This is a genomic window from Methanobrevibacter curvatus, from assembly GCF_001639295.1.
Taxonomy (GTDB): Archaea; Methanobacteriota; Methanobacteria; order Methanobacteriales; family Methanobacteriaceae; genus Methanoflexus; species Methanoflexus curvatus.
This window is the reverse complement of the sequence record NZ_LWMV01000213.1, coordinates 1-42,386: the sequence shown is the minus strand read 5'-3', so window position 1 is coordinate 42,386 and position 42,386 is coordinate 1. Positions and strand designations below refer to the sequence as shown.

Below are 42,386 nucleotides of genomic sequence, written 5' to 3'. Positions count from 1 at the left end.
TCTGAAAATAAAGTTCATAAGTAATGATATTTTTTAAAAACTTTTATATTCATTTATTTTTTAATCTAAATAATTATAATATATATTTTTTTAATAATAAAATTATTAAAGATTATTTTAGAAATTAAAGATAATAATAACTTATATTTGTGAAATAGATTGATACTTAAATAAATCATTTATTAGAATCTTTTCTTTCAGGACTATAGAACTAGAATTTATTTACTTCTCTATTTTTTTTAATTTTTTAGGGGTATATTTTACTTATTTTTCTATTTTTGCATGCTTTTCTTTGTCCTATGGTAAAAATACATTTTTATATTTAGTAAAAATAGTTTTATCTTCTTTTAATTAATATATTTAAATAAAATGCTTTATATATTATTATATAATAATGAAATATCATATAGTTACGAAAAAGAAAACGACAACTATATTTTGTTAGGAGAAATATAATACAATTAGTATATGATTGAGAGAATTGCAAACCTATAAGAGAAAAATAGAAGATTTTTTCAAATTATGCAAAAATCAGGTTTGAATTTAAAAAAATACACAAATATAAACCAAAATCAACCAAAAAAACAACAATACTAAGATGTATTTTTAGCGAAGTGATAACAATGCTAGGTTACAACAGAAAAACAGACATACAAAAGCTTTCAGAATTGCAAAAAAATAGGATCTAAAAATAGCCGTATTGAATAAAATTGAAAAATCTGCTAGCCATTATGATCCACATAATAAATGCCATGTTGTTTATAATGGCTATACTTACTATAATAATGAGATATATTGGAATTTTAAGATATTTTATTTAAAAACAAAAGAAATATATTGGTATTTATTCAATATAAGATTCAACAGGTCATTTAAAGTGAATAAAAATGCAATTATACACATCTAAGATTAAAATTAAGCTTTTAAACACTGAGTTTTGTTTAACACTATATTGTTGTTAGGATTTAAATGTTTCAAAAATTTAGAATATAATAGTAATAATAACATAAAAATAATGGAATTTTTTATATATAAATTATTTTTTTGTTTTTGAAGCCTAAATGGGAATATAATTTGCCTAATCGTGGTTTTTTATTCTAATCTGTGTAAATAGGGTAGATTTTTGGGAAATTCATTGTTTCCTGCAAAAACAGTCTTTGTAATGGATAGAATAATAATAAATTAGGAATTATTAACTTTCCTTTTTGTTTTATATGTTATATTGATGAAAATTTTCTCTTTTTTTTTAGATAAAAAATTCTGTTTGTTTTCATTTTTTGCCCATGTTTTGCTTTTTCATTATAAATTATTATATTTATTTTTTTATTGTTATATTTTTTTCTATTTGATTTGTTTAGGAAATTGTTTATATATGAAAATGAAATTTATTATATTAGCTGAAAACAACTTTTTTGTTTTTTTATTTTCATTTTTTTATTTTTGCTTGATTATATTTTTTTTCAGCTATTTTTTTATACAAACATTATATAAGTGATTTATATGGATTTAATTAATTTTAACACACGGAAATTCGTACACAGTGGGATAGGGCTGAGAGCTGGAATTTTTCTTTTGATTTTAGTATTCCTGCTTTCCCTTTCTTTCTCTGCAGCTTCAGCAGGTAATATTGCTGTTAGTGGAGATTCTTTTGGAGATATAAATAATATTATTAATACTGCTAGTTCTGGAGATGTTATTCAATTAGGCTCAAATACTTTTAAAAGTAATGGTTCGGTAATTAGAATAACTAAGGAAAATTTAACTTTTACTGGTGCTTCTGCTACTAATCCTGCAACTTTATCTGGAGAAAATATCAGTAGAATCGCATGGGTTAATGCAAACAACATCACATTTAAATACATTAAATTTATCAACGGAAATGGCAACACTTTAGGCGGAACAGCTATCACTACCTATGCTAAAATAACTGTTGACAACTGTACATTTTTAAATAATACTGGAGAAAGTGGAGCAGCCATTTTCATATACCCTCAAGCATCTAACTCTATAATAAAAAATTCCATTTTCAACAATAATCAAGGAATACAAGCAAGCACAGATAATTTTGTTCAAGGAGGAGCAATAAGATCGGGTACAACAAATTTAACAATCACAGACTCAACATTTACTAACAATTTCGCCCTAAATGACGGAGGAGCCATTTCCATAGCCAATGGAACAGGAACCAAAATCATAAACTGCAAATTCATTAACAACAGTGCAAATATGGGTGGAGCAATCAGAATCTCTGACTCTGAAGCAACTATTAGCGACTCCCTATTTAATCAAAACAATGCAAGCAACGTAGGAATAATATTTATATTAAACGGATCAGCCACAATATTAAACTCTAACTTCACCTCCAACAAAGCAAACAACGGCGGAGCAGTAGGAATATACAACAGAACCATTAATGATAACAAAATAATCATCTTAAAAAACTTGGTTTTTGACTCAAATACTGCCACAAATATGGGTGGAGCAATTTATACTAGAATTCCAATTAAATATCTAAATGACTCTACATTTAAAAATAATTCTGCAATAGATGGAGGAGGAATCTATTCTTTAAGTAATTTACAAATTAATGCAGCTAATTTTACTCAAAACACTGCTACCACCTCTGGCGGAGCAATTTATGCAAATGGTCAAATAAGCATTTCTTCTAAATCTAATTTTGCCTCAAATAATGCAAACAATGGTGGATCTATATATGCTCTTAAGGATTTAAATATTTTTAACTCCATATTTAGCAAAAATAATGCCATATCAAATGGTGGAGCATTATATGTCAATGGAGGAGCAACTAAAATAGTAAATAATTCAAATTTTTCATCTAACAGTGGTGTTAACGGTGGTACGATTTACTCTAATGGTGTATTAAGTATTGTTTCAGCTAATTTTAATGATAATCTTGCAACTGGCAGTGGTGGAGCTATTTACTCAATAAATACCTTGGATATTAGTAATTCTAATTTTAATAACAATTCTGCTAAAAATGGCGGAGCTATATATAGTACAAATCAAATGGGGATTATAAGCTCTTCATTTACCACAAACACAGCTACTGACGGTGGAGCAATTTATTCAACCAACAATCTTTCTATGAGTTCTAGCTCTTTTAATAAAAACACTGCAAAAGGTAATGGCGGTGCAATACTTTTATATGGTAGTTCTCTGTCTACTATAACTGGAAGTTCTAAATTCATTAGTAATTCTGCAAAAAATGGTGGAGCAATTTATACAAGTTCTCCTTTAACTATCTCTTCAACTAATCTAGCTAATAACAAAGTCAGTGCTAATGGCGGAGCTATCTATTCTACTAGCAATTTGAACATTAGTGGTGGAAGTGTTACTGGAAATACTGCTATTTATGGGAGTGGTATTTATAATGTTGGTACTTTAAGTTTAAATAAGATGAGCTTACTTAGTAACAAAGCTAAAATTTTCTCTGTTTCGCTTAAAGCTCCTAGCTATGTTATTAAAGGAGATAAATTAATTGTTTATTCCTCTTTGAAAAGTGGAGATAATTTGCTAAATTCTATATACACAAAAAATAATAATGTAAATATTAATGGTAATAGGTATGCCTTATCAAGCACAGCTTCAGGGAAAACTATAAGTTTAAAGATCAATAATAAAATGGTCACTGCTAAGACAAATTCTAGTGGAATAGCTGTTTTTAAAATATCCACTTCAGGTTTTTCAACACCTTCTAATGTTAAAGTTGTTGTTAGTAGTTCTAATAATAATGGAGGGGTAGTGAATTCAACTAATAAGGTTAAGATTACAAAAAATTCATTACAAAAAGAATTAGTGGAATTAAAGAAAAAAACTAGACCAAAATCTCTCACACAACAAAAAATATCTCAATTAAAAAAGGATTTGAAAACTATTAATAAAAAAATTGCAAAAACTAAATGGAAAAAGGATAAAGGATTAAAAGAAATAGCAAAAAATATAAATACCATACTTAAAAATAAAAAAGTAGATTACTACAATACAGTTAAAACAAGTCTAAAAATTGTAAATAAAACAGCAACAAATAAGTTAGTTTTCTCCACTGATGAAGAGAAATCTAATCTTTTATCAAAAGTCAATGGTATTAAGAAAAATATTAAAACATATTATTCTAGTAAAAAGATCACTAAAAAACAGAAGACAAAATTAAACACAATAGCGAATAGTGTTTATAAAGTGGTTAATAATAAAAAGGTTCAAGCACATGATCCTGTGACAGAAATAACATGGGAAAATGGTAATAAAGTGGAAACTAAATGGACAAATTTAATAGTAGATACTAATAAGAAGACAACTTCGAAAGTATATGCAAAGTATATGCAAAGTAAATCGGTGAATGTTACATCATGGATATCTTATCATAGACTTGTTAATGATGATCCTAAAACTTTACAAGTATATACTCAACCATTTATGACTGTTGAAAGTTCAAAAATTATATTAGTTAATGATACATATAAATGGGTTGAACTTTCAACTTCAAAGCTTAAAGAGGATTATAAATGGTATTATCAGGAAAATCGCACCTATAAATATTATTTGGCTACTAAAACAGTTAATACATATAATAAAGATGGAAAACTTATTAAGTCAACTAAATCTAATGGACAAAGCTATTTAGATATTCAAGCTAGAAAATTGAGGGATGATTGGTCTATGTATATCCTTCCATCTGAATTTTGTGATTCTAAGAATAGTGCTATTATTAGCCTTGCTAATGCAATTAAAAATAATGTTACTAACAAGACCGATGCTAACTTAGCTAATGCTGTGTTGTCTTGGGTGCATAATAACATTGAGTATGAACTGTATGGTGACACAAAATATGGTGCGGTTGAAACTCTCAGTGTTAAAAAAGGTAATTGTAATGATCAAGCTCATTTAGTAGTTGCTTTGTTGCGTGCTTTAAATATACCTGCAAAGTACAAGGCAAACCAGCGTGAAGGACTTAATGGTACTGAAGGACATGCCTGGACTTATGCATACATGATATTGCCTAAAACAATAACCTTTAATGGAAATATTGTGTATATAATTGTTAATAATGATGAATATATTAAAGACCATATAGATTATTGGTGGTGTGGTCAAACAACTGATGGAGATGGAAAAAAATTAGGATATCATTGGATAAATTATGAGTGGTGTACTTCGGAAATAGTAATAGGCAGTTATTTAGACTCTTTTAATTGTGGTTCCGCTAAATTGGAGTTTATTGATGGATGTTGGTATGCATTAGCTCAAAAAGTATTTATAAATGGTCAAAATGTCACAATTTGGAGTTTATAATAAATATTATATCAATACAAGTTAATTTATTGAATATAATTTAAAGATAATATATAATGAAATTAAAAGGCGAAATTATGAAAAATGTTTATAAGAATTTGCTAGTGTTCCTATCTATTTTTGTATTAATAGTTTGTTCTTTATCTAGTGTTAGTGCTGTGATTTATCATGTTAATGAGACTTCAACTCTTGATGATATTCAGGATTTGATTGATACTAAAGGAGATATCACTGGTTTGCATTTTGATAAATTAGGTAGTGGTTTGTATGATAGTATTGGTTTAGATATTACTCATGCTATCACTATTACTTGTGATGTTGGTGTTAAGCTTGTAGGGTCTATTGATGATTTTAATGATTATGCATTTAACATTTTAAGTGATAATGTTGGGATAATTGGTTTTACAATCAGTGAGTATATAACTGGCATTTATTCTGATGGATATAGTAACATTAATATTAATAATAATACTTTGAAGAATAGTGAGTTTTCTATTGATATTCGATCTACAAATAATACAACTATAACTAATAATAGTGTTTTAGATAGTGATGGGGATGGTATATCTATATCTTCAGCTAATAATACTAACATTTCAGGAAATAACATTAAAAATGTCAGTAATGGTGTGTATTTAACTGAATCTAACAATACCAAAATCAATGATAATAGTATAAATAATAATAGTGGTGATGGTGTTTCTATAGATTCATCTGATACTATAACTGTTGATAATAATGAAATTAGTGATAATGAAGGAGATGGAATTTATTTAAGTGAGTCTAAAAATATTGAACTTAAGAACAATATTATTTCTAATAATGGTGGAGATGGAGTTAGTGTTTCTACAAGTAGTAATGTTAATATAGAAAGTAATACTATTGACAGTAACGATAACAATGGTATTTCAGTATCTGATTCTAATGATACCAAAATAAATAAAAACAAAGTAAAAAAGAACAAGAATAATGGAATATCAACAGATTACTCTCGAAAAGTTAAAATTACTAATAATCATGCTAGTAGCAATATAAATGATGGTATTTCATTAAATAATGTTGAAAATATATCTATTAACGATAATAATATAAGCTCTAATAATTATGGCATATATGCTGATTCTTCAGATATTATTTATATCACAGATAATAATATTACTAATAACCATGAAACAGGAATATTTTTAAACTATGATAAAAATATAATAATGACAGACAATAAAATCACAAATAATAATGGAGGAATATCTGCATTTTATTCAACACTTCTTCTCATACGTTCAAACATTATAGAAAATAATTTAGGAACTGCAATTTATTTAAACAATGATATTAATAATGAAATTACTTGGAACAGCACTAACATATTGAATAATAGTTACATGGGTCATGCTTCTTATTATGTTGGAATTGTTAATAATATTATAAAAAATAATTTGGAATCTATTGAAATAAATACTTTCAATTACACTTCCATGGTATTTAATACTATTAGGTCTAATCTAAATAATGGTATTAATATTTATTCATCGAATAATATTAGCATAAGTTCTAATAATATAACTAATAATGAAGGCAATGGCATATTTGTTAGTGAATCTGATGTTTCTATTGGAAACAATAATATAAGTAAAAATAATGGATTTGGTGTTTATCTTATTGATTCACTTAGAAGTGTTGTTTGGACTAATTTAGTGTTTGGGAATAATGATGGTGGGATTTTATTATTTGATTGTGATGATGCTTGGTTGAGATATAATGATATAACTTCTAATATTGGTAGTGGGATATTTGGTAGTGGGTCAAAAAATTTGACCATAGAGGTAAATGATGTGTTTAGTAATGTTGGTGAGGGTCTAGTTTTAATTGATGTTTTTAATTCTAATATAAGATATAATAATATTGTTGGAAATAGGTATGAGGGTATTATTTTGTCTAATGTTAATAGGACTGAAGTATTTAATAATTTAGTTAAAAATAATTCTATTGGTGTTTATATTGGTTCTGGTTTTAGCAATAATATTATTTGGAATTTTATTTGGGATAATGTTGAAGGAATTAATACTTGGGGTGAAAATACTAAGATTGAAAATAATAATATTTCTAACTCTAAAACTAATGGAATTTCGATTGGAGGAATCAATAATAAAATTAAAAATAATACAATTACTACTTCAAAGGGATATGGTATTAATGTACTAGCTTATAACAATACTATAATTACTAATAGGTTAAATAACAATTCAATAGGAGTATATATTGGAGCAGATAAAACTACATTCTCAAATAACAATATAAATAATAATAAGCATACGGGTATTGAAATTGTATCCTCATTTAATATTGTAAAGAATAATAGAATAACTGGTAGTAATAATGAAAATTATGGAGTTAAGATAAGTGGGAATTATAATAATTTTACAAAAAATACAATTTCGGGATTTCTCAATGGTGTTTCTCTAAAGGGGAATTATAATTTATTAGAAAAAAATACTATTAAAGCTAAAAATTATGGAGTTATTATAAAAGGGTCTAGAAACCTTTTAGAAAAATCTATAATTTCTGGTGTTAAAGTTGGAGTATCTGTGAGTGGAAATAAGAATTCAATAATTTATAATAAAGTGAAATCTAAGAATTTTGGATTTAGTATTATGGGCATTTCTAATTATTTAGGCAGAAATACTGCCAATGGAAATAAACAAAATGGTATTAAAGTTTGGGGAGATAAAAACATTATAACTCGCAATACTTTGAATAAGAATAAAATTCATGGTATTAGTTTAAGGGGAGATAAAAATATTATAACTTTAAATAGTGTTAAAATTCGTGGAATTAAGGTGAGTGGTGATAACAATAGTATAACTAAAAATAAATTAGGTAAGACTAAAGGAAAAGATTCAAAACATAGATTATGTATAAAAGGTTTTAAGAATAAGGTAAAAAGAAATACTAACTAATTTTATTTTTTTTTATAAAATGAGGATCGGCTAAAAATCTAAAGTTATAAATCAAAGTTTTCATGAAAATGATTTAATATAAAAATAAAGAAATTTTATTCTTAAAAAGATATTTTTGACCGACCTCAAAATCTATTTAATGGTAGGGAGATATAATGAATTATTCAGAAAGATGTAAGTAATGATACTAATAACACTACTACTGTTGTTACTAAAAACATAACTAATAAATTAAATAACACTACTGAAAATAATTCGAGTACCAACATCAAAAAAGACAGTCCTATTAAAATTAATTCAGAACATTCAAAAATTAAGAAATCTAATTTAATAAGCAAAGAAAAAGCTATTAACATAGCTATATCCAGTTTAAAAAATCAGGCATTAAATATTAAATATCAGTGCAGTTTTAGTTAAGAAAGAAGATAAATATTATTGACATATTAATTTTATTGAATCTGATGGGAGACCATCTTTAATGTATATTTATGCTAAAACAGAGGATAATGTTAATTCTATTGAGATTTTCTATTAACCTACTTTTTTCTGTTTTTTTTTTAATTAATTTTTTTATTTTTTTTTAAAATTGTATTTTTATGGGGATTTTTTTAAATTGCAAGGTTTTTGTCTTTTTTTTATTGGTTTTTTTGTCTTTTTTTAGTTAAATTTTCATAGCTATCGCTAATGGGTGGTATTTTGTTTTTTTATGGTGTGTAATTGTTGTAGGTTGTAAGAAAAACATGAGAGCATATTTTTTACAGCTATTCTGGGTAGTGTTGTGACTTTTAAGTGTGCATTGTGGAATATGTTTTTGATTACGGCATATGGTCTTTCTCCTGGTGATCTTTTACGGGCTATTCTTTTGTTTCTTAGTTTTTGGCGGATGGATAGGGGGTTGTTTCTAGTTGCTTTGTCCATGGTTGCATCATAGCCTTTAGATTTTACTCCAAAGTATCCTTTATCTTTATATCCTACTTCTCCTTTGTCTATTAAGTCTATTTGTGAGTCATGGACATTTGCAGCTGTTGTTTCAATTTTTCTGATAAATTGGTGTTCCATATCTACTTTTGTGTGTAGTTTAAATCCAAAAAATGATTTTTCGCCTTTTTTCGTCCATGCACCATCTTTACTTCTACGAGTTTTAGCTTGTTCTCCTCGTGGTTCATCTGCTTTTTGATGTCCAGGATCGGTTGTAATGAATGTTGCATCTTGAATTGCACCTTTTTTGATTTTAAATCCTTTTTCGTCTAATTGTTTTTGTAATTCTTCCCATATAGCATCGTCAATTTTATTTTCAATCATTTTTTCTCGAAATAACCAAATTGTTGATTGATCAGGAACCTTGTCTGGAAATCCTAAAAACTTTAAAAAAGAAATTCTATCATTTGCTTGCTTTTGAGCTTCAAAATCAGATAAACCATACCAAGTTTGTAAAACCAACATTTTTAACATAACAATTTCATCATTATTAGGTCTACCACCTTTTTCAGACTGATTATCATACATACTTTTAATAATAGGTCTAAAAACTTCCCAATCAATAAGTGGATCAATATCAGCCAAACGATCACCTAATTCTTCAACTTTTGCATACTGTTTATTTATAAAATAATTATTCAAGTTATACATACTATTAAATATGTATATTATCATATATAAACCTTTCTATGCCAATTTAAAGAGCACACAAATAAAATAAATTCGTAAAAAAAACACAAATAATAAAAAAATATTTTTATTGGAGTTTATAGAAATTCTCTGAAGTATGATATAGATATTGAGATGGAACTTCAACATGAAAATTTTGATAAGATTTTAAAGAATTTTGAATATGTTGATGGATTAGAAGAAATTTTAAAAGCGACTTTAGAATTATATGATTCTGAGACTTTTATAGATTTAACTAAAAACATGGAAAATTACATGAACCAGTACAACAAAGATTTCCTTACTTCGAACCTAACTGCTGAGGACTTAAAAGAAAAATTCTTGATATTACAAAATGCTTCGATTTTAAAAAAATCCAAAATTCAGTTACTTTATGTTCCATCTTTATGGGGAGATACAATTGTTTTTGAGCATTTCAGAGCATTAACTTCCTTTTACACAGTTTTAATGAAAATGAAAGCAAATGAAGACAAAATTTCTGAAGAAAAAAAATTTCTTTTCATCGAAAAACTAATGCACCTACTATTGGACTTTGATAAAGATTCAACCTTTGAACATGCCGATAAAAAGTTTTTCCATTCTTTAAAAAAATTAAAATGGGACAAAAATGCAAATAAACTTTTTGATAAGATATATGATATGCATTCTGAGGTTATGAAATATATATTGGAGGGGATATTTTCGAATATTTTTCAGTACAATTATTCTGGTAATCGTTTTTCTTTAACATTTTTAGTTGCCTGTAATGCTGTTAAGCACGATCGTGATCGAATGGTTGAGGACGATGTTGTACTTGCTTTTAAGACTTTTTATAAACTTATTCATGCTGACATTGATCAAATTTCAATATAATAACTGATTTTTTTGTTAAGCTGTTACCAAGAATCTTTTAGACTATTTAAATAAATTTTATTTAAGAATGGTTGTGATTTAATTAGTTTAGGTAAGGATTAAGATTTTTGGTGAGGTTTTTAAGATTGCTACTGAGGGTTTTGGTGCTTTTGTGAAAACTATTAACTCATATGTTCATAAAGCTTTTAAAGATATTACTCCTTTATCTAATTTACAACATTTTATAAAAGGCACTTCTAGTTATTTGACCAATAATCTTAATTTAAAAGCTATTTCTAAGTTTATTACTGATGGACCAGCTAATATTTCATATTTAGCTAACCAGGCTAAAAAGGCTGTAGTCAATGCTAAAAATGGCATTGTGAATACTGTGAAAAATGTTGTTAAGAAAACAGCTAATACTATTAAAGCCATAACTCAAAAATCTTATAATACTGTAACTAATGCCTATAATGGTGCTAAAAAGACATTTTCAAGAATTAGAAATAATATTCATAATGGTGTCAAAAGTTTGTATGGTAAAAGTAAAAATGCTTTTAATAAGGTTTATAATGGTGTCAAAAGTTTGCATAATAAAAGTAAAAATACCATTAGTAATGTTTATAATGGAATTAGAAGTTTATTTAAACGATAAAGTGATATGTATGAAATATGATATTGAAATAGAATTTCAACATAAAGATGTTGATAAGATTTTGAAAAATTTTGGATATGTTGATAGTTTAGAGGAGATTTTAAATGCGACTTTAGAATTGTATGATTCTGAATCTTTTATTGATTTGACTAAAAATATGGAAAATTATATGAATCAGTATAATAAAGATTTTCTTACTTTGAATTTAACTGCTGAGGATTTGAAAGAAAAATTCTTGTTACTACAAGATGCTTCGATTTTGAAAAAATCTAAAATTCAGTTACTTTATGTTCCATCTTTATGGGGCGATACTATAATATTTGAGCATTTCGGAGCACTAATCTCTTTCTACACAGTTTTAATGAAAATGAAGGCAAATAAAGATAAAATTTCTGAAGAAAAAAAGTTTCTTTTTATAGAAAAACTAATGTATTTGCTATTTGATTTTGATAAAAAATTAGTTTTTGATTATATTGATGAAAAGTTTTTTCATTCTTTAAAAAAATTAAAATGGGATAAAAATGCAAAAAAACTTTTTGATAAAGTATATTATATTCATTCTGAGGTTATACGATATATATTGGGAGGATCATTGTCGAATATTTATGAGTACAATTTTACTGGTAATCGTTTTACTTTAATATTTTTATCTGCTTGTAATGCTGTTAAGCATGATCGTAATCGAATGATTGAGGATGATGTTGTAATTGCTTTTAAAACTTTTTATAAACTTATTCATGCGGATATTGATCAACTTTCAATATGACACCTAATTTTTGTTCAAATGTTATCACGAAATTTTCAGATTATTTAAATAGATTTTATTTAAGAATGGTTGTGATTTAATTAGTTTAGGCAAGGACTAAGATTTTGGGTGAGATTCTTAAGATTGCTACTGAGGGTTTTGGTGCTTTTGTGAAAACTATTAATTCCTATGTTCATAAAGCTTTTAAAGATATTACTCCTTTGTCTGATTTACAACATTTTATAAAAGGCACTTCTAGTTACTTGACTAATAATCTTAATTTAAAAGCTATTTCTAAGTTTATTACTGATGGACCAGCTAATATTTCATATTTAGCTAACCAGGCTAAAAAGGCTGTAGTCAATGCTAAAAATGTCATTGTGAATATTGTGAAAAGTGTTGTTAAGAAAACAGCTAATACTATTAAAGCCATAACTCAAAAATCTTATAATGCTTTAGTTAATACCTATAATGGAGCTAAGAAGACATTTTCAAGAATTAGAAATAAGGTTTATAATGGTGGTAAAAGTTTGTATAATAAAAGTAAAAATGCTTTTAATAAGGTTTATAATGGTGTCAAAAGTTTGTATAATAAAAGTAAAAATGCCATTAGTAATGTTTATAATGGAATTAGAAGTTTATTTAAATTGTAAAGTGATATATATGAAGTATGATATAGATATTGAGATGGAACTTCAACATGAAAATTTTGATAAGATTTTAAAGAATTTTGAATATGTTGATGGCTTAGAAGAGATTTTAAATGAAACTTTGGAATTATATGATTCTGAATCTTTTATAGATTTGACTAAAAACATGGAAAATTACATGAACCAGTACAACAAAGAGTTTCTTACTTCTAACCTAACTGCTGAGGACTTGAAAGAAAAATTCTTGTTACTACAAGATGCTTCTATTTTGAAAAAGTCTAAAATTCAGTTACTTTATGCTCCATCTTTATGGGGAGATACTATCGTCTTTGAACACTTCCAATCGTTAACTTCTTTTTACACTGTTTTGATGAAAATGAAGGCAAATGGAGATAAAATTTCTGAAGAAAAAAAGTTTTTTTTTTATTGAAAAATTAATGTACTTGTTACTGGACTTTGATAAAGATTTAACCTTTAATCATGCTGATAAAAATTTTTTCCACTCTTTAAAAAAATTAAAATGGGATAAAAATGCAAAAAAACTTTTTGATAAGATATACTACATGCATTCAGATGTTATAAAATATACATTAGAATGGACATTTTCGAATATTTTCATGTACAATTATTCTGGTAATCTTTTTGCTTTAACATTTTTAGTTGCCTGTAATGCTGTTAAACATGATCGCGATCGAATGATTGAGGACGATGTTATAATTGCTTTTAAGACCTTTTATAAGCTTATCCATGCTGATATTGATCAAATTTCAATATGATAGCTGATTTTTTTTATTAAACTGTTACCACAAAGTTTTTAGGTGAGTTAAATAAATTTTTATTTAAGAATGGCTGTTATTAGTTTTAAAGCTATTTTTAATGTTAATAATGATAGATTGGTTAATATTTATAATGATGGCAAAAGTTTGTATAATAAAAGTAAAAATGCTTTTAATAAGGTTTATAATGGTGTCAAAAGTGTGTATAATAAAAGCAAAAATCTTATTATTAAGGGTTATAAGAAATTTACAAGTTTAATTAAATTGTAAAGTGATATATATGAAGTATGATATAGATATTGAGATGGAACTTCAACATGAAAATTTTGATAAGATTTTAAAGAATTTTAAATATGTTGATGGCTTAGAAGAAATTTTAAATGCAACTTTAGAATTATATGATTCTGAGGCTTTTATTAATTTGACTAAAAACATGGAAAATTACATGAATCAGTATAATAAAGATTTTCTTGCTTCTAATTTTACTGCTGATGAATTTAAAGAAAAATTCTTGCTATTACAAAATGCTTCAATTTTAAAAAAATCCAAAATCAAATTACTTTATGTTCCATCTCTATGGGGCGACACTATCGTCTTTGAACATTTCGGAGCACTAACCTCTTTCTACACAGTTTTAATGAAAATGAAAGCAAATAAAGACAAAATTTCCGAAGAAAAAAAATTCCTTTTCATAGAAAAACTAATCTACCTGCTATTAGACTTTGATAAAGATTCAACATTTGACCACACTGATAAAAGCTTTTTCCACTCTTTAAAAAAACTAAAATGGGATAAAAATGCAAATAAACTTTTTGATAAGATATATGACATGCATTCTGATGTTATAATATATATATATATATATATATATATATATATATATATTAGGAGGGTCATTTTCGAAAATTTTTCTATACAATCAATCGGGTAATTATTTTGCTTTAACATTTTTAGTTGCCTGTAATGCTGTTAAACATGGTCGTGATCGAATGATTGAGGACGATGTTGTAATTGCTTTTAAGACTTTCTATAAGCTTATCCATGCTGACATTAATCAACTTTCAATATGATCTGATTTTTTGTTCAAATGTTATCACGAAGTTTTCAGACTATTTGAATAAATTTTATTTAAGAATGGCTGTTATTTAATTAAATCTTATAATATGGTTAAAAATACTGTAACTAATGCATAATACTGCTAAAAAGACTGTTTCAGGAATTGCAAATAAAATGTATAATAATAGGAAAATACCCTTGGTACTGAATATAATAAACCTAAGAGTATTTTAAAAATGGTATAAAGGAGAGATTTTTATGGTTTCAGTAGAATATGATATGGAAAAAGAGATGGAAAGAGAAGAAAAAAACATGAGTGATATTTTAAATAGTTTTTCTGAGGTTAATGGTTTAGAGGATATTTTGAAACAAACTTTGGATTTATATGAATCAGAATTCTTCAACAAATATACGAAAAATGTTTCTATTTTTGCAGATAATATTGTAAACTCTAATAAATATAATTTTGACTCTAATTTTTTGAAAAAAAACTTTCACTTAGTTGATAATGCTATGCTTTTGAAAAAATCTAAAATTAAACTTTTCTATTTTCCAAACTTATGGGGGGATACAATTGTATTTGAACATTTTGAATCAATTTTTACATTTTGCTTCCATATTTTATCAATGAAAAAAATATTGAAGAAATTAGCCTTGAAATTGGATTTTATTTAACAGAAAAAGTCATGTCTATAGGGTTTGATTTTGATCAGAATATTGACTTTAATCCAATTACTGAAAACTTTTTTAGAAATTTAAAAGTGGTTAAATGGGATAAAAAGGCAAATAAATTGTTTGAGAAAGCGTTTTCTCTACATACACATATGGTGAGCTATATTATTGCAGAATTTTTTTCTTCGCAGTTTGCTAAGAACATCTCTGCTAATCGTTTTATTTTAACATTTTTAGTAGCCTGTAATGCTGTTAACCACAATCGTGATCGAATGGTTGAGGATGATGTTGTAATTGCTTTTAAGACTTTTTATAAGCTTATCCATGCTGACATTGATCAACTTTTAATGTGGTTAGGTGATTTTTTTCATTTAAATTTATATTTTAGAATTTTTAAATTATTTAAATAAATAAATAAATAAATTTTATTTAATGGTTGGTGATTTAATTGAATTTAGGTAAAGGTTTAGCTTTTTTGCTTTCTGTGATTTTCTTTATTGCTTTAGTTGTTGTGCTTGCCACTGTTGTTGTAAGTTTTTTTCCAGGCTTTCACTTTTCTGATAATCTTATACTAAGATTTGTTTGTTTAATAATATTCGTATCCATTACACGGAGATTTTATAATTATTTAAGAGGAGAATAATATAATAATTCTAGTAAGATTAAACTGTAATTTAGAGGTACTTTAGAAAAAATATCTGAGAATATATGTTTTTAATAAAAATAATGATTTATTAATTGCTTATATATGTGCCTATGCAGTTTTATCAGTGTAAAACTAGATTATAATTATTTTATAACTTATTTTTAAACTTTCCAGTATAAATTATATTTTATTTTTTAGTCATTTTTCCAAATCTATTTTTTAAAAATTTAATAAAATTTTATATACTATAAAAAATACATTTATACATGTAACTTTTAGAATTTTTTAAAAATAATCATATATAAATGTAACTTTTCTAATTTTTATGAAAACAACAGTTATAAATGAAACTTTTAAAATAATAATGTTTGATTAAGATGATTAAAAGAGAATTATATTTGAAAAAAATTAGATCTTCAATAGGTAAGGATATTATAAAGGTTTTAACTGGAATTAGAAGATGTGGAAAATCTTCTATTTTATATTTAATTATTGAAGAGTTAATAGAAAAAGGAATCAATAAAGATAACATAATTTTAATTAATTTTGAATCTGCAAAGCACTCAGATATTAACTCTTCAACTAAATTAAACAAATTAATTGAAAATTTAACTCATGGGTTGAAAGGAAGAGTATATCTATTTTTTGATGAAGTACAAAATGTTAAAGACTGGGAAAAATCAATAAATAGCTATAGAATTGATTTGGATGTAGAAATATTTATAACGGGATCTAATGCTAATTTACTTTCTGGAGAATTAGCTACATTTATAGCTGGTAGATATATTGAAGTAAAAATTTATCCATTCTCTTTTAAAGAAATATTAAAGCTAAATAAAGATAAAGATGATAGAAAAGTTTTCATGGAATATTTAAAATATGGAGGTATGCCTTTAATAATTCAACTAAATCAAAATGAAAAAATAGATTACTTAAGAGACTTATACAACTCTATTATTCTAAAAGACATTGTATATAGAAATAATATTCGAGAAGTAGATTTATTTGATAAATTAATTAAATTTTTAATGGACAATATAGGTCAAACATTTTCTGCAGAAAGTATTTCAAAGTATTTCAAAAATGAAAATAGAATAGTTTCACGAGATACTATCTACAACTACTTAATTTATCTTCAAGATGCCTGTTTAATACATAAAGTGCAAAGAGAAGATTTAATTGGAAAAAAAATATTAAAAATCAATGAAAAATACTATTTTACAGATCATGGATTTAATGAGACAATAGCAGGAAAAAATATTAAAAAAATAGGTCAAATACTAGAAAATATAGTTTATATGGAATTTTTAAGAAGAGGATATGAAATATATGTAGGAAAATTAAATGGCTGGGAAGTAGATTTTATATGTAAAACTTATAAAAAAACTGTATATGTTCAGGTATCCTATCTACTTGCCAGTAGAAAAACAATTGAGAGAGAATTTAACTCTTTATTGAAAATCAAAGATAATCATGAAAAGATTATTATAACTATGGATGAAGTAGATTTTTCCCAAAATGGAATAAAACATTTTAATATAATAGATTTTTTAAAATCCAATGATTTTTAAAATATTTTTTAACTAGAATATTTTATTATTTATTAATTTATTAAGCTTTTTTTCCTTAAAATTACCCTTAAAGCAATTTAAATAACCATAGTCAGCTGAATTCTATTTCTTGAAATATCAACCTCTAGAACTTTTACTTTAACAATTTCTCCAACACTCACAATATTTAATGGGTGTTTTACAAACTTATTTTCAACCATTTTAGATATATGAACCAGTCCTTCTTGATGGACTCCAATGTCTACAAATGCACCAAAATCAACAATATTTCGTACTGTTCCTTCTAAAATCATACCTTCTTCAAGATCTTCAATAGTTAAAGCATCTTTTCTAAGTATTGGTCCTGACATGTCTTCTCTTGGGTCTCTTCCTGGCTTTTTAAGTTCAGCTACAATGTCTTTAAGAGTTGGTTCTCCAATAGCTAGTTTTTCAGATAATTCTTTAAATTCTTTATCTTTTAATAATTTTAATTTATTAAAGTTAATTTTCTTTAAATCTTCTTCTGTTGCTTTAAAATCATCTATATTATAACCTAATATATTTATTAATTTTTTGGTTTTTTCATAGGATTCAGGATGAACCGTGGTTAAATCAAGAAAATTATCAGAACCATGAACTTTTAAAAATCCTGCACATTGTTGATATGTCTTTTTTCCAAGTTTTTTTACATTTAAAAGTTCTTTTCGACTAGTATAAATTCCATTTTCCTTTCTATAATCAACAATATTCTTTGCCAACTTTTCACTTATTCCTGATACAAATTTTAAAAGAGATATTGATGCAGTATTTAAATCAACACCTACGTTATTAACTGTCTTTTCAACCACGCTTTTTAATGATTCATCAAGAAGTTTTTGATTCATATCATGTTGATATTGTCCTACACCAATAGACTTAGGGTCAATTTTTACAAGCTCTGAAAGTGGGTCTTGTAATCGTCTAGCTATTGAAACTGCACTACGAGTTTCAACAGACATATTTGGAAACTCAGAGCTTCCCAATTCACTTGCAGAATAAATAGATGCACCAGATTCGCTTACAATAACATATTCAAGTTCTTTTCCTTTAATAATCTCAGCAATAATCTCTTCTGATTCTCTTGAAGCTGTTCCATTTCCTAAAGATATTAAATCTACATTATATTCTTTTATTAATTTTGAAACAATTTTTTTTGCCTCAGTTATTTTATTTTGTGGCTCATTTGGATAGATTACATCAGTATCTAAGACCTCTCCAAATTTATTTACAACTGCGAGTTTACAACCATTTTTAAATCCTGGATCCCATCCTAAAACTGTCTTTTCTCTAATAGGTCCTTCCATAAGAATTTGTTCAAGATTTTTAGAAAATACAAGTATTGATTTTTCTTCAGCTTTTTCAAATAAAAAGTTTCTTATCTCTCGCTCAACAGCTGGAGCTATTAATCGCTTATAAGAATCTAAAATGGCTTTCTCAATTGTTTCTCTTGTAAATTCATTGTAAATTGGAATTTTAGTATTTTTATTTCTTTGATGATTAATTAATGTATTAACATTTAAATAATTAATGATTTTTTCAATAGGTGCAGCTATTTTTACATTAAGAAAATCTTCTTTATCTCCACGGTTAATGGCTAAAACTCTGTGATGAGCTATTGATGATATTTTTTCGCTGTAATCATAATACATTTCATATTTAGATACTAAATCTTTATTTTTTGCCTTAATTTCAATGTTTCCTAACTGGTAAGTGATTTTCCTTATTCCTTGTCTAAATTCTCCATTATCTGATACAATCTCAGCTATTATATTTTGCGCTCCATTAATAGCTTCTTCTATTGTGAAAACTTCTTTTTCAGGAGATATGAATTTTTCAGCTACTTTTTCAATAGGAATTTTAATTTTTTGCTCTAAAATTATATTCGCTAATTCTTCAAGACCTTTTTCCTTAGCTATTGTTGCTTTTGTTCTTTTTTTTGGCTTAAATGGTCTGTAAATATCTTCTAATTCTATTAAGGTCTTAGCTTTTTTAATGGATTCTGTTATTTTCTCTGTTAATTTTCCTTGGTTTTCTATTGATTTTAAGACTTGTTCTTTTTTCTCTTCAAGATTTCTTAAATAAATTAACTTTTTTTCAAATTTTCTTAATATTTCATCACTTAAAGAACCAGTAGCTTCTTTTCTATATCTACTTATAAATGGAATTGTATTTCCTTCATCAATAAGCTTAATGGCTGCTTCACTTTGCCAATCTTTTATATTTAATTCTTTAGCTATTGCTTTTCCAATCATAATTCAATTTTCTCCAGTTCTAGTAATTTATAAAAGTTATATTTAAAATTATATTTAAATTATTATTAAAATTACATTAAAATCATATTAAAGTTATATTTAAATTATTTTTAAAATTATTCTTAAAATCATATAAAAATCATGTTAAAATTATTATTGAAAATTGTATTAATATCATAACATAATTAATATTTTTAAAAATATTTTTATTTCTTTTTTTATTATTTTTTTTTAAATATTTTTCATTAATAAGTAAATTTTATTTATCTTAAGTTAACATATATTAATTTAATTATTAAAAATTTTAATATTTATTTTTCTTAATTTTTTTTAAAATTATTTATAAAATACTTTTAAATCATATAAAAACATTCAATTTTGATAAATTTTGATAAATTTTTTGCTTAAATATTTTTAATGATTTACTAAATATACTTAGATGTAAAAAAATAAGGTTATTTTAATGGATGATCCACTACGCAATAAGGAAGGAACAAAGGCAGCAATAGCAGGTATTGTTGGAAATATTTTTTTAACAACTTTTAACATTTTAGTGGGGATTGTTTCTGGGAGTTTTGCTTTAATAGCTGAAGGAGCTCATACTTTATCTGATATTACTACTTCTATAATTGCATTTATTGGTTTTAAAATAGCTCAAAGACCTCCTGATGAAGAACACCCTTTAGGTCATGGTAGGGCTGAGGCAATAGCTGGTCTTATTATTGTTTTATTTTTAGCTTTTATTTCTTATGAGATATTAACTCAAGCTTTAGAAAAAATCTTATTTTCTAAATTTGTTGAAACCCCAAGTTACTTAGCTGCTGTAATGGCTTTAATTGGGCTTATAATTAATATTATTATTAGTAGATTTCAAATAAATACTGGAAAAAAAATTAACAGTCCTGCAATTATTGCCGATGGAAAACATCAACAAACAGATATTTTTTCATGTATAGCTATTTTAATCAGTGTTATTGCTTCAAATTTGGGATTTGTCTTTGTAGATTCTTTTGTAGGTTTATTAATTGGTTTATTTGTCCTTAAGGCAACATATGAAGTTGGAAGAGATAATTTAAATAACATCATGGGAAAATTACCTTCTCAAGATATTATAGATGAAATAGAGCTTGTAGCATCTTCTATTCATGATGTTTGTGGGGTTCACAATGTGAGGATAAATTATTTTGGCTCTTATGCAACTATATCTTTACATGTAGAGGTCAATCCTAAACTTTCTTTAAAAGACGCCCATAATTTAATCCATTATACTCAAAGAAAAATTGTTGATGAAATCGAAATTGTTCAAGCTGTAAATGCTCATGTTTGTCCTTTAGGAGAAGAATATGATCATGAAAAATATATTTCAACTAAATTAAATGATTTTTAACTTAATGGTTTTTAGTTTCTTAATTTCTGTTTTAATAAATAATCAGAAAGCTTGATAAAAAAACTTATAGGATTAAAGAGGATTATAAAAATATAGTTTCTTTGATTTTTTAAGTTGCTTTTGATTTTACTTCTTTTTCATTTTTTTTCATTTTAAAAAATTCAGTAAACTTCTTGTTCTATAAGTATTTAATAAGGAATTACAATTCTAATATTCTATTTCCTAATATTCTATTTCTTAACTCCCTAATCCTTCTTTTTATAAAGATTTATTAAGGAGCTTACAATTGGAAATCCTATAAATAAAGCTATTGAAATTTCAGGTATTAAAACAAATCTAAAAGATATAATCCCTAAGATTATGACAATAATTATCATAACTATTGGGTGTAAAATAGATCTTTCATTTCTTTTCTTTTCCCTTTCTTCATAGTGCTTTTCATGGATTTTTTGAAATTTTTCTTTACTTATAACTCCACTTGTTAGGTAAATAAATGAAAAATTAACAACAATATAAAGAATATCATAGCAAATAACTGGGATTATTTCATTAGGGTTTTCAAGAACCCATTTTGTAAAAACAGGAATTAAAGCTAAGAAAAATAAGAATAGGTGGTTTCTCCAGATTATTTTTCCATTAACTGTTTCTAAATTGTTTACTACATAGTTATGCTTGCTCCAAAAGGATCCAACAATTATAAAACTTGCAAAGAAAATGATAACAGATTGTAAAAGAGTTAATAAGTCATTAAATTTAAATGTATTTGTTAGGGGAATTTCTAATACCATAATGGTGATTATAATTGCCATAACTCCATCTGAGAAAAAGTCAAACCTTTCTTTAGAATATCCCAAAGAATCACCTATTAAAATCAGTTATTTTAGTTAAAAGTAATTATTTAAGTTAAAATTAGTTATTTAAAATCCAAAAATATAAATATATTAACTTAAATGAAAAATAGAAGTATAAAACTTTAATTTATTAATAAAAAATAAGATATAAATATATTAATAAATAAAATAGTAAAAACGCCGGGAGGGGGATTTGAACCCCCGTGATCCAAGGGATCATTGGATTAGCAGTCCAACGCCGTACCAGGCTGGGCCATCCCGACATAATGAATAATTTTTGCATTAAATCAATTATAGATATTTTAAAAATTATAATTATTTTAAAAAATAGAAATATTTGAAATTTTAATCTAATATTATCTAATCTTAAATTTAACCTATATAAATTTTTCTTTAAAAAATCATGTTAATTGCTTATATTTTAATCATTTAATTATTTATTCATTTAAGTTTAATTATTTATTCATTTTTTTTTTTTTTTTAAATGGCATGTATCAAGGGTGGACAAAGTTCATAAATTTTAGTGATCTTAAAAAATCAACTCCACCCCGTTATCCCATAAGCATCAACTGTAATTAGTAGAGCTGCTCCTTTCCAGGCCTAACACATTCCTAAAATAAACATAATTTACTCCAACCCTCCAGTTGGAATCTTATGACCATTGATCCTATGGGACGAAGCTTCTATGTTGCCTTTTAAGGCCAAAACTTAATTCCAAAGTCGCCCCTTGAACTTCAACTGCACCTGAGGGGGTGTGTGCTTACAGAGGACCCCTAACCCTCCAGTCTAGCCATTATAAATATTTGTTTTAATATTATATAAATATATCTTATTTTAAAATATATTTTTTATATTTTTTATATTTTTTTAAAATATGTTGTGTTTTTGTTGATTTTTTATATATTTAATTTTATTTTTTCTGCTGGAAATTAAAATTTTTAAATTAGTTTTTTCATATGAGAATCAAATAACAAATTATTTTAATAATATTAAATATAAATTTAAATATTATTGTTAAATATATTTTTAATTAACTTAATTATTTTATTGAATTCATAAAGTTATTTTATTAAATAAAGCTATTTTATTGAATTTTTTTAGAAGACTAAGTTATAAACTTATGAAATTCAATTCATTAGTTTATTCAAACGAATTTTATATATTTTGAGTACTTTAACTATTTTGTTAAAGATAAGAATTTCAACTGTTTATATTAAAGATAAGAATAATTACTGTTTTTACTAAGTGATGATTATGATTATGGTTCAAGGAGAAGTTGGAGGAAAAATTTACACGGAACCTTTTTCAAAAGGAGTTCTTTCAAGGTCCCTTACAATGGCTGAAATGGGACCTAATAAGGCATATGCCTTTGCATCATGCATTCATCAAAAATTAAAAGATCAAAATATTCAATTAATAACAATTGATAATTTAGTAAAAATGATTGTAAAAGATTTAGAAGATGAAGATCCTGTAATGGCTGAAAAATATATTGCTTGGAGGAACATTAGGGCTTGTCAAGATCCTTTAATTATTTTAATTGGTGGATCATCTGGTGTTGGAACATCATCAATTGCATTCGAAATAGCTAATCGTTTAGGTATTAAAAATATGATTAGTACAGATATGATTAGAGAAGTAATGCGTAAAATTGTTTCAAAGGAATTATCTCCAGTTATTCATGAATCAAGTTTCACAGCATATGAAGGCTTAAGAGTTCCTCCTCCACCAGAGTTTGATGAGATTTTAGCTGGTTTTAAAGATCATGTTGATACAGTAAGTGTTGGAATTGAAGCAGTTATTGAAAGAGCTCTTAAAGAGGGAATAAGCATTGTAGTTGAGGGAGTACATCTTGTTCCAGGGTTTATCAATGAAGATTTGGTTAATAAAAATAATATAGTATCTTTTACTTTGACTTTATCTGACGAAGAAATACATAAAGGGAGATTTTATTCTAGATGTAGACAAATGTGGTCTAGAAGACCATTACAAAGATATTTAGATAATTTTTTTGCAATTAGAAAAATTTTAAAATACTTTGAATCCCAATCTAAAAAGCATAGTGTACCCCTTATTGAAAATATTGATGTTTTAACAACCATAGATTTTATAATTAAAAATATTACGGAGAATTATGGAGGAATTGTAAATGCTAAAAAAATTAATAGTGAAAGATTGGATGACAAATAATGTAAAAACTAGCTCTCCAGATGAGGATGTTGTTTTTGCATTTGAAAAATTAATGAAAAATAAAATAAGCTCTTTACCTATAGTAGATGAAAATAATAATATATTGGGTATTGTTACTGCATCAAATTTAGGTCATAATTTGATTTTAGATAATTATCATTTAGGAACCAAAGTAGATTCTGTAATGGTTAAAGATATCAAGTCTATTTCACCAAATGATAGTTTACAGGAAGCTGTTAGTGTTATGACAGAATCAAATGATGCATATGAAATTTATAATCAATTACCTGTATTAGAAAATGGTAAATTAGTCGGAATAATTTCTGATGGAGATATTATTCGTTCATTGAAAAAATAATTGAAATTTATACATGATTTTATCTAATTAATCTTTTTTTGGAATGATTATATATTTCTTTAAATATTATTAGGTCATTTTATATATTAAAATTTATAATTTTTTTTAGGAATATAGTTAATAATTCTAATTTTTTTACAATTCAACTATTTTCAATTATAATATCAAATAATATTAGTAATGTTTTAATTTATTTCAACAAACAGTTGTTGAATAATATTTTAAAAAGAAAATATTATAGAAATTCAATAAATTTTTTATAATTTTTATAATTTTTATAATTCTTTTATAGAATTTTAATGTTTTTTAATATTTTAGATGTTTTTAATAAAATTTTAATTTTAATTTTAACATTTAATTTTATTTTTTTTATTTTTTTTTATTTTATGTATATTATTTTCAATTAGTTCATTTTCATGTTTTTTTATAAATATTTATATTATTTGCTTGTTTAATTTAACTTTAGTCAATAAATGGAATTATATATGAACCTAGAAAAAAAAATTGAAAAAGCTTTGATTTCAGCAAGCACTTCAAATTCTAAAGATAAAGTTGAAAAATTAAAATTGGCTCATGATTTAGAAACTAATGAAAATGCTAAATGGGCTTTAAATTTAATGATAGAAAATATTGAAATAGCTAATAGAGAAAAACGACCTTTATGTGATGATACAGGCATTCCTCATGTCTTAATTGAAGTACCTAGTGAATTAAATTATTTTCCAACTAATTTAATTGAAAATATTAAAAATGGAATCGTCAATGGATTAATTAATCTTCCAGGAAGGCCAATGGCTGTTAAAGGAAATGATATAGAAAGATTAAAACAATCCAATGGCTTATATGAGTGTAGTGGAATGGTGAAACCTCCATCATTTTTATTTGATTCGTATGATGGAGATAAAATAAAAATTCATATTCTCCTTCTTGGTGGTGGAAGTGAAATAAGGTCTAAAACATATAGAGTTTTTCATCAAAGAAATCATAAAATAATATTTCAAATGGCTGTTGATTATCTTACAGAGGTTTTACCACAACTTGGATGTACTCCTTCTATTCCAACTATTGGTATTGGAAGAACACATTTTGAAGCTAGTGCTTTAGCTTTAAAAGCAATGGCTTATGGAGATTTAAATAATCAATCCAATATTGAAAAAAAAGTTACAAATGCATTAAATAAAACTAATATTGGTCCAATGGGTTTAGGCGGGGATACCACGGTTTTAGGAACTTTTGTAAATATTGGCTCTCAAAGAGCAAGTGGGGTTCGAATAATGGCTATCCGTCCAGCTTGTTTTGTTGAACCAAGAGTCTCAACCATTGAGATTTGAGATTTATATAATAAACTTAAGGAAAATATAATGAATAATAATAATAATAATAATAATAATAATAATAATAATAATTTTAATAAAAATATCTCTAACAACCATAAAACAAAAGTTAGGACTTCAATAACTAAAATTGAAGAAAATAAAATAACTACTAAGGGATACTCTCAAGAAGAGTTAATAGATAGTCTTAGTTATCCTGAAATGATTTTTTTATTACTTAAAAACAGATTACCTAATAAAAAAGAACTTAAACTTTTTAATCATCTTCTTGTTGCTTTTGCAGACCATGGTTTTACTCCACCAAGTACTCAATCAGCTCGTTTAATAGCTTCTTCTGGTTCTTCAATTAATGTGGCTTTAGCTGGAGGGTTATTATCATTTGGAAAACACCATGCAGGAGCTATTGAAAAAGCAATGGAAATTTATCAATCATTAATTAATGAAAATTTTTCAAAAAATATAAATTTATTATCTAAAGAGGAATTAAACAAAAAAATAGAAGAAATTGCCAAAGAATTTACAGATAACCAATTAGATACTGGTAAAAAAATTCCAGGTTTTGGTCACAGGTATCATAAAATAGATCCAAGGGCTCAAAAGCTTTTAGAAATTGGAAACGAATTAGATATTATAGGAATTCATACAAAATTAGCTATAGCCATAGACAAATTATTGTATGAAAAAAAAAAGCTTAAAATTAATATTGATGGAATTTCAGCAAGTTTATTATCTGATTTAGGATTTTCCCCTGAAGAAGGTTTAAGTGTTTTTATAATTGGTAGAATTCCAGGTTTAATATCTCATATTTTAGAAGAATATCATGATAATATTGAATTTAGAAAGTTATTACACCTTGAAGATATTTTTTATGATGGAATTGAAGATAGAATGTTGGATAAATAAGTTTTATTTTGATGTTTATTAATTGCATATTAATTTTATATTATTTTTTATAATTTTTTATTATATTTTAGTAATTTTTTTTTAAATTTCGTTTTTAATTCATAAAAATTTAAATTATTTTTGATTTTTTTCAAAAGGTTTATAAATAATATTTAATAAAGTTATAAAGTGATATAATTTTATATAGTGATTATTATGTTATTTTGATAAACTAACTATTTTTTATATTTAATTCTAATAAATTTTTTATATCATTTTTTTTATTTTTTTTATTATGGAGGTATTTTTTATGGCAAAAGTTAAAGGAACAAATAAAAGAACTAGGGCTAAATCTCATTACAGAAAGCCAGGTACAAAAAGAGGAAGAGGAATAAAAAAAGTTTAAATATTTTATTTATTTTATTTTTAAATTTTTTAATTTGATTTTAAATTATTTTTATTTAATTTTAAACTACCTTTATTTAACTTTAAATCATTTTTATTTAATTTTAAATATTTTTATTTTTTTCATTTCAAATACAAATCAATTCTTTTCTTATAATTTTTCATTTTAATAATTTCATTAACTAACTCATTAAATAATTTTATTTATAAAATTTATTGTTTTTTTTTTAAATTTATTTATTCTTTTTTTAGAAAATCATCTATTGGTGTAAAAATGGAAGTTTCAGAAGCTATTAAAGATAGATACAGTGTTAGAGGATATACTAACCAAAAAATTGAAAAAGAAAAGTTAGATGCAATTTTAGATGCAGGACGATTGGCACCTACAGGTGTAAACTTTCAGGCATTTAAAATATTTGTAATTGACACAAAAAATAATAAAGATGCTCTAAGTAAAATTTACCCTCAAGATTGGTTTATTCAGGCACCTATTGTATTAGCCGTTGTTGTGGATAAATCTAAAAGCTGGACTCGACCATGGGATGGAAAAAATATTGCAGACATTGATGGAACAATTGTAATGGATCATATGATTTTAAAAGCCACTGATTTAGGGCTTGGAACATGTTACATTGCAGCATTTAAAAAAAATGAAGCTATTGATTTTTTAGGATTAGGAGAAAATGAAGAGCCTCTACTTTTTACTCCTTTAGGATATCCAAATGCTTCAAGAGCAGATAGACCTCGTAAATCTCTTGAAGAATTAGTTGTTTATAAATAATTACTTTTTATGAAACCATATATTTTTCAAGCTGAAAATTCCATTCAAATGGATGAAATAGCTAAATCACTTAAAAATAAGGGATTTAAACTTATTTCTAATGATGACAATTATTTAGTATTGAAAAAAAGAAGTTTTGGAAGCATTATTTTCCATTTTATTTTTTTGGTTTTGATCCTTTTTGGAAGTCCCTCTTTTTTTTCTAGTGCCTTTGTAAGTATTCCATTTATTAAAGCTATTTTTGACAGTACTATTTTTGTCAATGGATATTATTTTATTTTCTGTGCATTGTATATTGGCTATGTCTTTTATTACTTATTTACAAAGACAATAATGGTTATTGTTACCACAGAAACAGTTGATAACGAAGGAAATCCCTTAGAATTCAACAATATAAATGATTTAAATTTAAAATAGTTATTAATGGATAGTATTTAAAATAAGTTTAAATAGCTATTTTTTTTAAATTCACTTATATTAAATTAAATATTATATATAATAAGCATATTTTATTAATTTAATTTCAGATTGAGAAAATGAAAGCTTAATTTATAATAAAAAGACTCGATTTTATGTATTTATTCTTTCCATGTCCAATAGCATCTTTTTGGGGAAATTATTGATTTTTCTTTTTTTAACTTATTCATAATCTTTGTAACTTCTTTTTTACCTACTCCAGACATTTCAACTACTTATGATGTATTTAATGCCTCTTCAGACTTTTTAAATGCTTTAATTACTTTTTCTTCATCACTCATTTAATCACTTTGATTTGATTTTAAATTATATTATAACTATTTATTATGTTATGATTATTCATAAACATAGTGCATTATCCAAAATGTGACTTATAATCATTTTTTTAATCCTTATAAAAAGCGTGATAAAATACCTTAAATTTGATTTAAAGAGTTTTTAAATAATATTTCTAAAAATTTAAATTCAATACATATGTTACAAAGCTTTGGCAATATTATATATTATCTTAATTCTTTAACTTTATTTAAATTTTTTTAACATTTTTTTTATTAATAGTTTAACATTTAGAAAAATTTTAATATTATAACTAACATAATTTAATTTAATAAATAAAATTCATAAAAATTATAAAACTAAGTGTTTGGAAATGAAAACTGTAGAATTGTTTGCTGGTGCTGGAGGATTAGGATTAGGGCTTGAAAATGCTGGTATTGAGCATGAAATGCTTGTTGAAATAGATAAAGATTGTGTTGCAACTTTAAAACGTAACAGACCAAATTGGAATGTTGTACATGGAGATGTTCAAGAAATAGACTTTAAAAGTATTAAAACAGATATTGTAACTGGAGGGTTTCCTTGCCAAGCATTTAGCTATGCTGGAAAAAAATTAGGTTTTGAAGATACTAGAGGTACACTTTTTTTTGAGTTCGCAAGGGCAGTTAAAGAAATTGAACCGAAAATATGCTTAGCTGAAAATGTAGAAGGTTTAGTAAGACATGATAAAGGCAGAACTTTAAAAACTATGATTTCAGTACTGGAAAATTTAGGATATGATGTTCAATATAAAGTGCTAAATGCTGTAAATTTTTATGTTCCTCAAAAAAGGAAAAGAATGGTTCTTGTTGGAACTAGAAAGGGGATAAATTTTTTATATCCACAGCCAAATAAAAAAATTTTAACTATTAAAGATGCATTAAAAAATGTTCCTAAGTCCGATGGAACCGGGTACTCGCAAAAAAGAGAAGAAGTCTTGAATCTTGTTCCTCCTGGTGGTTGTTGGATTGATTTACCCGAAGATATTAAAAAAGATTTTATGGGAAAAAGTTACTATTCTGGTGGAGGAAAAAGAGGAATGGCTCGTAGAATGTCCTGGAACGAACCATGTTTAACATTAACGACTTCACCTTCCCAAAAGCAAACTGAAAGGTGTCACCCTGAAGAAACTCGTCCTTTTACTATTAGAGAATATGCTCGTATTCAAACTTTTCCTGATGATTGGGAGTTTATGGGAGGAAAATCTTCACAATACAAGCAAATAGGCAATGCAGTCCCTGTTAAACTAGGAGAATTTTTAGGCAAACAAATCATTAAAGCATTAAATGGTGATAACTCCGTTGATTCATCTCATCAAGTAAAATTATCTGCTTTCTAAAAATACATGATTAGAAAATTCTTGTAATGATTTTTTATCTTCAGAAGACAGGTGATAACCATCTATTTTTTCATTTAAAATAATTTGTAGTGCTTCAAATGTTTTTTTTAAAGAATTTGGATCTCCTGTTACTAATTTATAAATTTCATCCCCACTTGCTTTAAGAATTCTCGAATCTTTCTTAAGCTCTACAGTTTTTGGATATGTATATTCCCAAATTTCACAAACTGGTTTATATTTCTTATTTATAATAAAACCCCAATATGCAGTTGAATCTGGGTATTTTTCAACTATATTCTCTAGTTTTCTTCTACATTCACTTTGAGAACTGCTATTCATAGCATTATATTTATTTTTTAATTCAATGAAAATACTGTTGTCATCTTTTTTTAAATCAACTCCTGTTTCATCACCAGTTCCTAAATTAGTCCAACCTTTAATAGAACCTAAAACCATTTGATGAAATTCTCCAATGTAATTGTTCACAGTTTTATCAGTTTGTCTTACTATCTCAGACATTTTCCAATCATTTAGATGTGTTTCATCACCAAACAAGTCAAAAACTAATTTAAATTCATCGATTGTATTTTTATCTTTAATCAGCATGTCAACAACATTTTTGGCATGTTTTTCTTTTTCTATGCTCTTTTTTTCATAGTATCCTTTAAGAACATAATCAACAGATTTTTCAAAATCCTTATCCTTAATAAAATCTAAATAACTATTCATAATCTTTTTTTATTTTTACAATATAAATAATTTTTTAATTAAAGACATATTAATAAAACATTTTTAGTTTAGTTATTTTTTTAATTAATATTATAGAAACTATTTTAAGTAATATAAAATAGATTTAATATATCTATGATGATTAATGCAATTATGATAGTATAAATTTTTTTCAATCATTTAAATTTTATTTAATTTTATTTAATTTTATTTTATTTAATTTTATATTTTTTATTAATATTTTTTATTTTAAGGATGAAATTATGGCAATTAGTCGAAAACAGCAATTTTCTTTAGTATTTGGTTTTATATTGGTGGTATGGAGTATTTTACCATTTGTGATTCCTGAAACTAATAATAATTTAACTTTACCCTCTAGCTCTTTATTATTTTTAATAGGAATAGCTTATCCAGCTATTACATTTATTCCCACTTGGCAAAAGCCAATAGCTATTGTTGAAGGAATAGCTTTTATTCTAGTTGGTTCTGTGTTCTTAGATTATCCTTGGAATATCCTATTTATAGTATTAGGTTTTATTTTATTTGTTTTTGGAGCTATTTCTTTTTTACCTAGACTTTTAAAGAAAAATAATAGAAACCAAAAACAAAAGTTACACAACTCATCAAAACCAAGTAAAAAAAATAGATGATTTTTCATTTTTATTTTAATTTCTTTTTACTTTCTTTTTATTTTTTTAATTTTACTTATTTTATACTTTTTAATTTTTTGATTAGATATTTAATTCTTTTACATATTTCTTATATTTCATATTTATTTTTTTTATTTAGATCCGTTTTAGAGTATAATTTTAAAAATATTAAAAATACTAAGTTCAATTATTATTTTCAATGTAAAAAAATTTATCTGCATTTAAACTATTTATTAATAATTTTAAAATTTTTATTAATTTTTATTAATTTTTATTAAATTTTATTAAATTTTTATTAGATTTTTTTAATTTTTATTTATATTATTATTGTTCTTTAAAATCCTATTTTTTTAAGTTTTTTTAGCTAAAAAATACTAATTTTTTATATCTCTAAAATCAAATAGTAAATGTTATATATAATAATAAATATATTTTTTTATACCATGGTGATTTATCATGACAGCGATATCAGAAGCTATTATAAGCATTAAAGATGCTGAAAATGATGCTGATAAGCTCATCGAAGATTCTAAGGCTGAAGTATTAAAAATTATCGAAGAATCTAAGGTTAACTCTAACACTAAGTTAGAAGAAGCTAAGCTTTCAGCACATGAGGAAGCAAAAACTATTATTGATAATGCAGAAAAAAAAGCAAAGCAAGATGCTAAAACTATTGAAGATAAGGCTGAGAATGATGCTAAAAACATTAAATCGCAGTCTAGTGCTAATATAGATGAAGCTGCATCTATTATTGTTAAAAATATTTTGTAGAGGGAGATAATGTTCCAGACAGAAAGAATGCGTAAACTCAGAATACTTACTTTAAATCAGTATTCCTCCTCTATCGTGAGAGATTTGCACGAAGAAGGAATAGTACAGATTGAAGATATTTCTGAACGTATTCAACAGAATCCTGAATGGGCAGATTCTATTAAACCTTCAAAAATGACTCCATTAATTGGAAGAATTTCTTCACTTTTAATGAAAACTACAGGTATTTCCGAAACTTTCGGTAATGCTTTAGCTGAGGATACAGGAATTAAAGATATGATATTATCTTTTGTAAAACCTGTTATTCCCGTGAAAAGGGAAGTGGATTCATTAAATTCGGAAAATCTAATTAATAAAGCCGAATCTTTATTGGATGTGGTGGAGTCGCAAACTAAGGTTATAGAAGAGAAATTATCTGCTATTGACAGTGAAAAAAATTTAGTTACTTTAAATGAGAGTTTAGCTCAAAAATTAATTAATTTTGATCTAGATTTGTCTCTATTGAAAGATACTGGATATACTACTCATACTGTTGGAAGGATAAATGTTGAATCCGCTTCAAAATTAAAAGAAGAATTAAATAATGTAACTGATAGTTTATTGTTCTTTGAAGATAATAAAGTTTCTAAAGAGAAAGACAAACTTGATTCAAAAGTGGTTATTATAACTGCATTAAACGAATTTAAAGATGAGGTTCTCTCTGTTATTAGGGGCTTTGAGTTTGAAAAATTGGAAATTGGGGATGTGGAAGGCACTCCATCTCAAATAATATCCAGTTCAAAAAATAGACTTAAAGAATTAGAAAATGAAAAATCTCAAGTGACAAATCAGCTTAAAAAAGTAGCTGAAAAGTATGATGAGGATATACTTGTCTTAAAAGAGCAGTTAGAAATTGAAAAAGAACGAAATGAAGTTTTTGCTACTTTTGGTGAAACTGATAAAACTAAACTGCTTGAGGCTTGGGTTCCTTCAAAAGAATATAATAGTGTAACTAAACTTATTGATAAATCAAGTGAAGGGCACTTTGTTGCTGAATTTGAAGATGTTGGAAAAGATGATAGTGATGTTCCAGTACTCCATAATAATCCTAGTATTGTAAAACCTTATGAATTTCTTGTAGGTATGTATGCACCTATTAGATATGGAGAAATAGATCCTACATTCCTTGTTTTTTTAATGTTCCCATTTTTCTTTGGTTTCTGTTTAACAGAAGCTGCTTATGGTGCACTTTTTGCTATTATTGGAGTTGTTCTTTATAAAGGTATAGGGAAAGTTAATAAGACTATGAAAGATTTTGGAGCCATATTAGTGGCTTCTGGTTTGTGGGCAATAGTTTTAGGTTTGTTAACTGGAGGTTTTATGGGAGATTTCTTCCCAAGATTCTTGGGTTCTGCTATTCCAACACTGCTCATTGATCCATTGAAAAGACCAGAGATAATTCTTATTATTGCTTTAATAATTGGACTTATTCATCTTAATGTTGGATTTATTTTAGGTATTATTAATAATTTCAGATATGGTGATAAGAAAGAAGCTTTAGGATCTCAAATTGTCTGGTTTATTTTAGAAATCGGAATTGTATTCTTAGCTTTAGGGTTCTTAGTACCCACAGTTGGAATTATTGGTATGGGAATAGGAGCAGCTTTCCTTGTTGCAACTTTCGTAATATTGATATATTGCGGAGGAGTTTATGGAATAATGGATGTTTTTGGATTTTTAGGAAACTGGTTATCCTATGCTCGTCTTTTAGCACTATGTTTGTCTACTGGTGGAATAGCTATGACAGTTAATATTTTATCTGGAATGCTCAATTCTATGGTTCCAATTCCGGTTCTTGGAATAATTCTCGCAGTAATTATATTTATATTTGGACACATTGCAAATTTCGTTTTACAGATAGTAGGTGCTTTTATTAATGCACTCCGTTTAAACTATGTGGAATTTTTCTCCCAGTTTTTCATGGGTGGAAAAAATACATTTAATGCATTTAGTGCAAAGAGAATTCTTACTAAATTAAAAGATTAATGCTATTTGTTATATAAAATTGTTATATGTAAAAATTAATTAAAATTATTATATTTATTAAAATCATTTAAGATAGTTTAGTATAGTTAATTTAATTAATGCTATTATTAATTATAGATTATTATTTATTAAGACCATAATTTATTAATAAGACTATAATATTTATTAAGGCTATAATTTATTAAATCTATAATTTATTAAGACTATAATTTATTAAGGCTATAATCATTGAATGATTAAATTAATTAAAAATTAATAGGAGATATGAAAATGGTAGATATTGCATTAGGTACTGCTTTAGCAGCTATTGGTGCTGGAGTAGCTATTGGTTTTGCTGGCTTAGGGTCAGGTTTAGGTCAAGGTATAGCAGCCGCAGGGAGTGTAGGTGCTGTTGCAGAAGATAATAGTATGTTTGCTCAGGGTATTATTTTTACTGCATTGCCAGAGACTCAGGCTATTTATGGATTCTTGATAGCTATATTATTACTTGTATTTTCTGGTTTACTTGGTGGAGGCAATGGTCTTTCACTTGAAGCTGGTCTTGTTGCTATTGGTGTAGGAGCATCTATTGGATTTGCAGGTCTTGGGTCTGGTATGGGTCAGGGTATTGCAGCTGCTTCATCTGTTGGTGCAGTTGTTGAAGATAATAGTATGTTTGCTCAGGGTATTATTTTTACTGCATTGCCAGAGACTCAGGCTATTTATGGTTTCTTGATTGCTATTTTGCTCATGGTATTCGGCGGAATATTAGGATAATCAGGGGGTCAATAAATGAGCTCTGGTGCTGAAAAAATAGTCTCTAATATTCTTTCACAGTCTCAAGCAAAAGCTGATAAAATTATTCAAGAAGCAGAAGCAGAATCAAAAAATATTGTTGATAATGGCTCTGCAGATGCTGAATTGGAAAAGCAAAAAATATTAGATGAGGCTAATAAATCATCTAATTTGCGTTATCAGCAAATAATATCTGAAGCTAAGATGAAGGGAAGAAGATTAGAATTAGATGCAAGAGAAGAAGTAATTGAGGAAGCTTTTAATAAAGCTACTGAAAAAATTAAAGATTTATCTTCTGGATCTAACTCTCAATATATCAATTCTTTAGAAAGTGTTATAACTGAAGCAGGATCTGAGATTGGTGGGGGTAATTTAGTTATCCATGTTAAACAAGAGGATAAATCTAAAATTGAAGGATCCATTGATAAAATAGCTAAAACTATTACATTAGATACTGGTAATAACACCTCTTTTGAATTTGGTGAAGCTATTAATACAATTGGTGGTGCAGTAGTTAAAACAAGTAATGGTGATGTTGAAGTTAACAATACTATTGAATCCCGTATATTACGTTATAAAAAATCACTCCGTTTGGAAGTAGCAAATATTTTATTTAAATAAGGGGGGATAAAAATATGGCTGATGGACTTACTGCATTGATAAGTAGCTTAGGTATTAGTAATGAAGCATTTATTGCTCTTGCTGTTATGGTTCTTTTAATTATTGGTGCAGTTATTGTTGTTATTGTAAGCAGACCAATTTTAGATATTTATCCATATCTCCTTCCAAATGCGAGAGTTAGGGCTAGAAAGGGAAGATTATTTAATGAAAAACATTTTTCTGAAATAATCGAAGCAGATGACATCAATGAAATAGTTAATTATCTTAGAGGATTTCCTGACTATGCAGATATTGATGATAAAGCTATTGAAAAATCTTTAGACCTTCAACTTGCAAGTACATATAATTTAGTAAGTAAAATAGCTCCTGAAAATATTAGAAAAGCATTTATTGCATTGGCTAAAAAATTTGATATTGCTAATATAAAAACTTTAATCACAGCTAAAGATGCAAATTTAAGTAGGGAATCTACTATAGAGTTGTTGATTCATTCAGGTAAAAATTATGAAACTATTGAATCTTTAGCAGATTCTTTAAATGTTGAAGATATTATATCTGGTTTAGATAGTACAGAGTACTATTCTGTATTAGAAGATGCTTTAAATAGGTACAAAGAAACTAAAACGGTTCTTCCTTTAGAATCTGCTTTAGATAACTATTATTTAGAAAACCTTCTTTCTGCTACATCTGTTCCAGCTAATGATAACACTGCTATTTTGTATTCTTTTATTGGAACTCAAGTAGATATTGCCAATATAAAGTTAATATTAAGGGCAAAAGCAGATGGTTTAAGTTTTGAGGATATGGATTATTACATGATAAAAAATGGTCATGATGTTAAAGAATGGAAATTAAAAGACTTAATGGAATCAGAGGATGTTTCTGGTGTAATATCTGGCTTAGATGGCACAGATTATGCACCAATACTTAATGAAACTCTTAATGACTATAATGAAACAGGTTCCATTGGAGTTTTTGAAAAAGTTTTGGATGAATATCTTTCTAAATATGCAAATTCACTTTCTTTAAAAAATCCTTTAGGTATTGGTCCTATGGTTGGATTTTTAAATCAAAAAGAAAAAGAGATTAAAAATCTTAAAATTGTCGCAAGAGCTAAAAGGGAAGCTAATTTTCCCAATTCTAAAATTCAGGAGTTGTTAGTGTGAGTTCAGTTGCTGTAATTGGTGATATTGATACTGTTACTGGGTTTAAACTTGGTGGTATTAAAAAAGGTTTTGATGTTGGAAGTGACGAAGAAGCTAAAAATGCTCTTGATCAATTATTAGAAGAAGAAATTTCTATTATAATTATAAGTGAAAAAATCGCTAAAGGTATTAGGGAACATATTAATAAAAGAATTGGTTCTAATGTATTGCCAATGATTATTGAAATTCCTGATAAGTCTGGTTCCTTAGATACAGATTCTGATCCAATGGGGGATCTTATTAAACGAGTGATTGGGGTAGAGATGGTTAAATGATTAATGAAGGAAATATTATTAAAATTGCTGGGCCTGTTATTATCGCTGATGGTATGAGAGGATCCCAGATGTATGAAATGGTTAGAGTTGGTGACAGTAAGCTTATTGGAGAAATTATTGAGCTTGAAGGTGACACTGCAACCATTCAAGTTTACGAAGAAACAGCAGGTTTAAAACCTGGTGAAAAGGTAGAAAGTACAGGAGGTCCATTATCAGTAGAACTTGGACCTGGAATTATTGGTTCAATTTTTGATGGAATTCAAAGACCACTTGAAGTAATTAAAGATTTAACTGGAGACTTTATTGAAAGAGGAGTAGATGTTCCTTCTCTTAATAGAGATAAAAAATGGACTTTTAATCCAAGTGCAAATGTTGGCTCTACTGTTAAAGGTGGAGATGTTATTGGAGAAGTACAAGAAACCTCTGCTGTATTACAAAAGATTTTGATACCGCCTAACTTTGAAGGTAAAATTATAAGTATTGTTTCTTCTGGTGAATACACAGTAACCGATGATATTGCTGAGATTGAAACTGCTGATGGAATTAAAAAGCTTCAAATGTTACAAAAATGGCCTGTTAGAAAAGGAAGACCTTATGTAGAAAAACTTGACCCAGATATTCCGTTAATTTCAGGACAAAGAACTCAAGACACTTTCTTCCCAGTTGCTAAAGGTGGAACAGCAGCTATTCCTGGACCATTTGGATCAGGTAAAACTGTTACACAACAACAATTGGCTAAATGGGCTGATGCTGATATTATTGTATATGTTGGTTGTGGAGAACGTGGAAATGAGATGACAGAGGTACTTATTGAGTTCCCTGAGTTAGAAGATCCTAAATCTGGAAATCCTTTAATGGACAGAACAGTTTTAATTGCAAATACTTCTAACATGCCAGTAGCAGCAAGAGAAGCTTGTGTATATACTGGAATTACAATTGCAGAATATTTCCGTGATCAAGGTTATGATGTAGCACTTATGGCAGATTCAACTTCAAGATGGGCTGAAGCTATGAGAGAGATTTCAGGAAGACTTGAAGAAATGCCTGGTGAGGAAGGTTATCCTGCATATCTTGCATCACGTCTTGCACAATTTTATGAAAGAGCTGGAAGAGTCACTACATTAGGTAGTAATCCAAAAACTTCATCTGTATCCGTTGTTGGTGCTGTGTCTCCTCCTGGTGGGGATTTATCAGAACCTGTTACACAAAACACCTTGAGAATTTCAAAGGTATTTTGGGCATTAGATGCATCACTTGCAGATAAACGTCATTTCCCTTCTATTGATTGGTTGCAAAGTTACTCTTTGTATGTTGATAGTGTTCAAGGCTGGTGGGAAGAAAATGCTGGTAGTGATTGGAGAGCAACTCGTGATGAAGCAATGATTTTACTACAAAAAGAATCAGAGCTTCAAGAAATTGTTCAATTAGTTGGTCCTGATGCACTTCCTGATAGTGAACAGGTCACTCTTGAAACTACTCGTATGATAAGAGAAGATTTCCTACAACAAAATGCTTACGATAGCGTGGATACATACTGTTCACCATCTAAACAGTACGAAATGTTGAAAACTATTGTTTCTTTCCAAAAAGAAGCTGAAGCTGCACTTGAAAGAGGAGCAGAATCTAAAGCCATTATTGCTCTTCCAATTAAAGAAGAGATTGGTAGAATGAAATATGTGGCTGAAGATGTCTTCCCAGAAAAAATTAAAGAGATTCAAGAGGAAATTGTAAAACAATGTGGTGAGGTGTAAAAATGAATACAAATATTAAAACTAGAGAATACACCACTGTTAAAGAAGTTGCAGGTCCTTTAATGATTGTTGAAGGTGTTGAAGGTGTTGCTTACAATGAGATAGTTGATATTACAACTCCTAGTGGTGAACCTAGAAGAGGTCAAGTTCTTGAAGTAAGTAAAGACATTGCAGTTATCCAAGTTTTTGAAGGAACCAGTGATTTAAATACTAAAACCACAAAAACTAGGTTTACTGGAGAAACAGCAAAAATTGGTGTTTCTAGTGATATGTTAGGTCGTATATTTGATGGTACTGGTAAACCAATTGATGGTGGACCAGAAATTATTCCTGAAAAAGAATTAGATATTAATGGTAGTCCTATGAATCCATCTGCTCGTGAATTCCCTGCAGAGTTTATTCAAACTGGTATTTCCACTATTGATGGGATGAACACCCTTGTCCGTGGTCAAAAGCTTCCTATATTTTCAGGTTCAGGTTTACCTCACAACGACTTAGCTGCTCAAATTGCAAGGCAAGCTAAAGTTATATCTGAAGGAGACGATGAATTTGCAGTTATATTTGCTGCTATGGGTATTACTCACGAAGAAGCAAACTTCTTTATGAATGATTTTGAAAGAACTGGTGCACTTGAAAGAGTAACAGTTTTCATGAACCTAGCAGATGATCCATCTATTGAAAGAATTCTTACTCCAAAAATGGCTCTTACAACAGCAGAGTATTTTGCTTTTGAAAAAAACATGCATGTATTGGTTATTTTAACTGATTTAACCAACTATTGTGAAGCTTTAAGAGAAGTTTCTGCTGCAAGATCTGAGGTTCCTGGAAGAAGAGGATATCCTGGATACATGTATACTGATTTATCTGGGATATACGAACGTGCAGGACGTATTGAAGGTAAAGAAGGTTCTATTACTCAGATGCCTATTTTAGTCATGCCTCAAGACGATATTACTCACCCAATTCCTGATTTAACTGGTTATATTACTGAAGGACAAATTGTTTTAAGTAGGGAACTTCATAGGAAAGGTATTTATCCTCCTGTTGATGTACTTCCATCTTTGTCAAGATTGATGAGTGGGGGTATTGGGGATGAAAGAACTCGTGAAGACCACAGTGGTGTTTCAGACCAGCTTTATTCTGCTTATGCAGAAGGACGTAACTTAAGAGATTTAGTTGCAGTTGTAGGGGAAGAGGCACTTACTGAAAGGGATCAAAGTTTCTTAAAATTTGCTGATGAATTTGAAAAACAATTTATTACTCAAGCAAAAGATGAAGATAGAACTATTCAAGAAACTTTAGATCTTGGTTGGAAATTACTTAGTTTGCTTCCGAAATCTGAACTTAAAAGAGTTAAAGAGGAACATATTCCTAAATATCTTCCAGATTAATAGCTTTTTAAGTCATAAGCTATTAAATGTTTTAAACTTTTAAAAAGTTTGATTTAATTTTTAAATTAGTTAGTTGATTTTTAATCTTTTAAATTAAGTTATTTTTTAATTTTTTTAATTAAATTATTTTAAATTAATTAATTTTTTTAAATAAAATTTCATTAAGCTTTTTTTTTAAAAAAGCTTGGAGGTAATCATGGCACAAGAAACAATTGAGGGTGTTAATCCCACAAGAATGGAATTACTGAACCTTAAAAATAGGGAAAAACTTGCTGTTAAAGGTCATAGTCTTCTTAAAGAAAAACGTGATGCTTTAATTATGGAGTTTTTCAAGATTCTGGACAAAGTTAAGGGTTCTCGTGAAGTTGTTAATAAAAAACTAGAGGAAGCTTATGGGAATTTAATTGCTGTTCAGGTTACTATGGGTGATTTAGCTGTTAAAAAAGCTGCATTATCTGTTAAAGAGTCCGTTGATGTGGATATCGAATCAAGAAGTATTATGGGAGTAGTTGTTCCTGTTGTGGATTCAAAAATAGAGCCTAAAACTCTTGTTGACAGAGGTTATGGTTTTGCTGATACTTCAATTAAATTAGATGAAGCTGCAAAAAACTTTGAAGATGCGGTTTCCCTTGTTATTGAACTTGGTGAAATAGAGAAAACAGTTTATCTTTTAGCTGCTGAAATTGAAGCTACTAAACGTCGTGTCAATGCTTTAGAACATATAATGATTCCAAAATTGCAGAACACTGTAAAATCTATTGAAATGAGACTACAAGAAATGGAAAGAGAAACATTTGTCCAATTGAAGATGATTAAATCTTCTATAGAAGCAAATGAACAAGCATAATTATTTAAATTAGAATTTTTATTCTAAGTTTCTTTAATTTCTTTATTTTCTTTTCTATTTTTTTCTTTTTTTATAATTTTAATTTTTATATACTATTAATTTTATAATACTTTTATAATTTTAATTTTTTAATTTCTATTTTACATGTATTCTAAATATATTTTTTACTTTTTTTTATTTTATTTAATTAATAAAATTTAATGCATTTTTAATCAAACTGATATTTAGTTATTTTTAATATTTAATTAAATTTTTATCTATTTTTAGAATAAAAATTATTATTTTGGTGTTTATTTATGCAAAGAGATCCTATTAAACAATATTTTAGAGACCCCGATAAAAAAGCAAAGCTATTTGTTGCAATGCAGCTGGGGATGATTGCTTCAACCATTTTAATAACCATTGGAACAATAATTTTTATTTTAAAATTAGTTGGTGTATTTTAAATTTAGATGATTATTGTTTTTATTTTTTTGAGTGTGAGTTTTGTTTATTGTTAATTAATTTTATTTTTTCTTGATTGTTTTTTATTATTGGTGAATAAATGAATAAGAAAAGTTTATTGTATGTTATAATATTGATTGTTTTAATAATCATAATATCTATTTCTTCAGTATTCATTTTTGATATAAATGTATTTAATGTTGAATCTGATTTTAAAATAAATGGAGAAAATATTCAAATAAACGAAATATATGAGTTTACAATAGATAAAAATTCAATTATAAGTTTGTATGATATAAATTTCAGTATTCCAAATGGCTTTAAAGGGAATGTTTCTTATGATAATTCTCTTTTAAAATTGGATCTCTCTAATGGAGATAATTTTATAAAAATTTATTATTATGGTATTGGTACAGCTAAAACATATGCTAATGATTATGTTAACTTAAATCATGATTTAAAAGCAGGAAACATTACTAAAATTAATAATTGGGATATTGTTGAAATTATACCCTCATCAAATATCGCATACAAAGAATATATTCTTCAAAATAATGATAACATTTTTGGTTTATATTTAAATGGCTTAAATATACAAAAGGTAATCAATTAGCATATTATCTCAATTTTTTATCCTATTTTAATTTTTAATTTAATTTTTAATTCTATTTTTAGTTCTATTTTTAATTCTATTTTATAGTCCAGAAAATGAAGTTTAGAACTAATAATTTTTTTTAAAATTTATATATTCATCTATTAATTAAATTAAATAATTAT

The 42,386-nt window shown here is 26.5% G+C and carries 36 protein-coding genes, 1 tRNA gene, 1 other RNA gene and 1 pseudogene; 33 read left to right on the top strand and 6 right to left on the bottom strand.

Annotation, left to right across the window (positions count from 1 at the left end; all coding sequences use genetic code 11):
* Positions 1-472: 472 nt before the first annotated feature.
* From MBCUR_RS11095 to MBCUR_RS09000, 3 genes and pseudogenes are all read left to right on the top strand, one after another.
* Positions 473-689: pseudogene (locus MBCUR_RS11095) on the top strand (IS5-like element ISMefo1 family transposase); the annotation flags it as partial.
* A gap of 811 nt (positions 690-1,500) precedes the next feature.
* A complete protein-coding gene (locus MBCUR_RS09005; protein ID WP_067092572.1) occupies positions 1,501-5,310 on the top strand; it encodes a transglutaminase domain-containing protein in 3,810 nt (1,269 codons plus the stop codon).
* 77 nt (positions 5,311-5,387) lie between these two features.
* Complete coding sequence (locus tag MBCUR_RS09000) at positions 5,388-8,267, top strand: right-handed parallel beta-helix repeat-containing protein (protein ID WP_169805825.1); 2,880 nt, start codon at positions 5,388-5,390, stop codon at positions 8,265-8,267.
* 681 nt (positions 8,268-8,948) lie between these two features.
* Here MBCUR_RS09000 and MBCUR_RS08995 read toward each other — a convergent pair.
* Positions 8,949-9,896 carry an IS5 family transposase gene (locus MBCUR_RS08995; RefSeq protein WP_067092574.1) on the bottom strand — a complete coding sequence of 316 codons (948 nt, stop codon included), beginning with the start codon at positions 9,894-9,896 and terminating at the stop codon, positions 8,949-8,951.
* Between the two features lie 153 nt (positions 9,897-10,049).
* On the opposite strand from MBCUR_RS08995, the gene MBCUR_RS08990 reads away from it, so the two are divergent.
* From MBCUR_RS08990 to MBCUR_RS08935, 10 genes are all read left to right on the top strand, one after another.
* Positions 10,050-10,787 (top strand): hypothetical protein, encoded by a 738-nt coding sequence (locus MBCUR_RS08990; protein ID WP_067092570.1) that lies wholly within the window; start codon positions 10,050-10,052, stop codon positions 10,785-10,787.
* A 151-nt stretch (positions 10,788-10,938) separates the two neighbouring features.
* Positions 10,939-11,421 carry a hypothetical protein gene (locus tag MBCUR_RS08985; protein WP_067092569.1) on the top strand — a complete coding sequence of 161 codons (483 nt, stop codon included), beginning with the start codon at positions 10,939-10,941 and terminating at the stop codon, positions 11,419-11,421.
* Positions 11,422-11,431: 10 nt separating this feature from the next.
* Positions 11,432-12,187 (top strand): hypothetical protein, encoded by a 756-nt coding sequence (locus MBCUR_RS08980; RefSeq protein ID WP_157077727.1) that lies wholly within the window; start codon positions 11,432-11,434, stop codon positions 12,185-12,187.
* A 104-nt stretch (positions 12,188-12,291) separates the two neighbouring features.
* Positions 12,292-12,819, top strand: a complete 528-nt coding sequence (locus tag MBCUR_RS08975; protein ID WP_067092567.1) for a hypothetical protein — start codon at positions 12,292-12,294, stop codon at positions 12,817-12,819.
* A 10-nt stretch (positions 12,820-12,829) separates the two neighbouring features.
* Complete coding sequence (locus MBCUR_RS08970; RefSeq protein ID WP_157077726.1) at positions 12,830-13,246, top strand: hypothetical protein; 417 nt, start codon at positions 12,830-12,832, stop codon at positions 13,244-13,246.
* Between the two features lie 7 nt (positions 13,247-13,253).
* Complete coding sequence (locus tag MBCUR_RS08965; RefSeq protein ID WP_157077725.1) at positions 13,254-13,592, top strand: hypothetical protein; 339 nt, start codon at positions 13,254-13,256, stop codon at positions 13,590-13,592.
* Between the two features lie 280 nt (positions 13,593-13,872).
* Entirely contained in the window at positions 13,873-14,523 is a 651-nt protein-coding gene (locus tag MBCUR_RS08955; protein ID WP_067092563.1) for a hypothetical protein, read from the top strand.
* 383 nt (positions 14,524-14,906) lie between these two features.
* Positions 14,907-15,323, top strand: coding sequence for a hypothetical protein (locus MBCUR_RS08950; RefSeq protein WP_067092562.1), 417 nt, complete (start codon positions 14,907-14,909; stop codon positions 15,321-15,323).
* 11 nt (positions 15,324-15,334) lie between these two features.
* Complete coding sequence (locus MBCUR_RS08945) at positions 15,335-15,730, top strand: hypothetical protein (protein ID WP_157077724.1); 396 nt, start codon at positions 15,335-15,337, stop codon at positions 15,728-15,730.
* 613 nt (positions 15,731-16,343) lie between these two features.
* Positions 16,344-17,537 (top strand): ATP-binding protein, encoded by a 1,194-nt coding sequence (locus tag MBCUR_RS08935; RefSeq protein WP_067092559.1) that lies wholly within the window; start codon positions 16,344-16,346, stop codon positions 17,535-17,537.
* Between the two features lie 77 nt (positions 17,538-17,614).
* Here MBCUR_RS08935 and MBCUR_RS08930 read toward each other — a convergent pair whose 3' ends face one another.
* A complete protein-coding gene (locus MBCUR_RS08930; protein ID WP_211265144.1) occupies positions 17,615-19,807 on the bottom strand; it encodes a Tex family protein in 2,193 nt (730 codons plus the stop codon).
* Positions 19,808-20,270: 463 nt separating this feature from the next.
* On the opposite strand from MBCUR_RS08930, the gene MBCUR_RS08925 reads away from it, so the two are divergent.
* Positions 20,271-21,194, top strand: a complete 924-nt coding sequence (locus MBCUR_RS08925) for a cation diffusion facilitator family transporter (protein ID WP_067092557.1) — start codon at positions 20,271-20,273, stop codon at positions 21,192-21,194.
* A 245-nt stretch (positions 21,195-21,439) separates the two neighbouring features.
* Here MBCUR_RS08925 and MBCUR_RS08920 read toward each other — a convergent pair whose 3' ends face one another.
* The 3 genes from MBCUR_RS08920 to ffs form a co-directional block, all read right to left on the bottom strand.
* Positions 21,440-22,048, bottom strand: a complete 609-nt coding sequence (locus MBCUR_RS08920; protein WP_067092556.1) for a TMEM175 family protein — start codon at positions 22,046-22,048, stop codon at positions 21,440-21,442.
* A 175-nt stretch (positions 22,049-22,223) separates the two neighbouring features.
* Positions 22,224-22,308 (bottom strand) — tRNA-Ser (locus tag MBCUR_RS08915).
* Positions 22,309-22,526: 218 nt separating this feature from the next.
* Positions 22,527-22,842: signal recognition particle sRNA (ffs, locus tag MBCUR_RS08910), an RNA gene on the bottom strand.
* A 457-nt stretch (positions 22,843-23,299) separates the two neighbouring features.
* Here ffs and MBCUR_RS08905 point away from each other — a divergent pair.
* The 7 genes from MBCUR_RS08905 (at position 23,300) to MBCUR_RS08870 (ending at position 30,126) form a co-directional block, all read left to right on the top strand.
* Positions 23,300-24,235, top strand: coding sequence for a 2-phosphoglycerate kinase (locus MBCUR_RS08905; protein WP_067092555.1), 936 nt, complete (start codon positions 23,300-23,302; stop codon positions 24,233-24,235).
* The gene (locus MBCUR_RS08900; protein ID WP_067092554.1) at positions 24,195-24,593 is read left to right on the top strand and encodes a CBS domain-containing protein; all 399 of its coding nucleotides are present in this window, start codon (positions 24,195-24,197) and stop codon (positions 24,591-24,593) included. The genes MBCUR_RS08905 and MBCUR_RS08900 overlap by 41 nt, the downstream gene beginning before the upstream one ends.
* 485 nt (positions 24,594-25,078) lie before the next feature.
* A complete protein-coding gene (locus tag MBCUR_RS08895) occupies positions 25,079-25,924 on the top strand; it encodes a fumarate hydratase (RefSeq protein WP_067092553.1) in 846 nt (281 codons plus the stop codon).
* A 30-nt stretch (positions 25,925-25,954) separates the two neighbouring features.
* Positions 25,955-26,830, top strand: a complete 876-nt coding sequence (locus tag MBCUR_RS08890) for a citryl-CoA lyase (RefSeq protein WP_084269674.1) — start codon at positions 25,955-25,957, stop codon at positions 26,828-26,830.
* 658 nt (positions 26,831-27,488) lie between these two features.
* Positions 27,489-27,995 carry a nitroreductase family protein gene (locus tag MBCUR_RS08885; protein ID WP_067092552.1) on the top strand — a complete coding sequence of 169 codons (507 nt, stop codon included), beginning with the start codon at positions 27,489-27,491 and terminating at the stop codon, positions 27,993-27,995.
* A gap of 9 nt (positions 27,996-28,004) precedes the next feature.
* Positions 28,005-28,412, top strand: a complete 408-nt coding sequence (locus MBCUR_RS08880; protein WP_067092551.1) for a hypothetical protein — start codon at positions 28,005-28,007, stop codon at positions 28,410-28,412.
* 709 nt (positions 28,413-29,121) lie between these two features.
* Positions 29,122-30,126: a DNA cytosine methyltransferase gene (locus tag MBCUR_RS08870; RefSeq protein ID WP_084269672.1), complete on the top strand. Its 1,005-nt coding sequence runs from the start codon at positions 29,122-29,124 to the stop codon at positions 30,124-30,126.
* Here MBCUR_RS08870 and MBCUR_RS08865 read toward each other — a convergent pair.
* Positions 30,112-30,855 carry an Eco47II family restriction endonuclease gene (locus MBCUR_RS08865; RefSeq protein WP_067092549.1) on the bottom strand — a complete coding sequence of 248 codons (744 nt, stop codon included), beginning with the start codon at positions 30,853-30,855 and terminating at the stop codon, positions 30,112-30,114. The genes MBCUR_RS08870 and MBCUR_RS08865 overlap by 15 nt on opposite strands.
* Positions 30,856-31,118: 263 nt before the next feature.
* On the opposite strand from MBCUR_RS08865, the gene MBCUR_RS08860 reads away from it, so the two are divergent.
* The 12 genes from MBCUR_RS08860 to MBCUR_RS08810 all read left to right on the top strand — a co-directional run bounded on the left by MBCUR_RS08860 (position 31,119) and on the right by MBCUR_RS08810 (position 42,222).
* Complete coding sequence (locus MBCUR_RS08860) at positions 31,119-31,505, top strand: hypothetical protein (RefSeq protein ID WP_067092548.1); 387 nt, start codon at positions 31,119-31,121, stop codon at positions 31,503-31,505.
* A gap of 456 nt (positions 31,506-31,961) precedes the next feature.
* Entirely contained in the window at positions 31,962-32,276 is a 315-nt protein-coding gene (locus MBCUR_RS08855) for a hypothetical protein (RefSeq protein WP_067092547.1), read from the top strand.
* Positions 32,277-32,285: 9 nt separating this feature from the next.
* Positions 32,286-34,301, top strand: a complete 2,016-nt coding sequence (locus MBCUR_RS08850) for a V-type ATP synthase subunit I (RefSeq protein WP_067092546.1) — start codon at positions 32,286-32,288, stop codon at positions 34,299-34,301.
* A gap of 270 nt (positions 34,302-34,571) precedes the next feature.
* Positions 34,572-35,057, top strand: a complete 486-nt coding sequence (locus MBCUR_RS08845; protein ID WP_067092545.1) for a V-type ATP synthase subunit K — start codon at positions 34,572-34,574, stop codon at positions 35,055-35,057.
* Positions 35,058-35,072: 15 nt separating this feature from the next.
* On the top strand, positions 35,073-35,696 hold the full coding sequence (locus MBCUR_RS08840) for a V-type ATP synthase subunit E (RefSeq protein WP_067092544.1): 624 nt from the start codon (positions 35,073-35,075) through the stop codon (positions 35,694-35,696).
* A 14-nt stretch (positions 35,697-35,710) separates the two neighbouring features.
* Complete coding sequence (locus tag MBCUR_RS08835) at positions 35,711-36,862, top strand: V-type ATP synthase subunit C (RefSeq protein ID WP_067092543.1); 1,152 nt, start codon at positions 35,711-35,713, stop codon at positions 36,860-36,862.
* Entirely contained in the window at positions 36,859-37,176 is a 318-nt protein-coding gene (locus tag MBCUR_RS08830) for a V-type ATP synthase subunit F (protein ID WP_067092542.1), read from the top strand. The genes MBCUR_RS08835 and MBCUR_RS08830 overlap by 4 nt, the downstream gene beginning before the upstream one ends.
* Positions 37,173-38,927 (top strand): ATP synthase subunit A, encoded by a 1,755-nt coding sequence (locus MBCUR_RS08825; RefSeq protein WP_067092541.1) that lies wholly within the window; start codon positions 37,173-37,175, stop codon positions 38,925-38,927. Before MBCUR_RS08830 ends, MBCUR_RS08825 begins: the two co-directional genes overlap by 4 nt.
* A gap of 2 nt (positions 38,928-38,929) precedes the next feature.
* Positions 38,930-40,318 carry an ATP synthase subunit B gene (locus MBCUR_RS08820; protein WP_067092540.1) on the top strand — a complete coding sequence of 463 codons (1,389 nt, stop codon included), beginning with the start codon at positions 38,930-38,932 and terminating at the stop codon, positions 40,316-40,318.
* Positions 40,319-40,514: 196 nt separating this feature from the next.
* Complete coding sequence (locus MBCUR_RS08815) at positions 40,515-41,165, top strand: V-type ATP synthase subunit D (RefSeq protein ID WP_067092539.1); 651 nt, start codon at positions 40,515-40,517, stop codon at positions 41,163-41,165.
* A 296-nt stretch (positions 41,166-41,461) separates the two neighbouring features.
* Positions 41,462-41,611 (top strand): hypothetical protein, encoded by a 150-nt coding sequence (locus MBCUR_RS10625; protein ID WP_169805824.1) that lies wholly within the window; start codon positions 41,462-41,464, stop codon positions 41,609-41,611.
* Positions 41,612-41,709: 98 nt separating this feature from the next.
* Positions 41,710-42,222: a hypothetical protein gene (locus MBCUR_RS08810; protein ID WP_067092538.1), complete on the top strand. Its 513-nt coding sequence runs from the start codon at positions 41,710-41,712 to the stop codon at positions 42,220-42,222.
* Positions 42,223-42,386 lie beyond the last annotated feature (164 nt).

Bases quoted from the DNA above. Each gene is read 5' to 3' on its own strand.
- MBCUR_RS08950 (WP_067092562.1), top strand. From the start codon at position 14,907: ATGGTTTCAGTAGAATATGATATGGAAAAAGAGATGGAAAGAGAAGAA.
- MBCUR_RS08930 (WP_211265144.1), bottom strand. From the start codon at position 19,807: ATGATTGGAAAAGCAATAGCTAAAGAATTAAATATAAAAGATTGGCAA.
- MBCUR_RS08980 (WP_157077727.1), top strand. From the start codon at position 11,432: ATGAAATATGATATTGAAATAGAATTTCAACATAAAGATGTTGATAAG.
- MBCUR_RS08845 (WP_067092545.1), top strand. From the start codon at position 34,572: ATGGTAGATATTGCATTAGGTACTGCTTTAGCAGCTATTGGTGCTGGA.
- MBCUR_RS08990 (WP_067092570.1), top strand. From the start codon at position 10,050: ATGGAACTTCAACATGAAAATTTTGATAAGATTTTAAAGAATTTTGAA.
- MBCUR_RS08890 (WP_084269674.1), top strand. From the start codon at position 25,955: ATGAATAATAATAATAATAATAATAATAATAATAATAATAATAATTTT.
- MBCUR_RS08815 (WP_067092539.1), top strand. From the start codon at position 40,515: ATGGCACAAGAAACAATTGAGGGTGTTAATCCCACAAGAATGGAATTA.
- MBCUR_RS08935 (WP_067092559.1), top strand. From the start codon at position 16,344: ATGATTAAAAGAGAATTATATTTGAAAAAAATTAGATCTTCAATAGGT.
- MBCUR_RS08945 (WP_157077724.1), top strand. From the start codon at position 15,335: ATGTCTATAGGGTTTGATTTTGATCAGAATATTGACTTTAATCCAATT.
- MBCUR_RS08880 (WP_067092551.1), top strand. From the start codon at position 28,005: ATGAAACCATATATTTTTCAAGCTGAAAATTCCATTCAAATGGATGAA.
- MBCUR_RS08870 (WP_084269672.1), top strand. From the start codon at position 29,122: ATGAAAACTGTAGAATTGTTTGCTGGTGCTGGAGGATTAGGATTAGGG.
- MBCUR_RS08905 (WP_067092555.1), top strand. From the start codon at position 23,300: ATGATTATGGTTCAAGGAGAAGTTGGAGGAAAAATTTACACGGAACCT.
- MBCUR_RS08820 (WP_067092540.1), top strand. From the start codon at position 38,930: ATGAATACAAATATTAAAACTAGAGAATACACCACTGTTAAAGAAGTT.
- MBCUR_RS08865 (WP_067092549.1), bottom strand. From the start codon at position 30,855: ATGAATAGTTATTTAGATTTTATTAAGGATAAGGATTTTGAAAAATCT.
- MBCUR_RS08965 (WP_157077725.1), top strand. From the start codon at position 13,254: ATGTACTTGTTACTGGACTTTGATAAAGATTTAACCTTTAATCATGCT.
- MBCUR_RS08885 (WP_067092552.1), top strand. From the start codon at position 27,489: ATGGAAGTTTCAGAAGCTATTAAAGATAGATACAGTGTTAGAGGATAT.
- MBCUR_RS08970 (WP_157077726.1), top strand. From the start codon at position 12,830: ATGAAGTATGATATAGATATTGAGATGGAACTTCAACATGAAAATTTT.
- MBCUR_RS08825 (WP_067092541.1), top strand. From the start codon at position 37,173: ATGATTAATGAAGGAAATATTATTAAAATTGCTGGGCCTGTTATTATC.
- MBCUR_RS08995 (WP_067092574.1), bottom strand. From the start codon at position 9,896: ATGTATAACTTGAATAATTATTTTATAAATAAACAGTATGCAAAAGTT.
- MBCUR_RS09005 (WP_067092572.1), top strand. From the start codon at position 1,501: ATGGATTTAATTAATTTTAACACACGGAAATTCGTACACAGTGGGATA.
- MBCUR_RS08900 (WP_067092554.1), top strand. From the start codon at position 24,195: ATGCTAAAAAAATTAATAGTGAAAGATTGGATGACAAATAATGTAAAA.
- MBCUR_RS08895 (WP_067092553.1), top strand. From the start codon at position 25,079: ATGAACCTAGAAAAAAAAATTGAAAAAGCTTTGATTTCAGCAAGCACT.
- MBCUR_RS08840 (WP_067092544.1), top strand. From the start codon at position 35,073: ATGAGCTCTGGTGCTGAAAAAATAGTCTCTAATATTCTTTCACAGTCT.
- MBCUR_RS08860 (WP_067092548.1), top strand. From the start codon at position 31,119: ATGGCAATTAGTCGAAAACAGCAATTTTCTTTAGTATTTGGTTTTATA.
- MBCUR_RS10625 (WP_169805824.1), top strand. From the start codon at position 41,462: ATGCAAAGAGATCCTATTAAACAATATTTTAGAGACCCCGATAAAAAA.
- MBCUR_RS08835 (WP_067092543.1), top strand. From the start codon at position 35,711: ATGGCTGATGGACTTACTGCATTGATAAGTAGCTTAGGTATTAGTAAT.
- MBCUR_RS09000 (WP_169805825.1), top strand. From the start codon at position 5,388: ATGAAAAATGTTTATAAGAATTTGCTAGTGTTCCTATCTATTTTTGTA.
- MBCUR_RS08850 (WP_067092546.1), top strand. From the start codon at position 32,286: ATGTTCCAGACAGAAAGAATGCGTAAACTCAGAATACTTACTTTAAAT.
- MBCUR_RS08810 (WP_067092538.1), top strand. From the start codon at position 41,710: ATGAATAAGAAAAGTTTATTGTATGTTATAATATTGATTGTTTTAATA.
- MBCUR_RS08955 (WP_067092563.1), top strand. From the start codon at position 13,873: ATGAAGTATGATATAGATATTGAGATGGAACTTCAACATGAAAATTTT.
- MBCUR_RS08855 (WP_067092547.1), top strand. From the start codon at position 31,962: ATGACAGCGATATCAGAAGCTATTATAAGCATTAAAGATGCTGAAAAT.
- MBCUR_RS08925 (WP_067092557.1), top strand. From the start codon at position 20,271: ATGGATGATCCACTACGCAATAAGGAAGGAACAAAGGCAGCAATAGCA.